Annotated in this window: 56 protein-coding genes (1 of these 56 cut by a window edge); 35 read left to right on the top strand and 21 right to left on the bottom strand. The window is 67.5% G+C overall.

The window, feature by feature from the left end:
* Nucleotides 1-2,031, top strand: partial view of a DEAD/DEAH box helicase gene (locus ACFWUP_RS29070; protein WP_379239169.1) — the 3' portion only. 1,263 nt of this gene lie to the left of the window's left edge; the window shows 2,031 of its 3,294 coding nt (coding positions 1,264-3,294); its start codon lies off the left edge, out of view; the stop codon is at nt 2,029-2,031.
* Here the strand turns inward: ACFWUP_RS29070 and ACFWUP_RS29065 are convergent.
* The 3 genes from ACFWUP_RS29065 to ACFWUP_RS29055 all read right to left on the bottom strand — a co-directional run bounded on the left by ACFWUP_RS29065 (nt 2,013) and on the right by ACFWUP_RS29055 (nt 3,852).
* Nucleotides 2,013-3,071 carry a class I SAM-dependent methyltransferase gene (locus tag ACFWUP_RS29065; protein ID WP_379239168.1) on the bottom strand — a complete coding sequence of 353 codons (1,059 nt, stop codon included), beginning with the start codon at nt 3,069-3,071 and terminating at the stop codon, nt 2,013-2,015. The genes ACFWUP_RS29070 and ACFWUP_RS29065 overlap by 19 nt on opposite strands.
* Nucleotides 3,072-3,169: 98 nt before the next feature.
* Nucleotides 3,170-3,625, bottom strand: a complete 456-nt coding sequence (locus ACFWUP_RS29060; protein WP_379239167.1) for a PTS glucose transporter subunit IIA — start codon at nt 3,623-3,625, stop codon at nt 3,170-3,172.
* Complete coding sequence (locus ACFWUP_RS29055; protein ID WP_379239166.1) at nt 3,622-3,852, bottom strand: glucose PTS transporter subunit EIIB; 231 nt, start codon at nt 3,850-3,852, stop codon at nt 3,622-3,624. Before ACFWUP_RS29055 ends, ACFWUP_RS29060 begins: the two co-directional genes overlap by 4 nt.
* Nucleotides 3,853-4,080: 228 nt before the next feature.
* Here ACFWUP_RS29055 and ACFWUP_RS29050 point away from each other — a divergent pair, with 228 nt between their 5' ends.
* From ACFWUP_RS29050 to ACFWUP_RS29025, 6 genes are all read left to right on the top strand, one after another.
* Nucleotides 4,081-5,439: a PTS transporter subunit EIIC gene (locus tag ACFWUP_RS29050; protein WP_379239165.1), complete on the top strand. Its 1,359-nt coding sequence runs from the start codon at nt 4,081-4,083 to the stop codon at nt 5,437-5,439.
* 4 nt (nt 5,440-5,443) lie between these two features.
* The gene (locus ACFWUP_RS29045; protein ID WP_379239164.1) at nt 5,444-5,707 is read left to right on the top strand and encodes an HPr family phosphocarrier protein; all 264 of its coding nucleotides are present in this window, start codon (nt 5,444-5,446) and stop codon (nt 5,705-5,707) included.
* Nucleotides 5,707-7,371: a phosphoenolpyruvate--protein phosphotransferase gene (gene ptsP, locus ACFWUP_RS29040; protein ID WP_379239163.1), complete on the top strand. Its 1,665-nt coding sequence runs from the start codon at nt 5,707-5,709 to the stop codon at nt 7,369-7,371. The genes ACFWUP_RS29045 and ptsP overlap by 1 nt, the downstream gene beginning before the upstream one ends.
* Before the next feature lie 97 nt (nt 7,372-7,468).
* The gene (locus ACFWUP_RS29035; protein ID WP_379239162.1) at nt 7,469-8,638 is read left to right on the top strand and encodes an N-acetylglucosamine-6-phosphate deacetylase; all 1,170 of its coding nucleotides are present in this window, start codon (nt 7,469-7,471) and stop codon (nt 8,636-8,638) included.
* Nucleotides 8,638-9,417, top strand: coding sequence for a glucosamine-6-phosphate deaminase (gene nagB, locus ACFWUP_RS29030; RefSeq protein ID WP_379239161.1), 780 nt, complete (start codon nt 8,638-8,640; stop codon nt 9,415-9,417). Before ACFWUP_RS29035 ends, nagB begins: the two co-directional genes overlap by 1 nt.
* A 1-nt stretch (nt 9,418) precedes the next feature.
* Nucleotides 9,419-10,150: a copper homeostasis protein CutC gene (locus ACFWUP_RS29025; protein WP_379239160.1), complete on the top strand. Its 732-nt coding sequence runs from the start codon at nt 9,419-9,421 to the stop codon at nt 10,148-10,150.
* Here ACFWUP_RS29025 and ACFWUP_RS29020 read toward each other — a convergent pair.
* Both ACFWUP_RS29020 and ACFWUP_RS29015 read right to left on the bottom strand, forming a co-directional pair.
* Nucleotides 10,127-10,768, bottom strand: a complete 642-nt coding sequence (locus ACFWUP_RS29020) for an HD domain-containing protein (RefSeq protein ID WP_379239159.1) — start codon at nt 10,766-10,768, stop codon at nt 10,127-10,129. The two genes, ACFWUP_RS29025 and ACFWUP_RS29020, sit on opposite strands and share 24 nt — an antisense overlap.
* A 70-nt stretch (nt 10,769-10,838) precedes the next feature.
* Entirely contained in the window at nt 10,839-11,498 is a 660-nt protein-coding gene (locus ACFWUP_RS29015; RefSeq protein ID WP_379239158.1) for a class I SAM-dependent methyltransferase, read from the bottom strand.
* A 53-nt stretch (nt 11,499-11,551) separates the two neighbouring features.
* On the opposite strand from ACFWUP_RS29015, the gene ACFWUP_RS29010 reads away from it, so the two are divergent.
* A complete protein-coding gene (locus ACFWUP_RS29010) occupies nt 11,552-12,175 on the top strand; it encodes a TetR/AcrR family transcriptional regulator (protein WP_379239157.1) in 624 nt (207 codons plus the stop codon).
* On the opposite strand, the gene ACFWUP_RS29005 is transcribed toward ACFWUP_RS29010, so the two are convergent.
* Nucleotides 12,111-12,413 carry a hypothetical protein gene (locus ACFWUP_RS29005; protein ID WP_379239156.1) on the bottom strand — a complete coding sequence of 101 codons (303 nt, stop codon included), beginning with the start codon at nt 12,411-12,413 and terminating at the stop codon, nt 12,111-12,113. The two genes, ACFWUP_RS29010 and ACFWUP_RS29005, sit on opposite strands and share 65 nt — an antisense overlap.
* Before the next feature lie 121 nt (nt 12,414-12,534).
* On the opposite strand from ACFWUP_RS29005, the gene ACFWUP_RS29000 reads away from it, so the two are divergent.
* The 3 genes from ACFWUP_RS29000 to ACFWUP_RS28990 all read left to right on the top strand — a co-directional run bounded on the left by ACFWUP_RS29000 (nt 12,535) and on the right by ACFWUP_RS28990 (nt 15,865).
* Complete coding sequence (locus ACFWUP_RS29000; protein WP_379239155.1) at nt 12,535-13,479, top strand: NAD(P)H-dependent flavin oxidoreductase; 945 nt, start codon at nt 12,535-12,537, stop codon at nt 13,477-13,479.
* Nucleotides 13,480-13,544: 65 nt separating this feature from the next.
* Nucleotides 13,545-14,099: a TetR/AcrR family transcriptional regulator gene (locus ACFWUP_RS28995; RefSeq protein WP_379239154.1), complete on the top strand. Its 555-nt coding sequence runs from the start codon at nt 13,545-13,547 to the stop codon at nt 14,097-14,099.
* 65 nt (nt 14,100-14,164) lie between these two features.
* Entirely contained in the window at nt 14,165-15,865 is a 1,701-nt protein-coding gene (locus ACFWUP_RS28990; protein WP_379239153.1) for an alpha/beta fold hydrolase, read from the top strand.
* A gap of 1 nt (nt 15,866) precedes the next feature.
* On the opposite strand, the gene ACFWUP_RS28985 is transcribed toward ACFWUP_RS28990, so the two are convergent.
* Together ACFWUP_RS28985 and ACFWUP_RS28980 are read right to left on the bottom strand one after the other, a co-directional pair.
* Entirely contained in the window at nt 15,867-17,504 is a 1,638-nt protein-coding gene (locus tag ACFWUP_RS28985) for a CocE/NonD family hydrolase (protein WP_379239152.1), read from the bottom strand.
* A gap of 72 nt (nt 17,505-17,576) precedes the next feature.
* Nucleotides 17,577-18,053: a DoxX family protein gene (locus tag ACFWUP_RS28980; protein WP_379239151.1), complete on the bottom strand. Its 477-nt coding sequence runs from the start codon at nt 18,051-18,053 to the stop codon at nt 17,577-17,579.
* A 119-nt stretch (nt 18,054-18,172) separates the two neighbouring features.
* Here ACFWUP_RS28980 and ACFWUP_RS28975 point away from each other — a divergent pair, with 119 nt between their 5' ends.
* Complete coding sequence (locus ACFWUP_RS28975) at nt 18,173-19,090, top strand: LysR family transcriptional regulator (protein WP_379239150.1); 918 nt, start codon at nt 18,173-18,175, stop codon at nt 19,088-19,090.
* Between the two features lie 99 nt (nt 19,091-19,189).
* Here the strand turns inward: ACFWUP_RS28975 and arfB are convergent, their stop codons facing one another.
* Nucleotides 19,190-19,618, bottom strand: a complete 429-nt coding sequence (gene arfB, locus ACFWUP_RS28970) for an alternative ribosome rescue aminoacyl-tRNA hydrolase ArfB (protein WP_379239149.1) — start codon at nt 19,616-19,618, stop codon at nt 19,190-19,192.
* 263 nt (nt 19,619-19,881) lie between these two features.
* Here arfB and ACFWUP_RS28965 point away from each other — a divergent pair, with 263 nt between their 5' ends.
* Nucleotides 19,882-20,121 carry an EthD family reductase gene (locus tag ACFWUP_RS28965; protein ID WP_379239148.1) on the top strand — a complete coding sequence of 80 codons (240 nt, stop codon included), beginning with the start codon at nt 19,882-19,884 and terminating at the stop codon, nt 20,119-20,121.
* Nucleotides 20,122-20,263: 142 nt separating this feature from the next.
* Complete coding sequence (locus ACFWUP_RS28960) at nt 20,264-20,848, top strand: hypothetical protein (protein WP_379239147.1); 585 nt, start codon at nt 20,264-20,266, stop codon at nt 20,846-20,848.
* A gap of 502 nt (nt 20,849-21,350) precedes the next feature.
* Here ACFWUP_RS28960 and ACFWUP_RS28955 read toward each other — a convergent pair.
* From ACFWUP_RS28955 to ACFWUP_RS28945, 3 genes are all read right to left on the bottom strand, one after another.
* Entirely contained in the window at nt 21,351-21,617 is a 267-nt protein-coding gene (locus ACFWUP_RS28955) for a hypothetical protein (protein WP_379239146.1), read from the bottom strand.
* A 34-nt stretch (nt 21,618-21,651) separates the two neighbouring features.
* Complete coding sequence (locus ACFWUP_RS28950; protein WP_379239145.1) at nt 21,652-22,737, bottom strand: protein kinase family protein; 1,086 nt, start codon at nt 22,735-22,737, stop codon at nt 21,652-21,654.
* 168 nt (nt 22,738-22,905) lie between these two features.
* The gene (locus ACFWUP_RS28945) at nt 22,906-23,358 is read right to left on the bottom strand and encodes an SgcJ/EcaC family oxidoreductase (protein WP_379239144.1); all 453 of its coding nucleotides are present in this window, start codon (nt 23,356-23,358) and stop codon (nt 22,906-22,908) included.
* Nucleotides 23,359-23,448: 90 nt separating this feature from the next.
* Between ACFWUP_RS28945 and ACFWUP_RS28940 the strand changes: the two genes are divergently transcribed.
* Nucleotides 23,449-23,910, top strand: a complete 462-nt coding sequence (locus ACFWUP_RS28940) for a MarR family winged helix-turn-helix transcriptional regulator (RefSeq protein WP_379239143.1) — start codon at nt 23,449-23,451, stop codon at nt 23,908-23,910.
* Between the two features lie 110 nt (nt 23,911-24,020).
* On the opposite strand, the gene glnA (ACFWUP_RS28935) is transcribed toward ACFWUP_RS28940, so the two are convergent.
* Nucleotides 24,021-25,457, bottom strand: a complete 1,437-nt coding sequence (gene glnA, locus ACFWUP_RS28935) for a type I glutamate--ammonia ligase (RefSeq protein WP_379239142.1) — start codon at nt 25,455-25,457, stop codon at nt 24,021-24,023.
* Between the two features lie 287 nt (nt 25,458-25,744).
* Here glnA (ACFWUP_RS28935) and ACFWUP_RS28930 point away from each other — a divergent pair, with 287 nt between their 5' ends.
* Nucleotides 25,745-26,200, top strand: a complete 456-nt coding sequence (locus ACFWUP_RS28930) for an RDD family protein (protein ID WP_379239141.1) — start codon at nt 25,745-25,747, stop codon at nt 26,198-26,200.
* Between the two features lie 72 nt (nt 26,201-26,272).
* On the opposite strand, the gene ACFWUP_RS28925 is transcribed toward ACFWUP_RS28930, so the two are convergent.
* Nucleotides 26,273-27,016: a DUF4191 domain-containing protein gene (locus tag ACFWUP_RS28925; RefSeq protein WP_379239140.1), complete on the bottom strand. Its 744-nt coding sequence runs from the start codon at nt 27,014-27,016 to the stop codon at nt 26,273-26,275.
* Between the two features lie 118 nt (nt 27,017-27,134).
* On the opposite strand from ACFWUP_RS28925, the gene ACFWUP_RS28920 reads away from it, so the two are divergent.
* From ACFWUP_RS28920 to ACFWUP_RS28910, 3 genes are read left to right on the top strand one after another with little or no spacing between them, the layout of a single operon-like run.
* On the top strand, nt 27,135-28,553 hold the full coding sequence (locus ACFWUP_RS28920; protein ID WP_379239139.1) for a M20/M25/M40 family metallo-hydrolase: 1,419 nt from the start codon (nt 27,135-27,137) through the stop codon (nt 28,551-28,553).
* Nucleotides 28,550-29,386: an alpha/beta hydrolase gene (locus ACFWUP_RS28915; protein WP_379239138.1), complete on the top strand. Its 837-nt coding sequence runs from the start codon at nt 28,550-28,552 to the stop codon at nt 29,384-29,386. Before ACFWUP_RS28920 ends, ACFWUP_RS28915 begins: the two co-directional genes overlap by 4 nt.
* 33 nt (nt 29,387-29,419) lie before the next feature.
* Nucleotides 29,420-29,881 (top strand): 6,7-dimethyl-8-ribityllumazine synthase, encoded by a 462-nt coding sequence (locus ACFWUP_RS28910; protein WP_379239137.1) that lies wholly within the window; start codon nt 29,420-29,422, stop codon nt 29,879-29,881.
* On the opposite strand, the gene ACFWUP_RS28905 is transcribed toward ACFWUP_RS28910, so the two are convergent.
* Together ACFWUP_RS28905 and ACFWUP_RS28900 are read right to left on the bottom strand one after the other, a co-directional pair.
* On the bottom strand, nt 29,874-31,319 hold the full coding sequence (locus ACFWUP_RS28905; protein WP_379239136.1) for a metallopeptidase: 1,446 nt from the start codon (nt 31,317-31,319) through the stop codon (nt 29,874-29,876). The genes ACFWUP_RS28910 and ACFWUP_RS28905 overlap by 8 nt on opposite strands.
* Nucleotides 31,320-31,393: 74 nt before the next feature.
* On the bottom strand, nt 31,394-32,344 hold the full coding sequence (locus tag ACFWUP_RS28900) for an endonuclease/exonuclease/phosphatase family protein (RefSeq protein WP_379239135.1): 951 nt from the start codon (nt 32,342-32,344) through the stop codon (nt 31,394-31,396).
* A gap of 76 nt (nt 32,345-32,420) precedes the next feature.
* On the opposite strand from ACFWUP_RS28900, the gene ACFWUP_RS28895 reads away from it, so the two are divergent.
* Nucleotides 32,421-32,690, top strand: a complete 270-nt coding sequence (locus ACFWUP_RS28895; RefSeq protein WP_379239134.1) for a hypothetical protein — start codon at nt 32,421-32,423, stop codon at nt 32,688-32,690.
* On the opposite strand, the gene ACFWUP_RS28890 is transcribed toward ACFWUP_RS28895, so the two are convergent.
* Together ACFWUP_RS28890 and ACFWUP_RS28885 are read right to left on the bottom strand one after the other, a co-directional pair.
* Entirely contained in the window at nt 32,687-35,200 is a 2,514-nt protein-coding gene (locus tag ACFWUP_RS28890; protein ID WP_379239133.1) for a DUF262 domain-containing protein, read from the bottom strand. The two genes, ACFWUP_RS28895 and ACFWUP_RS28890, sit on opposite strands and share 4 nt — an antisense overlap.
* A gap of 104 nt (nt 35,201-35,304) precedes the next feature.
* Nucleotides 35,305-36,318, bottom strand: coding sequence for a hypothetical protein (locus ACFWUP_RS28885; protein WP_379239132.1), 1,014 nt, complete (start codon nt 36,316-36,318; stop codon nt 35,305-35,307).
* A 221-nt stretch (nt 36,319-36,539) separates the two neighbouring features.
* Between ACFWUP_RS28885 and ACFWUP_RS28880 the strand changes: the two genes are divergently transcribed.
* From ACFWUP_RS28880 to ACFWUP_RS28830, 11 genes are all read left to right on the top strand, one after another.
* The gene (locus tag ACFWUP_RS28880; protein WP_056821080.1) at nt 36,540-36,743 is read left to right on the top strand and encodes a cold-shock protein; all 204 of its coding nucleotides are present in this window, start codon (nt 36,540-36,542) and stop codon (nt 36,741-36,743) included.
* A gap of 192 nt (nt 36,744-36,935) precedes the next feature.
* A complete protein-coding gene (locus ACFWUP_RS28875; protein ID WP_379239131.1) occupies nt 36,936-37,742 on the top strand; it encodes an ABC transporter ATP-binding protein in 807 nt (268 codons plus the stop codon).
* The gene (locus ACFWUP_RS28870; RefSeq protein WP_379239130.1) at nt 37,739-38,497 is read left to right on the top strand and encodes an ABC transporter permease; all 759 of its coding nucleotides are present in this window, start codon (nt 37,739-37,741) and stop codon (nt 38,495-38,497) included. Before ACFWUP_RS28875 ends, ACFWUP_RS28870 begins: the two co-directional genes overlap by 4 nt.
* Nucleotides 38,494-39,282 (top strand): ABC transporter permease, encoded by a 789-nt coding sequence (locus ACFWUP_RS28865; RefSeq protein ID WP_379239129.1) that lies wholly within the window; start codon nt 38,494-38,496, stop codon nt 39,280-39,282. Before ACFWUP_RS28870 ends, ACFWUP_RS28865 begins: the two co-directional genes overlap by 4 nt.
* A gap of 41 nt (nt 39,283-39,323) precedes the next feature.
* Nucleotides 39,324-40,379, top strand: coding sequence for an ABC transporter substrate-binding protein (locus tag ACFWUP_RS28860; RefSeq protein ID WP_379239128.1), 1,056 nt, complete (start codon nt 39,324-39,326; stop codon nt 40,377-40,379).
* 31 nt (nt 40,380-40,410) lie between these two features.
* Nucleotides 40,411-41,784 carry an allantoinase AllB gene (gene allB / locus ACFWUP_RS28855; RefSeq protein ID WP_379239127.1) on the top strand — a complete coding sequence of 458 codons (1,374 nt, stop codon included), beginning with the start codon at nt 40,411-40,413 and terminating at the stop codon, nt 41,782-41,784.
* 37 nt (nt 41,785-41,821) lie between these two features.
* Nucleotides 41,822-42,703 carry a hypothetical protein gene (locus tag ACFWUP_RS28850; RefSeq protein WP_379239126.1) on the top strand — a complete coding sequence of 294 codons (882 nt, stop codon included), beginning with the start codon at nt 41,822-41,824 and terminating at the stop codon, nt 42,701-42,703.
* A complete protein-coding gene (locus ACFWUP_RS28845) occupies nt 42,700-43,350 on the top strand; it encodes a GntR family transcriptional regulator (RefSeq protein WP_266299088.1) in 651 nt (216 codons plus the stop codon). Before ACFWUP_RS28850 ends, ACFWUP_RS28845 begins: the two co-directional genes overlap by 4 nt.
* Nucleotides 43,351-43,365: 15 nt before the next feature.
* Nucleotides 43,366-43,764 carry a gamma-glutamylcyclotransferase gene (locus ACFWUP_RS28840; protein ID WP_379239125.1) on the top strand — a complete coding sequence of 133 codons (399 nt, stop codon included), beginning with the start codon at nt 43,366-43,368 and terminating at the stop codon, nt 43,762-43,764.
* Nucleotides 43,764-44,831, top strand: a complete 1,068-nt coding sequence (locus ACFWUP_RS28835) for an acetamidase/formamidase family protein (RefSeq protein ID WP_379239124.1) — start codon at nt 43,764-43,766, stop codon at nt 44,829-44,831. The genes ACFWUP_RS28840 and ACFWUP_RS28835 overlap by 1 nt, the downstream gene beginning before the upstream one ends.
* A 15-nt stretch (nt 44,832-44,846) precedes the next feature.
* Nucleotides 44,847-46,103, top strand: coding sequence for an amidohydrolase family protein (locus ACFWUP_RS28830; protein WP_379239123.1), 1,257 nt, complete (start codon nt 44,847-44,849; stop codon nt 46,101-46,103).
* A 66-nt stretch (nt 46,104-46,169) separates the two neighbouring features.
* Here ACFWUP_RS28830 and ACFWUP_RS28825 read toward each other — a convergent pair whose 3' ends face one another.
* From ACFWUP_RS28825 to ACFWUP_RS28815, 3 genes are all read right to left on the bottom strand, one after another.
* Nucleotides 46,170-49,181, bottom strand: coding sequence for a bifunctional [glutamine synthetase] adenylyltransferase/[glutamine synthetase]-adenylyl-L-tyrosine phosphorylase (locus ACFWUP_RS28825; protein WP_379239122.1), 3,012 nt, complete (start codon nt 49,179-49,181; stop codon nt 46,170-46,172).
* Nucleotides 49,182-49,216: 35 nt separating this feature from the next.
* Complete coding sequence (gene glnA / locus ACFWUP_RS28820) at nt 49,217-50,557, bottom strand: type I glutamate--ammonia ligase (protein ID WP_379239121.1); 1,341 nt, start codon at nt 50,555-50,557, stop codon at nt 49,217-49,219.
* Nucleotides 50,558-50,678: 121 nt separating this feature from the next.
* A complete protein-coding gene (locus tag ACFWUP_RS28815; RefSeq protein WP_379239120.1) occupies nt 50,679-52,211 on the bottom strand; it encodes an alpha/beta hydrolase in 1,533 nt (510 codons plus the stop codon).
* Between the two features lie 201 nt (nt 52,212-52,412).
* Between ACFWUP_RS28815 and panB the strand changes: the two genes are divergently transcribed.
* The 4 genes from panB (at nt 52,413) to ACFWUP_RS28795 (ending at nt 55,835) form a co-directional block, all read left to right on the top strand.
* Complete coding sequence (panB, locus tag ACFWUP_RS28810; protein WP_379239119.1) at nt 52,413-53,279, top strand: 3-methyl-2-oxobutanoate hydroxymethyltransferase; 867 nt, start codon at nt 52,413-52,415, stop codon at nt 53,277-53,279.
* 306 nt (nt 53,280-53,585) lie between these two features.
* Nucleotides 53,586-54,011 (top strand): hypothetical protein, encoded by a 426-nt coding sequence (locus ACFWUP_RS28805; protein WP_379239118.1) that lies wholly within the window; start codon nt 53,586-53,588, stop codon nt 54,009-54,011.
* Nucleotides 54,011-54,973 carry a prolyl aminopeptidase gene (pip, locus tag ACFWUP_RS28800; protein WP_379239117.1) on the top strand — a complete coding sequence of 321 codons (963 nt, stop codon included), beginning with the start codon at nt 54,011-54,013 and terminating at the stop codon, nt 54,971-54,973. The genes ACFWUP_RS28805 and pip overlap by 1 nt, the downstream gene beginning before the upstream one ends.
* A 4-nt stretch (nt 54,974-54,977) precedes the next feature.
* Complete coding sequence (locus ACFWUP_RS28795) at nt 54,978-55,835, top strand: CHAD domain-containing protein (protein WP_379239116.1); 858 nt, start codon at nt 54,978-54,980, stop codon at nt 55,833-55,835.
* The last annotated feature ends 101 nt before the right edge of the window (nt 55,836-55,936 follow it).

The following is a 55,936-nucleotide window of genomic DNA, read 5'->3' as shown; positions in this document are numbered from 1 at the left end:
CGGCTGGCGAACTGCGTGACCGGGTTCGAGGTGGTGCTGGCGACCGGCAGCGATGCGACCGCCGCCGATGTGGTGACCGAGATCCAGCAGCGTGGCGCGATCGACGGCGAGCTCAACCACTTCACCGACCTGGCCGAGCTCGTCGGCGATGAACCGTCGTGGGGGTTGGTGGCCGCGGCGCTGGGCGGGGCGCGGCGGACCTTCGCCGAAAAGTTCTGGTTCGGGGATCGGTTCGCGGCCGAGCGGAAGACCGGGACGCCGAACGGCGGCATGCTCGACATTCTCAAACAGGCTGAGGCCGACCCGGATTCGATTCCGGATTGGTCGACTGCGGTGCGGGACTTCACGACTCGTCGCGCCGAGGTGCGCAGGCTCGCGCAGGAGCGCCAGGACGTGGCCGACGCGGTCGCTGAACTGCCCGCGATGAACGCGGGTTTGCAGACTATGTCGGCCGAGATCGCCAATGCCGATGACGCACACGCGCATTGGCGCGAACGTCACCAGTTGGCGACCGAACATCTGCGGGCCGCGCAGGCCGCCCATCATCGAGCGGGCAAGTTTCTCACCGAGCACGGTGGGCAGAAGCCGGGGTTCGTGGCTTCGCTGTCGACGGGATTCCGGGCGGGGCGGCGGTGGAGTGCGCGCAGCAATGAGCTGCTGCGGGAACGACATATCGCCGAGGCGGAGATGCGGCGGCGACAGACCGAGGTCGAGTACACGCGCGAGCAGTGGGCGACGGCGGCCGAACACGGGCGCACGCTGATTCGCGAGCATGTCGAGTTGACCGAGCGGCGGGTCGCGGCACTCGAGGTGATCGAACGCGGGCGCGAGAACTGGTCGCGCACAATCCCGTTCGGTGATGTCGCGGCTGACGAGGAGCAGTTCCAGCTGTGCAATCCGTGGGCGGACGAGCAGTACGCGGACGCGCGGCGTGAGCTGTTCCTGTCGGCGTTGAAGGTGCATCGTGCGTTCCTGCTCAATGCGGCGCCTCGCGTTCGCGACAATCTGATCGTCGCCATCGCGTTGATCCGCGGTGAGCTCGCCGTGGCGCCGAAGCCGGAAACCATTGCGGCGGCGTGGCAGACGCTGTTCTTCGCGGTGCCGATGATCACCACGACTTTCACCGCGCTGCCGCGCCTGTTCGCCGGGTTGGGGTCCGAGGCGCTCGGGTGGTTGTTCGTCGACGATGCCGGTCAGGCTGCGCCGCAGTCGGTGGCCGGTGGGTTGTGGCGGGCTCGGCGGGCGGTGATCGTCGGCGATCATCGTCAGCTGGGACCCGTTGGGGCGCTGCCTACTTCGACGCAGGAAGCGTTGGTGCGACAGTACGGGCTCGATGCGGAGTGGATGCCGGATCAGGCCTCGGCGCGTCAGGCGGCCGATCGAGGAGTTCGGTACGGGACCTGGTTGACGCCGTCGGATTCGGTGGCGCCGGTGTGGGTCGGCGCGCCGTTGCGTGTGCATCGGCGCAGCGACCGGGCAATTTTCGAGCTCACCCACCACATCGCCTACGACGACGACCTGCTCGTGTTCGGCACGCCGGATCGGCCGGAGTTTCCCGGACAGGATCGCTGGATCGACGTGAGATCCGCACGGGCCGAAGGAAATTGGATTCCCGGTGAGGGTGAAGCGCTTGCCTCGTTGCTCGCGCAGTTGGCCGAAGACGGGGTGCCGCCGAGCGATATCCGTGTGGTCAGCCCGTTCCGGGATGTCGCCGATGGGGCGCGCGAGGTCGCGCGGGACGTGCTCGGTGCGGAGTTCGCGGAGCGACAGGTGGGGACTGTCCATGCGATGCACGGCAATTCGGCCGAGGTGGTCGTGTTGATCCTGGGGACCTCGCCCGCCGCCGGTGGGTCGCGACGGTGGGCGGCGACGAATCCGAACGTGCTCAATGCGGCGGTGTCGCGGGCGCGACGGCGGGTCTACGTGATCGGCAACTACCGATTGTGGAGCAGCCAGCGGTATTTCGCCGACCTGGCCCAACGCTGGACGGTGCAGACAGACGAGCTGGCCGATCAGGCGATGAGTCGGTAGAACCGCCAGAAACCGAAGTCTTCGATCGGGAGGACGTCCACGGCGGTGAAGCCTGCTTTATCGGCGTAAGTCGCCAAGGTCGTGGTGCGCATGACGGTGCCGGTTCCGGCGGAGTCGGTGTGGGCCATGCCGTCGGGAAGGCAGATCAGCAGGCTGAATCCGTACATCAGGCGATCGATGTCGCTGGCGGGTGCGGCGAATTCCGGGTCGACGGCTTCGTCCATGATGATCACCGCGCCGCCTGGACGCAGGGCTTTGCGCATCGCGGTCAGTACCTCGACCGGGTGCGGCATGTCGTGCAGGCATTCGAAGGCGAACAGCGCGTCGTAGGTGGAATCGGGGAGGTCGGCGGCGGCGTCGGCGTGGTGGAAGCGGACGCGGTCGCCGAGGTCAGCGGCATTGCGCGTGGCCATCTCGACCGACGGTTGGTCGATGTCGTACCCGTCCACCGTCAGGTGCGGGTAGGCGCGGGCCAGGGCGATCGCGGACCAGCCGCCGCCGGATCCGATGTCGGCGACCCGGGCATCGGGGCGCGAGAGCAGGGCGTGGACATCGGCGACGCCGGCCAGGTCGGCGGCGAGGCGTTGTTCGAACCAGGGGCGGTTCATATCGGACTGTGATTCGCGCACGTCGGTGCCGTATTCGGACCAGCCGACCCCGCCGCCGTCGCGGTAAGCCCGCACGAGCGCGGGCATCTGCACCGCGGCTCCCGCGAGCATTCGCGCAAGGGGCGCAAGGTAATCGAGGCTGTTCGGATCGGTGAGAACCTCCGCCGCGCCGGCGGGCAGCGCGAATCGGCCGTCCTCGGTCACCGTCAGAATCCCGGTCGCCGCCTGCTGCTCGAGCCACTCGTGCGCATACCGGCGATCCCCACCCGCGCGCGCCGTCAGCTCCCCCGCGTCAGCGGGTCCACCGTCGACCAATGCCCGATACCAGCCGAGCCGATCTCCGAGATGCACCGCGAGAATGTCGATCGTCCCGAGCGCAGCCCCGAACAACCGCTCAGCGAACTCCCCACTGGTCTGCTCCACTGCATTCACCGGTCAACCTCCTCGTTGATGCGACACGGATCGACGCCGACCCGCTGATACGAACTACGGGTCGGCGCGCCGAAAGGTTCAGCGGCAGGTCGGGGCAGCTACGGCGAGTCGAACAGCAGGCCGCCGGTGTCGACGGTGGTGCCGATGGTGTCGGTGTAGACGGCATCCTTTCCGGAGTCCATGACCACGACGGGGCAGATGACCGAGTAGCCGTCGGCGGCGATTTTCGTCGGGTCGAAGGTGACGATGGGGGCACCGGCTTCCACCGTGTCGCCTTCGGCGGCGAGGAGTTCGAAGCCTTCACCCTTCAGCTTCACCGTGTCGATGCCGAGGTGGACAAGGACGCCGACGCCGTGGCCGAGGATGACGAAGGCGTGGGGGTGGAGTTTGACGATCTTGCCGGAGATGGGGGCCGTCACCATGAGGGTGCCGCGGGTGCGGTCGGGGTCGAGGGCCACACCGGAGCCGACGATCTGTTCGGCGAAGACCTGATCGGGGACCTCGGCCAGGGCCACGACCTTGCCGGGCAGGGGTGAGATGACCGGGACACTCACAGAATGTCCTCGATGTCGTCGGCGAGGGTGTCGGCCTCTGGACCGACCACGACCTGCACGACCGAGCCCGACTTGAGGACACCGTGCGCGCCCGCGGCCTTGAGTGCGGCCTCGTCGACCTTGCCGCTGTCCTTCACCTCGGTGCGCAGCCGGGTGATGCAGGCCTCGATCTCGACGATGTTGTCCGCGCCGCCCAAGCCCTGGACGATCGCTTCCGCTTTGGACATATGTTCTCCCTTTCCGCGGTGGTTGCCAGTACCAGTATGGGAGCCTCGAATGTGCGCCACATCATATTCAGCGGTTGACATCCGGGGTCCACCTGGTCAAACTGACAACTGGTTATGACCGGACAGTACCCGTGCGGGACACCGGTTCACAACAGTTAACCCGGATCGGCCGGCCAGCCGGTCCTCCCTCGCCGAGACCGCCGGGAAGCCGGCACGAAGAAGGTCGACATGACTGCCGTTACCGACACCCCCAAACAAGAATCGAAGGTGTTCGCGGGTTTGCAGCGCCTCGGTCGCAGCCTCATGCTGCCGATCGCGGTGCTCCCCGCGGCGGGCATCCTGCTGCGGCTCGGCCAGGACGATCTCCTCGGCCGCTTCTCCGCGATGGAGAGCACCGCCTCGGTCATCTCGGCGGCCGGACAGGCCGTATTCACCTGGCTGCCGCTGATCTTCGCGGTCGGTATCGCGATCGGCTGGGCCAAGAAGGCCGACGGATCGACGGCACTGGCCGCGGTGGTCGGCTACATGGTGATCAACGGCGTGTTCGAGGCGATGTCGCCGATCGTGCTGGAAGGCAAAACCGATCCCAAGGGCGAGCAGGCGCTGATCAACTACGGCGTCCTCGGTGGCATCGTGATGGGTCTGCTGTCGGCGATCCTGTGGCAGCGGTACTACCGCACGAAATTGCCCGACTACCTCGGCTTCTTCAACGGCAGGCGGCTGGTGCCGATCCTGACCGCGTTCACCGGTCTGAGCGTCGGCGTCGCCATGTCGTTCGCGTACCCGGCGTTCAACTCGGCGCTCACCTGGGTGGGTGAGGGCGTCGCGGACAACTCGGTCGTCGGTGGCGGTATCTACGGCGCGGCCAACCGCCTGCTCATCCCGACCGGTCTGCACCACATCCTGAACTCGACGGTCTGGTTCCTCGTCGGCGACTACACCGATGCCTCCGGTGAGCTCGTGCGCGGTGACCTCAACCGCTTCTTCGCCGGCGACCCGACCGCCGGCACGTTCATGACGGGCTTCTTCCCGATCATGATGTTCGCGCTGCCCGCTGCCGCGCTCGCCATCTGGCGCAATGCGCGTCCGTCGCAGAAGAAGCTGGTCGGCGGCATCATGCTGTCCACCGGGCTCACCGCGTTCGTCACCGGCATCACCGAGCCGCTGGAGTTCTCCTTCATGTTCGTGGCGTGGCCGCTGTATGTGGTGCACGCGCTGTTGACGGGCACGTCCTTGGCGCTGGTGAACGCGCTCGGTATCCACGACGGGTTCACGTTCTCCGCCGGTGCGATCGACTACCTGCTGAACTTCGGTAAGGCCACCAATGCCTGGATGTTGATCCCGATCGGGCTCGGCTACGCGGTGATCTACTACGTGCTGTTCAGCTTCGTGATCAAGAAGTGGAACCTGCGCACCCCCGGTCGCGAGGCGGAAACCGATGTGGAGGTCGGCGCGCCCGACACGGCCCTGGTCGAAGCGGAGACTGCCGCGACCGCCACGGGCGATACTCGAACCGACGCACCATCGGTCGCCGAAGTCGAAACCGAACTGCACAAGAAGCTGGACAAGAAGCCGGAAGGTGAGTGAGGCAATGAGCACCCGCACCGTCATCGTCGGATCCGAGGTGGGGCTGCACGCGCGGCCCGCCGCGAAACTCACCCAGGCCGTGCAGGCCGCCGGGGTGCCGGTGCGGATTTCACTGGGAGGTGGCGAACCGGTCGACGCGGCCAGCGTGCTCGCGGTCATGACACTGGGCGCCGCCCACGGGGCGGAGGTCACCTTGCACGCCGAGGATGCCGACGCGGTGCTGGACCAGCTCGCCGCGATGATCGCCTCGGACTTGGACGCCGCCTGATGCCCGAACAGGTGATCCGGGGTCTCGGGGTGAGTCCGGGAGTGGTGTGCGCACCGTGGTTGCGGTTCGGCTCGCAGCTCGAGACCTCGGCGCAGGATCCGGTCGGCGGCTCGGTCGCCGAGGAATTGGCTCGGGTCAAAGTAGCGCTCGCAGGCGTGTCCGACGAGATGCAGGCAAGGGCCGCGCGCGTGAGTGGTGTTGCGGCGGAGATTCTTTCGATGTCGGCGACGATGGCCCGTGATCCGGGCATCGTCGCCGCCACCGAGAAGGAACTCGCCGCCGGGATGCCGACGGCGCACGCGGTGCACCTGGCGTTCGAGGGGTTCTGCGCGAAGCTGGAAGCGCTCGGCGGGTACATGGCCGAGCGGGCGACGGATCTGCGCGATATCGGCGGGCGGACCGTGGCGGTGCTGCTCGGGTCGCCGATGCCGGGTATTCCGGAGCCGGGGTATTCGTTCGTGCTGGTCGCGCGGGATCTCGCGCCTGCCGATACGGCGATGCTCGGTGACAGTGATGTGGTCGGGTTGCTCACCACCGAGGGTGGGCCGACCAGCCACACCGCGATTCTCGCGAAATCCCTTGCGCTGCCCGCGGTGGTGAACTGCCCCGATACCGACCAACTCGTCGACGGTGCGCCGGTGCTGCTCGACGGCACGACCGGTGCGGTGGTGATCGATCCGAGTGCGGAACAGCAGAAGGCCGCTCTCGAGCAGGCAGCCGCCGACAAGGCTCGCATCGCGGCAGCCAGTGGGCCTGGTCGGACCGCCGATGGGTCGCCGGTGCAGTTGTTGGTGAACATCGGCACCGTCGATGACGCGGTGAAGGCGGGGCCGGTCGACAGCGAAGGCGTAGGCCTGTTCCGCACCGAGTTCATGTATCTCGGGAAGGCGGCCGAACCGTCCCTGGATGAGCAGACTGCCTCGTACACAGCAGTTCTCGAACAGTTCGCCGGGCGACGAGTCGTGGTGCGGACCCTCGATGCCGGGTCGGACAAGCCACTGCCGTTCCTCGACCTCGGCACCGAGGAGAATCCGGCGCTCGGTGTGCGCGGGCTGCGGATCGGCACGGTGTTCCCGGAGACGCTGTCGACACAGCTCACGGCGCTGGCCCGTGCAGGCGAAGCGACCGGGGCCGACCTGTGGGTGATGGCGCCGATGGTGGCCACCGCCGATGAGGCAGCCGGATTCGCCGCGCTGGCACGGGAATCCGGGCTGACGAAGGTCGGGGCGATGATCGAGATCCCGGCGGCCGCCTTGCGCGCTGCCGATCTGCTCGCGCATCTCGACTTCGTCAGTATCGGGACCAACGACCTGAGCCAGTACACGTGTGCGGTGGACCGGATGGCGGGTGGGCTGGCACAGCTGCTCGATCCGTGGCAGCCGGCGGTACTGGATTTGATCGCGATGGTCGGTGCGGCCGGTGCGGCGGCGGGCAAGTCGGTCGGGGTGTGCGGTGAAGCGGCCTCGGATCCGACGTTGGCGCCGGTGCTGGTGGGGCTCGGCGTGACGAGTTTGTCGATGTCGTTGCCCGCGTTGCCCGCGGTGCGGGCGGCGTTGGCCGCGGTGGATATGCAGCGGTGCCAGGATGCGGCGGATGCTGCGTGTGCCGCTCGCAATCCGCAGGTGGGACGTGAGGCGGTCGCGGCGATCATCGGGCGGGCGTGAAACGGGTTGTCGGGGAAGCGGTCCGGCCGTCGGTCGGATCGCGGTGTGGTGTTCGGAGGCGGTCCTCGACCGCTGCCGGTAGGTGGAAGGGTTCGTGGTGACGGGGTTCGTGCGCGGTCGGCTGCTCGGGACGTCCGAGGGCGACATCGCCGACGGTGTGGTCGAATTCGACGAGGGGCTGATCACGTGGGTCGGTGCGGCCGCGGATCATCCCGCGCCCGAACACCTTCCGGCACCGAGCGATGATCTGGTGCTTCCCGGTTTGATCGATCTGCACTGCCACGGTGGGGCCGGGTTCGGGTTTCCCAATGCCCATGCCGAAGGCGCTCGGGTCGCGGCCGCGCATCATCGGGCGCACGGCACCACCGGGTTGATGGGCAGTTTGGTGTCGGATCAGCCCGACGTGCTGGTCGCGCAGGCGGCGGTGCTGGCCGATCTCGTCGAGGACGGGGCGTTGCTCGGGGTGCATCTCGAGGGTCCGTTCATCAATGCGAGCCGGTGTGGCGCACAGGATCCGGCGGCGATCATCCCCGGCGACCCCGTGCTGTTCGAACGGATCTACGCGGCGGCGCGTGGCACCGTGCGGTCGATGACATTGGCTCCCGAGACGGCGCATTTCGATGAATTGCTCGCCGCGATGCGACGTCATGACGTGCTGCCGAGTCTCGGGCACACCGATGCCGACGCCGCGACCACCGCGGCGCGCATCGCCGAGGCGAACGGCAGACCGATCACCGCCACGCACCTTTTCAACGGGATGCCCGCGCTGCATCACCGCGCCCCCGGCCCCGTCGCCGCCTGCCTCGCAGCGGCTGGGCGCGGCGAGATGGTCGTCGAATTGATCGCTGACGGAGTGCATTTGGCACCGGAGACCGTGGCGATGGTGTTCGACACCGTCGGACCGGATCAGATCGCGCTGGTATCCGACGCGATGGCGGCGGCGGGCATGGACGACGGCGACTACCGTCTCGGTGCACTCGACGTTCGGGTTCACGACGGTGTCGCCCGGCTCGTGACCGACGACGGTTCCCCCGGAGCGATCGCGGGCGGCACAGCTCGACTCGTCGACGTGCTGCGCTGGACCGTGCTGACCGCCGGCGTGCCCCTGACCGACGCGGTCATCTCCGCGACACGCACCCCCGCTCGGGTACTCGGCCTCGCGGGCGAACGCGGCAGTCTCACCGTCGGCGCACGCGCCGACATTCTTGTCACCGACCAGTCATTGCAGCCGCGACGCGTGTTCGTCGCCGGAACGGAAGGAAGCTGATGGAAATCGTGATCCGGGCGGACGAAAACGAGGTGGCGAGCACGGTCGCCGATATCGTCGGCGGCTATGTGCAGGGCGGCAACGCGATCCTCGGATTGGCCACCGGGTCGTCGCCGCTGGGGAGCTACCAGGAGCTGGCCCGCCGGTACCGCGAGGGCGAGCTGGACTTCTCCACGGCGAGCGCCTTTCTGCTCGACGAGTACGTGGGTTTGCCGAAAGACCATCCGCAGTCGTACTTTTCGGTGATCCGATCGGAGTTCGTCGACCATGTGAACCTGGACCCCGCGCGGGTGCTGAGCCCGAACGGCGAAGCCGGTGACATCGCGGGTGAGGGCAGGCGCTACGACGCGGCCATCGCCGCGGCGGGCGGGGTCGATGTGCAATTGCTGGGGATCGGCACCGACGGGCACATCGGGTTCAACGAGCCCGGGTCGGCGCTCACCTCGCGCACGCGGGTGAAGACGCTCACCGAGCAGACGCGCGAGGACAACGCGCGCTTTTTCGACGGGCCGCAGGATGTGCCGCATCACGTGCTCACCCAGGGTCTCGGCACCATCAACGAGGCCGGGCACCTGGTGATGATCGCGCTCGGCGCGGGCAAGGCCGACGCGATCGCCGCCGCCGCCGAAGGGCCGTTGTCGGCGTTCTGCCCGGCCTCGGTCATGCAGTGGCATCCCCATGTCACGGTGGTGATCGACGAGGCCGCGGCGAGCAAGCTGAAGTTGGCGGATTACTACAAGTACGCGCTGGCGAACAAGCCCGCCTGGCAGTCGTTCTGACGTGACCGCCCTCGAGTTCGCGGTGCAGGATGTGGCGGGCGCGCTCGGCGCTCGTAGCGTCGGGGCGGATCGGGTGGAACTGTGTGCGGCACTGGGCAGTACGGGTGGGCTGACGCCGAGCATCGGGACGATCGAGGCTGTAGTCGCAACGGGGATTCCCGTGCACGTGCTGATCCGGTGCCGGGCGGGCGGTTTCGTGTACGCCGATGCCGATGAGCTCGCGGTGATGAATACTGATGCGCGCGCGGCGGTTTCGGCCGGAGCGTCCGGTCTTGTAGTCGGTGCGCTCACGGCTGACCATCGGGTCGATATCGAAGGACTGCGCCGTGTTCTCGACAGTATTGATGACATAGAGCTGACCTTTCATCGTGGGATAGATCAGATCCGCGACCGCGAGGCCGCGCTCGACACGTTGATCGCCGCGGGCATGACCCGGGTGCTCACCTCCGGCGGGGCAGCAACCTGCGCCGAGGGAGTCGATGAGCTCGCCGCGATGGTCGAGCACGCTGCTGGGCGCATTCAGATCATGGCGGGTGGCGGGATCACCGTCGGTGATATTCCGGCACTACAGAGGGCCGGCGTAGACGCGATCCACCTGTCGGCCCGACGCGTCATCGCTGACGACGGCGGACCGGGTGGCGGCGGCACATCAGGTCACGAGCAGCTCGACGAGGAACTCGCGGCTGCCGCTGCCGCCGCGCTGTTCGGTTCAGGCGCGCTCGGCCAGGATTAACTCTGCTTCACCGGGGTTGCAGTCGAAGGCCGCTTGTACTGCGGCAACAGCCTTTTCGTGTTCGCCTGCCGCGACCAACCGGTCGATCTCGGCCCACTGATCGGTGGGCGGCGCCACCGAGGGGTCGAGGCGACTGTCGAGGCGTTCCCACATGCGGGCAACGGTGGGGTCGTCGGCCAGCAGTCCACCGAGGTGGGCTTTGAAGGTGGGGTGCTCGGTGCGGTACATGCCCATCCAGCTGCTGGCGGGCGGGCTGGCCTCGGCATTGGCGGTGCGGTCGGCGAGTTTGAGGATCACGGCTCGCGGGTGGGCGGCGATCTTGTCGTAGGCGTTCTGGTTTCGCGCCTTGCGGTCGGGACCGATGCCGGTGACCGCCCACACCAGGTCGAGAACCGGACGGCCGAAACGGGATTCGACATCCGCCGCGGTGACCGCCGTGTCCTCGATGACGTCGTGGAGCCATGCGGCCATCGCTAGTTCCCCGTCGTAACCGAAATCGTCGAGGACACGGCGGACGGCCGCGAGATGGGTGACGTACGGATGGTCGCCGTAGCGCTGATCGCCGTGTGCCGCGATGGCGAATTCCCGTGCTTCGATTTCGCGCTGATCGAACTCCATGCCGCACCCCCGTGCTCGAATGATCGTGTCGAGATCGACCCTAGCCGAGGGCACCGACAGGTTCGGAGAATCAGTCGGTGACCATGGTTTTTACCGCGGTGAGGATGCCGGTCTGGTCCCGGCTCTGGATATAGGTGAGCTCGGTGAATCCGACGGCCTCGACCCGATCCGCATAGTGGCGGATGTCGGCGTCGGCGAACGGATCACCACCGCGGCCGAGGAACAGCGACAGCACCGCCCGCATCCTGGGTGACGGCGACGCGTCCGCGAGCAGAAGCCGTCCGCCGGGCCGCAACACCCGCCACATTTCGGCGATCGCGGCATCACGTCGTGACTCGGGAATGTGGTGCATGACGAAAGTGCAGGTGACCACATCGAATTCGGCGTCGGGCAGCGGCAGTTCCTGCGCCGGCCCGACGACGTAGCGGTGGCGAGCGGCGCGATCGCGGGCGCTGTTGGCGGCGACGGCCGTGGCCGAGGGGTCGACGCCGACAGCGGCACCGGTCACCGCACCGAGCGCACGGACGAGTTTGCCGGGACCACAACCGATATCGAGCGCATTATCTCCCTGCCGCGCACCGGAGAGGGTGACGAATTCGGCGAGCAGACGACGATGCCTGCCGAGGAAGAACACCGAGGTGAACAGGTTGTAGCGGCGCAGACCTTCGATGACGAGGCCGGTGTCGGAGTCGTTGACGAACATGGGGGTGAGAAGCTGGTTTCGGGGCATGAGTTCATGGTCGGGCGCCACGGGACACCTCACCAGGAGCAGAATCGCCGGAGGTGTCCGTTATCGAACAGATCCGGGAAACCGTGCGGGAGGAAGCGATGGCCGAGCAGCCCGATCGCCGGGTTCGACGCACCAGAGACGCCCTGCACAAGGCGTTGATCGAGTTGATGATCGAGCGCGGCTACGACAAGGTGACCGTCAGCGACATCATCGGTCGCGCCGACGTGGGCCGGTCCACCTTCTACGCGCACTACCGCGACAAAGACGACCTACTCCTGGTGAGCTGCACCGAATTCCTGCGCCGCGAGATCACCCGCACGACCACCCCAGGTTCCCCGCTCGCCCCGCTGCGCGTGATGTTCCATCTCGCCGCGCAGTATCCCGGGGTCTATCGCCCGCTGATCGGCCCGAAGGCGACCGCGACCGTCGTGCGCGCCTACCAGCAGTGTGTCGCCGAACTGATCGGTGAACTCCTCGGCGAACAGCCGCCGGGCACGATCGAGTTCCTGTCGTGGGGGTTGCTCGGTGTGCTCGGCCCGGTGATCGAGCCTGCCGCGCCGACACCGCCCGCGCAGGCGTGGCAGCGCTTCGAAACGCTCGCGCTGTACGGGCTCAGTGTTCCCGGCGGCGCAGGTCCGGCCACGGTGGGCGGCGCAGAATCGCCAGTGTCGCAATGACTCCGGTGAGCAGACCGATCCATTCGCCGAGCTGAGCGATCCGATTGGAGTCCATCGCGGGTGTCCAGTGCGCGCGCCCGTCATGGACGACGAACAACCCGATCGGACGCGGGTGCCGCAGCAGACCGCCGCCGCGCGAGACGGTGATGATGGTCGTGCCGTCGGCGGTGTCGAACGGCTCGCCGAACACCATCGGCGGCTCGGCCACCAACTGTTCGACGCGATCTCTGATCGTCATCGCAATCCTGTCTCGTCGTCGGAGTTGCTGCCGTCGAAGATACGCGCCACGGGTCGCCACCGGCGCCACACCGTGATGATGGGGTGGGTCATGATGGGAACAGCCGACGAAAGGTGCACTCATGCGGGAACCGGCGTTGTCGACACAGTGGTCACGATCGCTGGGGCTGCGCATGCCGGTGGTGAACGCGCCGATGGGCGGTGCGGCGGGCGGGCGGCTCGCGGCGGCGGTGCGCGAGGCGGGCGGGCTCGGGATGATCGGGATGGGCAGTGCGGGGTCGGTGGCGGCGTTGCGGCGCGAGTTGGCCGTCGCGGGGACGCCGGACGGAATCGGGCTCGTCGACTGGGTCGCCGCCCGCGAGACCGGATTGCTCGCGGCCGCGATCGAGGCAGGTCCGCGGATCATCTCGGTCAGTTTCGGCACGGATTTCTCGTGGGTGTCGCAGGTGCAGGCGGCGGGCATCCTTGCCGTCACCCAGGTGTACGACGCGCCCGGCGCCCACCGCGCGCAGGACGCGGGGGTCGATCTGCTCGTGGCGCGCGGCAGTGAAGGTGGTGGTCACGGGGCCGACCGGCTGGCTCTGCTGCCACTACTCGACGCCGTGCTCGACATCGCGACCGTCCCGGTTCTCGCCGCAGGCGGTATCGGTTCCGGGCGAACGCTCGCGGCCGTGCTCGCAGCGGGCGCGGCGGGTGCTTGGCTGGGGACCTGTCTGGCCGCCGCCGAGGAATCGCTGCTGTCCGAATCCGCCCGCCTCGCGATGCTGGCCGCGGACTCCAACAGCACCACCGTCACCACTGCTTTCGACGAGGCGCTCGATCTGCCATGGCCACCGATCTATCCGGCGCGCGTGCTGCGCAACGAGTTCACGGACCCGTGGACACGATCGGACGAGATGCCGGATTCCGAACGTCTGCGCACGGCGATCGCGGCCGATGATCCTCGGCTCGCGCCCGTCGATGCGGGTCAGGGCGTCGGTTTGGTGACCCATATCGAGCCTGCCGCGACCGTTCTCGAGCGGCTGTGTGCGGACGCGGCGGAGCTTCTGCGAGCGCGCAGCACGTAGTCGACCGACGGGTGTGGGTCGGCCGCCGGTTGCGAAATTATGTAGATCGGTCTAGTTTTGCGGGTGTGGGCAAAAAGGGTGCCGAAACTCGGTGCAAGTTGATCCGTGCGACGCGGTCACTGATCGAGTCGCATGGATATTTCGGGGCCGGGCTCAACCAGATCGTGCAGGAAAGTGGTGCGCCACGCGGGTCGCTGTACTTCCACTTCCCCGGCGGCAAGGACGAATTGGTGGCCGCGGCGCTCGCCGAGAGCGGTTCCGATATCGCGGCGATCATCCGCACGATCGAGGCGGCGGACGCACGGGATTTCGCGCGGAAGATGGTGAACTTGCTCGGCGATCAATTGGAAGCCTCGGATTGGACCATCGGATGTCCGGTAGCGGCCGTTGCCTTGGATACCGCGTCCACCAATGAGGCTGTGCAGCAAGCCTGTTCGGCGACCTATCGACTCTGGGAAGAGGCGATCCGGGAGCGGTTGATCGCATTCGACCATCCCGAACCCGAACGGATCTCCACGGTCGCACTCGCATTGATCGAAGGCGGGCTGGTGCTGGCTCGCACCCATCGGTCCCGCCAACCGCTTCGGCACCTCGCCGACACCATCGATGTTCTGATCTGAACTCACCCCGACTTGCGGCCTCATCGCTTAAAAATATGTAAATCGGTCTACTGAAAGTAGGACACATGGAACATACGGACTCGGTCGTCTTCGGCGCCGCCGGATTCATCGGCCGCTCGCTGGTCGCCGAACTGCTGCGGACCGGGCACACCGTCACCGCCGCGCTGCGGGCGGGCAGTCAGGATCGACTGCGGACCTGGCTCGACGGACAGGGTGTCGACACCGCCGGCTTGACCATCACGACGACCGATATCGGCGAACCGGATCTCGCGCTGGGCGACACCGTCGACGGGGTGCGTGATGTGTACAACGCGGCGGCGTTGATGAAATTCGGCCTCGACGCGGAGGTGGCGCGTCGGGTCAACCTCGATGGCGCGGTGCACGTATTGGAATGGGCTGCGCGGCAACCGGATCTGCGGCGCATCGTGCACATCACCGGCTATCGCGCCGCCGAGGACGGGGGCACACAGGACTACGGCAACGGCGCGTACGAGGCGTCGAAAGTCGAAGCGGATGTCCTGCTGCGGCGTATCGCGGCCGAGCGTGACATCCCGTTGACCATGGCGAATCCGGCCGGGGTGCTCGGGCCCGGCCAGTATTTCGGGCTCGCCGACATCATCGACAATCTCTGGCGGGGTCGCTTGCCAGCGCTGCCAGGCTCGGCCGACACCTTCGTTCCGGTCGTCGATCTCGACTATGTGGTCCGGTTCATCGCCGGGCTGCCTACCCAGCCCGACACCGTCGGCAAGTCGTATCCACTACTGGATGCGACGACTCCCGCACTGCCCGAACTGATTCGGCTCGTCGCCGATCATCTGCATGTTGCCGCGCCGCGCTTCACGCTGCCGACGGCGCTGGTCCGGCGACTGCCTCGGGCAATGACTCATGCCGATCCCGAAGCGTTGTCGTTCCTCAGCACAGATCGGTACGACACCAGCGAAAGTGACGTCGTCGCACTGCGTCTCGGTGTCAGCCATCCGCCTGTAGGTGACCTGCTGCGCACTTACGCGGACGGAGTCGTCGCCAGTCGCAACGGCGCCGATGCGCCCGCACCGCGATCCGGCTTCCGGGACGGGACCTGGCTGGTCGGTGAGCAGGTCGAGCCGGAATATGTGCTGTTGCACGGCATTCCGCTCGACAGCGACTCGTGGATCGACGTCACGCGAGAGTTGGATGCCCCGGTGTTGACGGCAGACCTGCCCGGCCTCGGACGTTCGGCGTCTTCGCCGTCGATGGGTGACTGGATGGAGGAACTGATGGCACCGGTGCGAACTCGACCGGTCATCGTCGGCCATTCGCTGGGTGCCTGGGCCGCAATCGAATTCGCGCTGCGCCATCCTGAAAGAGTGTCGCGACTGGTGCTCATCGCACCCGCTTTCCTGCAGCAGCCTCCCTCCCGGCTCACGGGTTCACCCATCGCCGCCGAGGTGGTCAGGCGGATGCCCGCGTCGAAACTGGCCGCGCGACTGGGCATTCCGGACGGACCTGCCATCGCCTCCGCTGTCGCCGACCTGCGACGACCCGGCGTCGCCCAGCGCACGTGGGCGGCCTTGCGCGCCGCCGGTGCCTCGCGGGATGAACTCGCCGCCGAGCTGGTCCAGGTATCGGTTCCGGTCGACATCATCGTCGGTTCGGACGATCCGCTGGTCGAGCCGACCGACCGGGCCGTCACCACCATCGCCGGCGCCGGGCACTACCCGCAGTTGACCCATCCCGGCCTCGTCGCGCGTGCGCTGCGAGTCGAACAGACCTCCGCTGCAACATAGTTCACCCGATCGGAGCGAGCTCGATGCGTAGCGCGGGGTCGTTCAGCAGCTCCTGCTGAAGTGCGATGGTTTCCTCGGTTCGCCACCGTGCGTGCCAAGTGGGAACGCCGCCAGTCAGATTCAGCTCTCGCGGTGTGGTGAGCAGCGGCAGTTCCAGGCGGGCAGATGTGACCGTGACCGCTGCGTTCGTCGGCGTGTGCGACCACACGTCGTCGACCGCGTTGGTGATGCGGACGCCGAGTCGGTGGCCGGGGGCCAGGCGGGCGTCCTGCCAGAGCAGCCGGACTGCGGCTTCGGAACGGACGGGGGCGATGCCGCGGGTGATGACGGTGGCGCGGCCGTCGGGCGCGATGTCGTAAAGCTCCAGTGCGACAGTCGCTTCCGGCGGGCCGGACAGACTCAGGGCGGCAGTGGCTCGGCCCGCCAGGTGGACGGGCTCGGTGACCGGGTCCGAGATCGACCAGATTTCCCGGTCCGCACCGGGCAGCAGACCGCGATCGCTGTAGGTACCTGTGCGCAGTGCGACTGACGTGCGTCGGGAATCGGTTGGTGGCCAGACATTTTCGCTACGCCAGCCGCCGTCGAACTGGCCGACGGTCACGGGCGGGCCGGGCACCTCGACATCGGCGCCCGCCACGTGTTTGTCCAGGAATGCGTAGAGCTCCGAGGCGAAATGGGGTGTGCCGCACTTTTCACGGCAGTCCGAGTGGCCCCATTGACCGAACCAGGCGCGGTGGTCGCCGGGACCTCTGCCTTCCCAGGCCTCGACGATGCGGTCGGCTCGGGTGTTGGAGTCGAGGAAGCTCTGGCCGAGGAACATCGGGGTGGTGTTGCCGCGGACGGCATCGACCATGTCGCGTTCGCGCCAGTCGGGGTTGGCGGCGTTGTGGTCGGTGGTGAGGGCCAGGTAGCGGGCGGCGCAGTCCTGGGTCATCTGGACCGCGTTGGCCTTGTATTCGTCGCTGTCGGCCGGGTGGCCGGGGGTCGAGGCGATGGCCAGGTGTTCGGCACCGGCGGTGTCGGCCGGGCGAACCCCGTCCTCGGTCAACGGTTTTCCGCCGAACTTCCACGCGGTGCCCTGCATGTAGAGATAGGAATACGGATCGACAACCGGCTCGAACGCCGCCACCGCCGCCAGCCCCTTCGGCTTCGCGGCCAGCGCCATCATCCCGGTCCACCCCTCATACGACGTCCCGACCATCCCGACGCGCCCGGTCGACCACGGCCTGCTCGCCGCCCACTCCACCGCCGCCGCCACATCCGACCGCTCCCCCGGCCCCCCGAAATCCGGACACCCGTTGGACCCGCCGAACCCGCGCAGATCCACGATCACATACGTATATCCGGCCCGCAGCGCCCATTCGACCGGCAGGTTTTCGATCGACGGCCCACCGCCGGGCCGAGGCTGGGACAGATAGGCCAGGTGCGCCCGATACGGACTGGCAGTCAGCAGCACCGGGGTCCGCTGATCGGCCGCCACACCCGGTGGGCGCAAGACATCGGCATGCAGCCGAGTCCCGTCGGGGGCGGTGAGATACTCCTGCGTCCAGGTGTACGTCGGCTCGGCACTCGCAGGCGCCACCATCCCGAGCACCAACGCCACACCGACCACGACCCGAGCCACCACACCCAATTTCACCCCCGGACTATTGCCGTTCCCCGCTTCGGAGTCCAGCCCCGATTATCCGGGGGTCCGCGCCGCGTGCGAACCTCACACGCCGCTTCGACGGCGGGTCGGCGAACTGGTGGAGCTCGGCCTGCTCAGGCGGTCGACGACGAGCTGGTCGACGCTGAATCGTCCCGGCCCCGTCAACAGCAGCGCCAGGGAGGCCGCGCCGAGAATCAGGACGAATTCGTATCCGCCGTTCTCGGCGAAGAATCCATTCGACGCGTGCGCGAAGATCCACGCGCCGCCCATGATGAACACATATCCCGCCGCGACGATGCGGGTGAGGGCGCCCACGAGGAACAGTAGCGAGCCGAAGGTCAGCCAGATCGGAACGAACCGGCCACTCACTTCGTTGAGGGGAATGCCTGCTTCGCCTTGCAGCGCAACGATATTCGAGAGTCCGGTCTGAAAATCGTCGAGCCCGTGCACCAGGAACACGGTCGCTGTCGCCAGCCGCAGAACAAGCTTTCCCGTGTCGGTGACGAGCGGTGAACTGTCGGTGAGCACTGTGGTCTTCATTGTCGACCTTCCGCAAGGAATCGGATGTTTCGGGCATGTCCATGGCAACAGGGAATCATTCGCCGAGGAAGGACAGATCGGGTTGGCCCCGATACCCTCGAGGTATGGGGGATCTCGAGGTGAGAGAACTTCGATACTTCGTCGCCGTCGCCGAGCACTCGACGTTCTCGGGCGCCGCGACAGCACTAGGGATGGCGCAGCCACCGCTCTCGCGCGCGATCCGACTGCTCGAACGGCGACTCGGCGTCGAACTCTTCGTTCGGAGCGCGCAAGGCGTCACACTGACGGACGCGGGACGGACCCTGCTCGACGAATCGTTGCGCGCGCTGGCCGCGATCGAGGCGGCGGCGGCCCGGACGCAGCGCGCCGGAATGAACCGATCGACGCTGGTCGCGGCCGCGAAACCTGGCATAGCGTCCGGATTGTTGCGGCGCGTGGTCGACGCGTTCGCTGGATCTCACGAGAGCCCGGTGGTGGAGATCCTCGTCGCGGGCCACCGCCGCCAGGCCGACATGGTGCGCGACGGTCGAGCCGACGTCGCGATCGTCGGTTCGCCGTTCGACAGCCGTGGCCTCGAATCCGAAGTGCTCACCGAGGAGCCCCGCATCGCGGTGGTTGCCACCGACCACCGCCTGTCCACCCGGCGCGAACTGCGCTGTCGCGATCTGCTCGGCGAGACCATCCCGGTTTTCCACAACGCCACGGCGGACGAACGCCTCTACTGGTCCGGTCGGGACCTGCGCAATCCCGTCGAGTTCGCCGAGCCTGTCGAAGCCGCTACCACCGAGGTGGGTGACATCACCCAGGTCATCGAACTCGTCGCGCTAGGACACGCGGTCGCCCTGCTGCCACTCTCCGTCGCGAACGCTTATCCACGGACCGACATCGTCCACCTGCCCGTCATCGACGCGAGCCCGCATGTGAACTCGGTCGTGTGGCCTGCGGGATCGAGGTCGCGATCGGTGGCCGAATTCGTCCGTTTCACAGTCGAATTCGCGAGGGATGAGCAAGCTGGCCTGCGCCGCGGCGCTTCCTGACACCGGCGCGGATTCCCGGACTCAGACGCAACTGGGCGGGGGTTGCGCCGCAGCCGGACATGATCTGCCGCGCGGTCCCCTCCCGCCGACTCCGCAGACCTAGTCGTCAGGCGAGGCGCGGCGGTTGCGCTTGGTGACGCCGCGCCGCTTCTTCGCTGAGATCCGGCGTTCCTTCGCGCCGCGCGAAGGTTTGGTGGGGCGGCGAACAGGCGGCGGGGCGGCTGCGGCGTCGCGGAGTAGCGAGGCCAGGCGATCGCGGGCGGTCGCGCGGTTCTGCAGCTGTGCGCGCTGCTCCGAGGCGGCGATCGTGAGCACCCCGTTGACCAGACGAGTAGCCAGGCGGTCGAGCATCCGGGTGCGCAGCCACTCCGGTACCGAGGGCGAATTGGCGAGGTCGAACGACAGCTCGACCCGGCTGTCGGTGGTGTTGACGTGCTGACCGCCCGGACCCGACGACCGCGAGAACCGCTCGCGCAACTCGGCCCCGGGTATCACCAGCGTCCGAGTCACGGTCAGGTCCTCTGCCATGATCCGATGCCGTTCTCTCCGATTCGCGAGTCGACTCGACCACACGGGTCCAGTAGCGAGCTTGTGGTTCACGATAGCGGGACCTTGTGTGCGTGGACTACTGAGCCCAGGGCGTCTCCGGCGCCACGCTCGCCGCCGATGCTCACCTGTGCCCGCTCGGAAAGCGCGATGAAGGTCGAACCTTTGCGTCACACCCGTCCCAGTTCGAACGTGCCGGACCCGGCGACTTTTCCTACGGCAGCCCGGCAGCAAACGCAGCTCGTGTGCCAGTGGTCCTCTATCCCGAACCCGCTGACCCTGACCACTTCCGCGACTACTACGTAACCAACCACCTTCCGCTGGTCATGAAGATGCCCGGCTTCGAGGCCGACTCTGCCGACGCCGCCGCCATGGCCGCGTCGCGGGAGTCGCCGCAGGGTCGGCTGTCGTCCGCCGATGTCGCCAACTACGCCACCGGCGGGGTCGTCGTCATCGACTATCCGGTGCAGGATGGCATCGGCTGAGGCACGGCGGTTCGCGTTCGGTCGGCCGTTGTGAGCTGGCTCAGCTCAGGCACAACACTCTGCAGCAGTTTCGGAGAATCTTCCGTACATCGCCACCCTCAAATGCCGTTGAATGTCGTTGTGGCTGGCTAGGATTCGCGTCGTGTCACATATCTTGCACGTATACCTTGTCGACTTGGCAGAGGTCGAGGCAGTCATCGGGTCCAAGGACGAGAAGTTTCTGAATCGGCTGATCGCTGAGCTGTCCGACGATCATGATCCGGCAGACGGCTGCTGCGAACCGTGCGATCTTCCTGACTGTGCGGGACCTGATTGTGAGGAGTGCGACCCCTGCGAGGATGCGCGGCATCCGCGAGCGCTGCGGACAATCTTCGATGGCGGACCGTTCGACGAGGACCACGCCGATGCTTACATCTCGGCGTTGGAATTGATCTGCGCGGACATCGGCCGAGACATCGGCGACGCGAGTTTCTGGTTCGGCTACGACGGTCTTCCTGACGAGATCCTGAGCCTGGCCACCGATATGGACGGCGAGGACCCGTTTCCCTTCACCGACTCGAACGGTTGGGGTCACATCGACAAGGAGAGCTGCGCGGAACAACTGGCAGAGTGGGAGACCATTGCCGCAGGGCCCGACGACCACGGCGGCTACGCCGACTGCATCGTCGAGTGGTTCCGCGAATCCAAGGCTGCCGACAAGGATCTCGTCGGCTTCTGGGCAGGATAGCGTTCACGAATCTGGCGGGCCGAATCCGGAACCGCTCCTGAAGGTCTAGTTAGCGCTGTCTGCACCTTGTTCGGACGGCAGCCGAGCGTTGTAATGCCGCAGGGCGCGTGATCGCGGTCAGCCGGTGAGCAACTCGTCTACGGAGTCGGCGGGGTGTCATCGGTGGGTCACCTGGGTACGGCACCGGTGCGGAGTCCAGTCCCGTTCGAGCACGGTCCGGATCACTCGTGCGACCAGACCCGGAGCGATCACTGTGCCGTGATCGACCCAGGTGACCATGCGCTGCCCTGGTCCGTCCGCGATTTCGACGACGATGGCAAGTCCAGGCTCGTCGTCAGGAGCGACAACCCACCGATACCGCACGCCATCGACGTTGATGATCCGTGACCCTTTGTGCGCCAATCCCATTCACGAATCCAATGCCTCGACGTCCACTGTTGTCGAGCGGTTTTCACCACGGCGTCATCAGTACCGACGCAGGCGCTGGAACTTCGACTTCTCGTCAACCGGTCCGGGTTGGATCGGTGACGTAGCGGAGTTCTGCGGGCTTGCCGTCGACGCCGAGCGTCACGACTTCGTAGACGAGTGCGGGTTGGGGCGGTCTGGGGATATCGCCAGCGGGTGGACGAGGAAGGTAGTAGATGGCGCGGCTTCCGAGTTCGTTGACCGCGTTGCGGCGCGCCCCAGCGAGTGGTCCGTCGAGGAGGAGCAGGCGGCGGCCTTCGTTATCTGAGGGAAGGGCGCTCACTACCCCGATACGATCAGCCACGCTGCATTCTCCACGAGCCTTGTTCTTATGACCGTCACGTCGGCCGAACGGGTACAGGAACCTGGTCGTCCAGCAGCCGGCGGATTTCCTCGTCCGGATATGGGATGCTCCGGCTCGCCTGCTGGAAAGCAAGCATGAATGCCGACATCTCTGCGGCAACCGGCGCCTGCCGTGTGAGGACCGCGGCGGCTCCCTCTGAGATGTCCTTCGGCGGCTCACCCTCGGCGATGGCGCGAACCATCGCGGCGCGTCTCACTCGGTCGTCCTTCCGGAGTCCGTACAGGGCGGTGAGCAGCCAATTCGACAGGTAGGTGGCCGTGAAGCCGCGGTCATAGGTCTGGTTGTGGTCGAAGAACGCGGCTTCCTGCGGTGCGAGGTCGAAACCGGAGGAGAGCACGAGGCCGTAGTCGGCGAAGTAGAGGCGGCGACCGTCGGTCAGGATGTTGTGGAAGTGCGCGTCGAGGTGCAGTAGCCCACGGCTGTTCATGAACGCGGTGCCCTCGGCCAACTCCCGCTCCACCATGGCGCAGGCCCGGTCGGTGGCCCCATCGCCTGCCTCGACCTGGGTGTTCAGCCACTCGTGCAGGGTTTGTGGGATGTACTCCAGGAACAGTGCGATGCTCGCCGAAGAGTCCCGAACTGCCTCGATCCGGTGGCGGATCTGGGGTCGGTCGTCCCAGTAGGCGACGGCGCGATCGATGTCGGCGAGTTCGGTCGGCAGCGGCGTCGTGTCCGGCAGCACCCGCCAGTGGTGCATCAGCGGGAAGGTCTCGCGTTCGTCAGCGAGCACCCAATTCGTTGTCATGATGTGCACGGCGAGCTCGCGCCAGGCCCCGAAGCCCGCGCCGCCGACGAGGCCGACGCCGTAGTGGTAGAACATTGGCAGGTCGAACAGGTTCGCCGTTGACCGGACATGCTCTGGCTGCCGTTCCAGGTCGGAGAGTGGCACCCGCTTCACGAAGACCGGAGTGCCGGCGATCTCCAGCAGCGCTGACTTCCCGCCGATACCGGAACCCAGCGGCACTGCCGCATCGACGAGCTCGCGCAATGCGTGATCGCTGTGCAGGGCAAGGGCCGTGGAGACGGCGCTGTGGGCGCGCACGCGCTCCGGGCGCGACATACCGCGCATCACCACGATCACCCTCCCCGTTTCACTCGCGATTTCGCCCGCGATCAACAGTCAACCTATCGCGATCTTCGACCTGTCAGACGTCCAGACATACCCTTGCCACGTGATCGCGAACATCCTCGCGCCCTGCGAAAACTGTTGCAGCATGCGGGTTTTCGCTCATCGCTGGGCTGACGGGATCAGGCCGGGGGCGGTTTTGAAGGAGATGGCTTCCATCAGCGGTTTGCGTTTCGTGTTCTGGAATGCCGCGACGCGCCACTGGCCGGAGGGCTCGCGGATCAGGGTGTAGGTCTGCACCTTGGTCAGCTTCTTGGGGCGTGCGCCCTTGTACGAGTCGCCGCGGCCGGTGACGACGGCGGTGTCGGGGCCGAGGAATCGGATGCCGAGGATTTCGTCGGCGAGCTGAGTTCCCTTGAGGTACTTGGCGAACAGGATGCGGTGGCTTTCGGTGATGTCGTGCCGACCTCGGTAGTACGTGCCGACGAAAGTGACGTAGGTGGCGTCCTGGGTGAAGGCTGCCCCGTAGGCGTCGGCGTCGTGGCGACGCCAGGCATCTACGAGACCGGCGATCACCTCGGTAACCGCGCGCTGATCGTCCTGGGTAGTGGCCATGATTTCCTCCGAGTGGGTAGGCTGCATTTTATCTGCACGTAGTAAATATCTGCACACGTGCAACTATCAGAGTAGGAGGGTTCGAGCTTCATGGCAACCAGTGGTCAGCAGAACTCCGAAGAGGAGGTCTTCCGCGCCTACCTCGATGCCGTGGGATTGCACGGGATGGCGGGTGCGGCGGCGGCGGGACTGCATGCCTCCGAGTGGTACGCGCTCAGCCAGCTCGGATTGGCCGGCGCACTGACCTCGGGGCAGTTGGCGGAACGAACCGGGCTGACGACCGGGGCGACAACCCGCCTCATCGACCGGCTGGAACGGGCGGGTTACGTTCGCCGAACAGTCGACCCGGCCGACCGTCGCAAGGTTGTCGTCGAACCGGTCGCCGAGGCTCTCGCTGGGATCGGCGAGCTGGTGGCACCGGCTCGCCACCGGATCGCCGAGGTCCTCGACCGCTACACACCGGAGCAGCGCGCGGTGCTCTTCGACTACTTCGCGCACGCCGCACCCGCCTTCCGCGAAGCGACCGAGGAGATCAGGTCGGCCCGACCGTGACAGTCGCGGGCACCGAAAGCAAGAATCCCCCTGGCCGATAGCCAGGGGGATTCTTTGCGTACCTACTGCGTACGGAACGAGTCAATCAGCCCCGTTTCCGCAGGTCAGGATCACACGTCGTAGTAGAGCTCGAACTCGTACGGGTGCGGGCGCAGGTTGACCGGCGCGATTTCGTTGTCGCGCTTGAGCTGGATCCAGGTCTCGATGAGGTCGGGAGTGAACACGTTGCCCTCGGTGAGGTAGTCGTGGTCGTTCTCCAGACGGTCGATGACCGCCGACAGGCTGGTGGGGGCCTGCGGGATGTTCTTGGCCTCCTCCGGCGGGAGCTCGTAGAGGTCCTTGTCGACCGGAGCCATCGGCTCGATCTTGTTCTTGATGCCGTCCAGGCCGGCCATCATCATGGCGGCGAAGGCCAGGTACGGGTTGCCCGAGGAGTCCGGCGCGCGGAACTCGATGCGCTTGGCCTTCGGGTTGTTGCCGGTCACCGGGATACGCACGGCAGCCGAGCGGTTGCGCTGCGAGTACACCAGGTTGATGGGGGCCTCGTAGCCCGGCACCAGACGGTGGTAGGAGTTGACGGTCGGGTTGGTGAACGCCAGCAGCGACGGGGCGTGGTGCAGGATGCCGCCGATGTAGTGACGCGCCAGATCCGACAGGCCGCCGTAGCCGGCCTCGTCGTGGAACAGCGGCTTGCCGTCCTTCCACAGCGACTGGTGCACGTGCATGCCCGAGCCGTTGTCGCCGAACAGGGGCTTCGGCATGAAGGTGACCGACTTGCCGGCCTTCCACGCGGTGTTCTTCACGATGTACTTGAACAGCTGCAGGTCGTCAGCCGCGGACAGCAGCGTGCCGAACTTGTAGTTGATCTCGGCCTGACCGGCGGTGCCGACCTCGTGGTGGCCGCGCTCGAGCTCGAAGCCCGCGTTCTGCAGGTTGGTCGAGATCTCGTCGCGCAGGTCGACGTAGTGGTCGTACGGAGCGACGGGGAAGTAGCCACCCTTGTTGCGGACCTTGTAGCCGAGGTTGCGGCTGCCGTCCGGGTTGAACTCCTTGCCGGTGTTCCACGAACCCGAGACGGACTCGATCTCGTAGAACGAGCCGTTCATCTCCGAGCCGTAGCGGATGCCGTCGAAGATGTAGAACTCGGCCTCGGCACCGAAGAACGCGGTGTCGGCGATACCGGTCGAACGCAGGAACTCCTCCGCCTTACGCGCGATGTTGCGCGGGTCGCGGGAGTAGGCCTCACGGGTGAACGGGTCGTGCACGAAGAAGTTCATGTTGAGCGTCTTCGCGTTACGGAACGGGTCGATCCGCGCGGTGCTGAAGTCGGGGAGCAGGAGCATGTCCGACTCGTCGATCGACTGGAAGCCACGCACCGAGGAACCGTCGAACGCCAGGCCCTCTTCCGCCAGGTCGGCGGTGAACGCCTTCGCGGGGATCGAGAAGTGCTGCTGGACGCCGGGCAGGTCGGAGAAGCGGATATCGACGTATTCGATGTCCTCTTCCTTGATGTACTGGATGACCTCTTCGGCCGTGCTGAACGTCACTTGTTCTCCTTACGGATCGGTTCCCAGCCAGTCACAGTGCTGGCCCTTGCGAGCGACCTGCAAGCAGTCGCTACGGCAGGGTTCGTCGCGCCCTGACGCTAAGGATGCGGTGTTTCCCATCGGTCAAGGCTGTGTTTCGCCAGTGTTACGCAGGCCGTATACCTTGATGATCTCGGCCACCAGGGCGCAACCTGCACGCTAATCCTGCCATCCGCGCGATCGCGCGCTGACGTGACCTCCACTAACGCGGTCGTGGGCGGCCGACCGCGCGCCACTATCCTGGGGTCATGGCGCGTATTACCGGCACATGGCTCTCCGGCTCCCCGGGCGAACCCGGCGACTCGGACATCATCGGCTATCCCGGTGAGTTGTACGGGCTGCCGCGCGAGGGTGCGGGCTCGCTGGCACCGACCTGGCGCCGGGTGGTCGCGATGTTCCTCGACTGGTTCATGGCGGTCGGGATCGCGGCGGTGATCACGGGCAGCTTGGCATCGTCGTCGGTGCCGTTGATGGTGTGGTTCGTGGTCGGTGTGGCCGCGGTGACGCTGTTCGGCTTCACTCCGGGCCAGTACTTCATGAAAATGCGTGTGCTGCGGATCGACGCGCCGGTGCCGGTCGGGTTCGTGCGCGCGCTCGCCCGGCAGGTACTGGTCTTCTTCGTCATCCCCGCGCTGTTCACCGACGCCGACGGGCGCGGCATGCACGACCAGGCCACCGGCACCGCACTGGTCAACGCCCGCTGAAACGCAACGCCCCTGAAACGCCGCGAGCCCGCCACCTGCGGTCAGGCGACGGGCTCGGGACGATAGTGCGGATCAGCGGCGACGGATCGCGCGCTGCATGCCCTTCATTTTCGCGCCGGGGGGCATCGGGCCCTTCGGCATCGCGGGACCGCTGCGCGAGCTCAGGGCGGTGAGCCTGCCCTCGATCTGGTCGATCCGCTTGACGTCGATGTTGCGCGGCAGCTTGGTGAGGTGTTTCTGCAGCTCCTTGAGGGGAATCTGCCCTTCCTCGTTGCCCACGATCACTTCGTAGATGGGGGTGTCACCGACCAGGCGGGCGGTGCGCTTCTTCTCCTGCTGGATGAGCGACTTCACGCGCTGCGGGGAACCCTCGGCGACGAAGATCACCCCGGGCAGGCCGATGACGCGGTGCACGGCGTCGAGCTGGGTGGTCGCGGCGACGCCGTTGGCGACCCGCCACTTGCCCTGCAGGTTCTCCAGCACCCACGCCGCGGCGCCCGCCTGACCTTCGGCCTTGCGGTACACGTTCTTCTGCACGCGGCGCCCGAACAGGATGAATGCCAGCAGCACACCCAGCAGCAGACCCAGCGGCAGCAGGAACCACTGCATGTCGAAGATCAGCCCGATGAGGAAGAAAACCACCGTGGTGCCGACCAGTGCGCCGATCATCAGCGGCAGCAGCGCCTTGTCTTCCTTGCGCTGCATGTTGAACGCCTGCCACAACTGCTGACGACGTTCGCGTGATGCCTGCTTACGGGCCGCTTTAGCCGCGGCCCTGGCTTCCTTCGACGGCTTGCCGCCCTTGCCTCCTGCCATGGTGTCAGCTTAGATGGCGCGTCGCCGGGACGTCTGACCGCATCACACCGCACGACGATCCCGGCGTTTCGGGCGTCTTTCCGGGCGAAGGGCGGCGTGGCGGGCCACAATGGCACGGATGCGTCCGATCACCGAGAACCCCGCCCCCTCCCCCGTCACCGAGGGCGTCGACGACGAGGTCGCCCGGCGGCTGGCCGTCGCACTGCAGTGCGTGACGGTGTCGACCGAAGATCCCGCGCACACCGCCGACGCGGAGTTCGTCCGCCTGGCCGCCCACCTGGAAACGTCGTTTCCCCGCGTGCACACCGAGCTGTCGTTGACGACCTTCGGGCACAGCAGGCTCTACCGCTGGGACGGCGTCGAGCCGGGCGCGGTGTCGGCGATCCTGCTCGGGCATCAGGACGTGGTGCCGGTCGACGACGCGCAACGCTGGACCCATCCCCCGTTCGACGGTGTCGTCGACGACGAATTCATCTGGGGCCGTGGGGCGATCGACGACAAGAGTCGCGTGCTCGCCGTCCTGGAAGCAGTGGAATCGTCCCTGGAAGCTGGAATTCGCCCGCGCCACACCATGTTCCTGGCCTTCGGGCACGACGAAGAGGTCTTCGGTGACGGCGGGGCGGTGCGGATGGCCCAGCACCTGCGCGAACAGAACGTGCGCGCGGAACTACTGCTCGACGAGGGCGGGGTGATCACCGAGGGTGTCGCCGACGGCGTCGACCGGCCGGTGGCCAGCATCATGCTCGGCGAGAAAGGCTATGCGACGGTGCGGCTTTCGGTCACCGAGACCGGCGGCCACTCCTCGATGCCGGGCAAGCAGACCGCGGTGGGACGGCTGGCTCGGGCGGTCGCCCGGGTGCAGGATCATCCGATGCCACTGCGGCTCACCCCGGTGATCAGCGACATGCTCGCCCGCATGCGCGAAGCGCTACCCGAACCGCGGCGCCGACTGCTCGAACTCACCGACGCGCGCGGCTTGTCCAAGCTGACCGGACCGCTCATCGCCCGGATCATGGCGACCGGACCGACCACCGAGGCCCTCGTCCGCACCACCACCGCGCCGACGGTGATCAGCGGTGGGGTGAAGGCCAATGTGCTCCCACAGAGCGCCGAGGCACTGGTGAATTTCCGTATCCTGCCCGGTGATTCGGTGGCGGCGGTGCTGGCGCACTGCGCTCGGGTGATCCGCGATATCGGCGTGGCGATCGACCTCGTCGGACCCGCCTCGGAACCCTCGCAGTTCAGCGAGCCCGGACCGGCGTTCGACATGGTCGCCGAGCTGGCCTCGAGCCTGGTGCCCGGAATCGTGACGACCACCGGAATCGTGCCCGGCGCCACCGATTCGCGCCACTACGACGGCCTGGCCGTCACCCGCTGCAATTTCGCGCCGATCATGTTGACCGCGGCCGATCTGGAACGGATCCACGGAACCGACGAGCGGATCTCGCGACTCAACTACGCTCGCCTGATCGAGTTCAACCGGCGTCTCATCGAGCGGCTCGCCGCGGCGCCCGAAACAACAGGAGCGCCACGATGACAACCGACACCGGCGAGTTCGCGGGCCACGGCGGCAAGATCGCTTGGCGCGCATGGCAACCCGAGACCGCTCCCCGTGCGGTGGTGGTGCTCGTCCACGGCGTCGCCGAACATTCGGGACGCTACGAGCATGTCGGCGACGCGCTGGCCGCGGAAGGTTTCGCGGTCTACGCGCTCGACCATGTCGGGCACGGTCTGTCCGAGGGCGCGGCCGCCAATATCGGTTCGATGCAGAGCGCCGCCGACAATGTCGCGACGCTGCTAGACCTCGCGAGCGCCGCCCATCCCGATGTTCCCCGGTTCCTGCTCGGGCATTCGATGGGCAGCCTCGTCGTCCTGCATCAGGCGACCCGCGGACCGGTCGACGTGGCGGGCATCATCGTGTCCGCGCCGCCCCTGGACATCGCGGTCGGCAACCCGCTCCAGCGCCTCGCTGCTCCCCTGCTCACCCGGTTCGCGCCGAATCTCGGTGTGCTGACCCTGGATTCGTCCACGATCAGCCGCGATCCCGAGGTGGTGCGCGCCTACGACGAGGACCCGCTGACCTTCCGCGGCAAGCTGCCCGCGCGCACCGCGGTGGAGATCCTGCAGCACACCGCGCTGGTGAAACAGCGGCTCGGCGCGCTCACCGCGCCCCTGCTGGTGCTGCACGGCACCGCCGATGTGATCGCGTCACCGTCGAGCGCCGATCTCCTAGAACGCGACGCGGGCTCGACCGATGTGACGGTGCTGCGCTACTCGGGGCTGTTCCACGAGGTGTTCAACGAACCCGAGCGCGCGAAGGTGCTCGGCGACGTCACCGACTGGCTGTCAGCGCATGTTACCGACCGGTAGCTTTTCGTCGCGGTGACCTAGTAGACTCCGAGCATGACCACGTCTACCGGCGCCGTTGCCTTCATCCGGGCGAGCTGGCACAGCTCCATCGTCACCAAGGCGCACGAGGGGTTCCTCGCCGAATACACCGGCTTCGGGTTCGACCCCGAGGTCGTCGAGGTGTTCGACGTCCCCGGCGCCTTCGAGATCCCGCTGCACGCCCAGCGACTGGCCCGCACCGGCCGCTACGACGCGATCGTCGCCGCGGCACTGGTCGTCGACGGCGGTATCTACCGCCACGACTTCGTCGCCTCCGCCGTGATCGACGGCCTGATGCGCGTGCAGCTCGACACCGACGTACCGGTGTTCTCGGTGGTGCTCACCCCGCACCACTTCCACGAGCACAGCGAGCACGTGGACTACTACACCAACCACTTCGTGACAAAGGGAGCCGAGGCTGCCCGCGCGGTGGCGAACACCCTCAGCTCCCTGCGGTCACTGCCAGCCGCTATTTGAACTGGTTCAGGCAGGCCTGTTCGCCGCTGAGAACGCCGGTGCGGAACGCCTCGAGGCGCTGATATCCGCTCGGCACCACCTTGCCGTTCACATCGGAGGCGGCGAGACCGTCGGCGAGCAGGCCAGAGACCGCTTCGTCGAGGTCACCGGCCGACAGGCGCGGATCACTGTTCGGCTCACTGAGTTTCGTGGTGAGCACGCCGGTCAGGCAGGCGGTGCGCAGGCCCGCCGAATCGGCACCCGTCAGTGACAGCTTGCGATCCTGCTGCACCGCGAGGGCATAGCGGGACACGAACACGGCGGCGGCGTTGTAGTCGCCGGTGACGACCGCCGACAGCGGTTCCTCCTTGGTGCTCGCACCCTCACCGGCCCGCTTGGCCATCGCCGGAATATCGGTGCCGATGGTGTTCGAGCCGGGGCAGTAGGACACCGGCTCAGTGGTGGTCGTCGAGGAGCAGCTGCGGGTGACGCCGGCGTAGTCGAACTTCGGCGCGTTCTTCACCGGCATCGACTTGCCAAGCTGGTTGGCCAGGGTGGTCAGGTTTTCCTTGTTCACCGGGAGCTGCTGGTCGCGTTCACCTTCGTCGAAGGTGACCGGCAGGCCTGCCCGACGCTTCTCGATCTCGGCCTCGTTGATGTCCTTGCAGGACTTGGCGCCGTCGGTGTAGCCCATCTGCACCGCGCTGACCCGCTCGAACGCCGAACCGTGCACGGCGTCGGGATCATTGGGGTCGCGGTCGCGCACGGCGACGGTCGCGCCGAGCACACCGTTTAGGCCGTCGGTGGTGTTGAGCGTGAAGTGCTTCGAATTGCCTTCGGCCACATGGCGAAGGAACACACCGGCCAGGCAGTCGGCCTGCTGCTCCTTGACCAGCGCGTCGGTGAAGAAGCCGCGCAGCAGGTCGGCCTGGGACTGGATGGCGTGGCCGTACTCGTGGGCCAGCACCATCACCACCGACATCTCCTTGTACTTCTCGACCAGCAGCGGCAGCAGGACCGCACGGTCCCAGCCGATGGTGTGATCGAGCGGGCAGTAGGCGGCGTTGACCAGCTTGTAGGTGCTGGACTTACAGAACTGCACCGACTCCGCCTCGGAGGCGCGGGCCGACCACGAGATGACCTTCGAGGCGGGCTTGAAGTCGCCACGGAAAGTCTTGGGGTACTCGGTCTTCCAGTACTCCTCGATGTCGGCGAGGGCGTTGAGAGCGAGCTTGTCGATCTTGCCGTTGTCCCCGTTCTCGGCCTTCTTGTCGGTGTCGGGCACACCGGGACGCGAACCGCTGGGACCGCTGGACGACGCCGCGCCCGCCACCTCCCACGGGTTGTCCATCACCGGCTGCGCCTGATCGCTCGCGACTGTGGTTGCACTGCAACCGGATACGAGCATGCCGATGCTCACCAAAGCTGCCATGGCCGCGCCGAACCGATGTCTTCTCACGCGCTGTCCTCCCCATAAATGACGCGAACGCTGTGCGGTCCGCTACCGAGCGATCACATGGTAAACGACTGGTGTCACAGGTCCATTCGGATCGTGGCCAGCACCGCGCGATGGTCGGAGCCGGGGATGGTGAGGGTGCGGATCTGTTCTGCCACGCCACCGGCGACGAGAATGTGGTCGATGCCGATCACCGGGCCCCACCGGCGATCGTCCGGCCAGGTGAGCAGGACGCCGTCGCCGGTCTGGTCGGCGGCCGAGGCGAACGCGCCGTCGAGCAGAGCCCGGTAGGCCGAATGGTCGTGTGTGGCATTGAAATCCGCGCCCACGATCGCAGGCGCGCTGGTGGCCGCGAGGATCTCGTCGATCTTGCGCATCTCCGCCGACCAGGCGGCGAAGTCGAGGTTCGGCGGGATCGGGTGGAAGGCGAACACCGGCATCGGGCCGCGCTGCGGGTGCTCCATGATCGCGGAGATATTGCTCATGGTGAAGCCGTCGTATTTCTTGGTGTCGCGCAACGGGTATCGGCTGTAGATGCCGGTGCCGCCACCACCGGATTCGGTGGCTTCGGTGTAGAAGTAGGGCAGTCGTTCTTCCAGGCCCGCCTCGCGCAAGCGCACGATGGAGTCGTGGGTCAGTTCCTCGACCGTGAGCACGTCGACGTTGTTGTCGCGCACCGTCGAGACGACCGCGTTCGGATCGGCCAGCCCGAAAAGAATATTCGACTGCAACACAACGATTTCCGGACCGGCGGCTGCCCTGGCCTCGGGAATGTAGGACGGCACCACCAACCACGCGGCACCGGCCAGCACCAGCGCCGCCGCCCCCGAGCTACGCCAACCCCGTGCGAGCAGCATCAGCACCAGCCCGACGACCGCACCGAGCATCAACCACATCGCACCCGAAGCCAGCAACACCATCGACTTCTGCGACCAGTCCACGACATGCAACACGATCCCGATCACCGCCGCGACGACCGCGCCCCACCCCAGTACGAGCAACGATCGCTGCACCCATTTACGCATCATGCGGCCACCCTAAGCGGGCTCACTTTCGACTCCCTTGTGACCGCCTTGAAGGTTCTCTGAGGCCTAGACTGCGGCCGTGTACATCGAAGAGTTCACCGCCGGGGGTCCGCTCACCGAGCACGCCGTCGAGGAGCTGATGACCGTCGCGAACAAATACCGCACGTCGATCACGCTCACCGTCGGCGAACGCACCGTACAACTGCCGGTTCTGCCCGTCTGCTGGGACGAGCTGTCCGTCCGCGCGGGCACCTCGATCACCGTCGAAGCCGACCGCGGCACCGACCTCGAGAACCGCACCGCGCTGACCGACTTCGTCACGACCTTCCAGCGCGCAACCACGCCCTAGAGCGGCAAGCCCGCTTCGATCCAGTTGTAGGCCTGGATCTTTCGTGACGCCGGATCGTTGACGACCTGGTTGATGAGGTCGTTGATCTGGTCGGTGGACAACGGGTAGCCGTAGTGTTCGGCGGCGCCCGCCGACGCCCAGAGGGACGCGAAGAGGCCGGGACCGCCGAGGATGTGGGACAGGGCGGCGGCGACCTCGTCGACGGTTTCCAGGACGCCGTGGACGAGCGCGATCGCGATGTCCTCGTCGCCGGGCGGCATGCCGGGGGCCAGCGCACCGGATTCGACGGCGCGCTGGGCCAGCCAGGCGCGCGGGACCAGCGGGCTGGGGCCGATGGCGTCGCCGAGGTAGTAGCGCCATTCGCCGGGATTGCCCTGGTCGAAGGCGTGGATGTAGAAGGTGCGGGTGAGCGCCCACAGGGCGATGTAGCGCAGGGCGAGGTGCTCGGGGCCCAGGTGGGCGTCGGGGCCATCGGCGCGGTCCTGTTCGAGCTGATTCCAGGCGAAGCGGAACCAGACCTGCTCGGAGTTGCCGACCCAGGTGGCGGGCAGGCGGTCGGCCAGTGCGGCCAGGTCGCCGACCGGGCCCTCGAGAGCGGTGTCGCCGGAGGCTTCCACGCGCAGGTTGTCGACGTAACCGCGCAGGGCGTCGACGGAGGTGAAGACCGCGTAGCCCAGTTGCGCGAAGCGGGTGAGGTCGGCGTTGGACGGTTCGAGAACCAGCACCACCGGCATACCGACACCGGGCTGCAATCCCTCGGGCCAAAACGCTTCGGCGACAGCGAGTTCGCGGCCTGTGACCGGGTCGGACACCTCGCTGTCGAGCAGCGGGAAACCGAAACCGTCGGCGATGAGGTCGTCGACGAGCGCGTTCACCTGGTCGACCGCCGGATCGCCGATCGTCACCCCAGCGACGCCCACCGTCAGCAGGGTCGGTCGGTGCAGCTTGCCGGTGCGCAGCTTCTCGAGGAAGGCATCGGCCGAGGCGGACAGCAGTTTGCGGCGCGCGCGCAGGAACTCGCGATAGTTCTCCACCCGCCACAGCGACGGATCGGTCGGAATCCACTGCGAGGCAAGCACACCCGGGTTGCGGCGCTCCACCTCGGCGAAGTAGTCGGCGGGCTCGCGCTCGCCGAGTTCGGCTTCCGAACCGGGGCTGAGGAAGCAGAAGTTCGCGATCGCGTTGATCTCGTTGCGTTCGTAGCCGGCGTCGCGCAGCAGGGTTTTCGGGAACAGGTAGTGCACCTGCACCGGGCTGCGCTCACCGAACTGCTCGATGCCCAACTCGGAGCCGGTACCGAGATCGCGCGAACCGTCGACGCGGGTGAGCATGTACAGCAACGGATAGAACCGGGAACCGCGGGTGGCACCGGCGAAATCGTCGGCGCACAGGTCGAGCGAGCCGCCGCGCAGCCGCTCCAGCGAACCGATCAGCGCGTTGATGCCGCCGCGTTCGAGGGTGTCGTAATCCTGCTGCAGGAACGTCTCGGTGGAGCCACTGAACCGACCCCACAGCGCCGAGTGCACGTACCAGTACAGCACCCGGTCGCGGTGCAGATCGTCGTCGAAGCCGCCGCCGTTGAGGAACAGCAGCCGGGTGATCACCGGAATCGCGTAGCGGCCCATCAGGACTCGGTCGTGATCGAGGCCGAGCCTGCCCGCCACCGTGTCGAGGAAGGTGTCGACCTGCTTCGTCGTAGCCACCAGCGCCTGCTCGAATTCCGCGGGTGCCAGATCGCCGAGCGCGTCGAAGTGCGCGCGCCCGTTGCCGACCGCGATGACGTTGCGCAGCAACCAGTCCAGGGTGAAGGTGTAGCCCTCTTTGTCCCAGCGGATCAGGTGGTCGCGCAGATTGCCGCGCGCCTGCGGCCACTGCGCGCACAGCGTGGCCAGCGCGAGGTCGCCCTTGGACAGTTTGGTGCCGCCGGAGTTGACCCGGTTGAAGATGTCGACCACCTCGTCGACCGTGCGATCGGACCCGGTGATGGTCTCGACATTGAACTCGCGGTGGGTGATCTCGCGAACCTTGTTCAACCGATCCAGGTACAGGGCAAGGGTTTCCGGCGATTCGTCGGGGAACCTGGCCAGGTAGTGCATCGGGCCCTGGGAGAACAGTTCGGTGATGTCGATCCAGGCGGGCGCGGTGTCGCGACCGGGCACCTGGAATTCGAACAGCTCCCGCTCGACATCGAAATGCAGGCCGGTGAACGCGATCTCGTCGCCTTCGAAGAACGACGGCGCCGTCCCGCGCACGATCCCGTACAGGGTGGTGATGCGCTGCTGGCCGTCGAGCAGCAGCTGACGCAGCCCCGAACCGGTCGTCGACCCGCGCACCGCGATCTCCTCGGACCCGGTCTCCCACACCAGCAACCCACCGACCGGGTACCCGAGATACAGCGACCGCATGAGTCCACGCACCTGGTCGCGGTTCCACACGTAGCCACGCTGGAATTCGGGCAGCAGCACAGCACCGGAGTCGATCTGGTCGAGCAGGGTGGACAGACGTGTCACGGCAGCCTTTCGATCGAGATCCGGTGGCGGACAAGCGCCCCATCGTTGCACGGATCGTACCGACACATCCCGACATGCCAGCGGCCGAACGGAACTGGCTGTTGTTACTCCGTCCCTGACACCGCGGCCCGGAAGGCGTCGGAGGCGTAGAACGGAGCGAGCCTGCGGCGCAGCACGGTGTCGAGATAGCCGCGCTCGTCGAGAGTTTCCAGGACCGGCGGGCCGAACCGCAGCGCTTCCTCGATCATGTCGGCGCGGCCGACGCCCAGTTCAGCCAGCAATTCGGCAAGGGGGGTGTCGCCGTATTTGTCGAAGACGTGGTCGACACCTTCGTCGAGCAGGGCATGGAAGTAGTCGGTGTCTCGGAAGGAGCGCCAGAATTCGAAGGCGAGCACGACGATGTCCTCGACATCGTCGGCCGAGACCAGTTCGCGGAACGAGCCGACCGCGTCGCCGGTGTGTTTGCGCCAGGTCTCGCGGGCACTGTCGAACAGCACCTCGTCGGCGTCACTGCTGTTGCCGCGCAACACGAATCGCGCGCCCGTGCGGGTGAGCTTGCCGACGCCGCTCTCGATCACCGGCATCGCGGGTTCGGCCAAGCGCGACAGCGCGCCGCGCAGCGATCGGGTCAGACCCGAGCCCTCGGCGTGCTTGCCGTCGTCGACCGCGGTGACCACCGCGCGCTGGACCGCCTCGACACACGCGTCGACGGTGACCGGGCTGTCGAGCACCAGCCGCACCAGCCGGTGGGTGAGGTCGAGATCGGCGACGGCATCGATCAGCTCGTCGAAGCGGCGGTTGTCGACGAGCTCGCCGACCTCGATCTCGTCGTTGGCGCGATGGTTGTACAGGCGGGTGGCGATCTCGCCGACGAGTTCGGGAATCGCGCCCTCCACCGGAACCTGCACGGCGAACTTGTGCGCGACCGCCTTGATCTGCTCGCGGGTGACCGCCTCGGCGAGCGTAAGGACCGCGGCCTCCTCGAGCGCGCCGTCGACTTCCTCGGTGGCGAACTCCAGGAAGCCGGCGGGATCGCGCAACTGCTGCTTGGTGAACGCCACGTGCGCGTCGAGCACTCGCATGGCCAGGTCGACATGCCCGCCGTTCGTCTCACCCATACCGCCCAGATTGGCACAGTCAGCGCCGCGATGTGAAAAGGCCTCGAACATTGGTTGCCCGCAGGCGCGACACGCCGTGTGTGCACCACAAACTCCGCCCACACCGCTGTGTGACAATCTGCAAGGCGCGGTTTGCTGGCGAGTATGGCATACTGGGTTGCTGAGACTGGGCTGATCGCAAGTGATCGCCATGGCTCACCTACGGAAAAGACTTTTAAAACATGACTCAAGGCACCGTCAAGTGGTTCAACGGCGAAAAGGGCTTCGGCTTCATCGCCCAAGACGGAGGCGGCCCCGACGTCTTCGTTCACTACTCGGCTATCGGCGGCTCGGGCTTCAAGTCCCTCGAAGAGGGACAGCGGGTGGAGTTCGAGGTCGGCCAGGGCCAGAAGGGCCCCCAGGCCCAGGACGTCCGCGCCATCTGATTTCGGCGTGAACTGAAAAAGCCCCGCACCACTGGTGCGGGGCTTTTTCATGTCCAGACCCCTGTGAGCGGACGGTAACCCAGTCGTGTCCGCACTTCACTCCACCGAAACAAGTGAGCCCTAGATTCTTGGATACGAGTTTGGATCCAAACTTGGATGCAGACTCGAACGTCCTTCCCCCTAGGAGCTCGCATGGTCCCGCCCACCGCGCCAGGAATCCATATCGGCAGCCTCACCAAGAAGTTCACGGTCGGCCGCGCCGAGGTCACCGCCCTCGACGGCGTGGACATCCACTCCGACGAGGGCGAGTTCGTCACCCTCCTCGGCCCGTCCGGGTGCGGCAAGAGCACCATCCTGCGGATTCTGGCCGGGCTGGAGACCCAGACCGAGGGGACTGCGCTCGTCCACGGTGAAACCCCCTTCGACATGCGCAAGCACCACCATCTCGGCATCGCGTTCCAGGACGCCGCGCTGCTGCCGTGGCGGTCGGTGCGCACGAACATCCGGCTGCCGCTGGAGGTGGCGGGGCAGCGATCCGACGATCGCGCCATTCAGGATCTGATCGACCTGGTCGGCCTCACCGGATTCGAGAACGCCCGTCCCGCACAGCTTTCCGGCGGTATGCGCCAGCGCGTCGCGATCGCTCGGGCGTTGGTCGTCAAACCCCAGGTGCTCCTGCTGGACGAACCGTTCGGCGCACTCGACGACATGACTCGGCAGAACCTCAATATCGAACTGCTGCGCATCTGGACCGAGCGACCGGCCACCACGCTGATGGTCACCCACGGGATCTCCGAGGCGGTCTTCCTCTCGGACAAGGTCGTCGTGATGAGCGCCAGGCCCGGCCGCGTCCAGAAGGTCGTCGACATCGACCTACCGCGCCCGCGCACACCTGCCATGATGCGCACCAGCGCGTTCCACGACTACGTCGACCTGCTTTCGGCGATCCTGTTCGGCACCGAGACCGCCGAGGTCGACGATCTGGAGCCGGCGCGATGAGCGGCAAGCGATACCTCGGACTCCTCGGCACCACGATCGTTCTCGCGCTCTGGCAGCTGGTCGGGATGACCGGCGTGCTCGGACCCGCCATCGCGGCCCCAGTGGCGATCATCGAGGGCCTCGCCCACGACGGCACGGCCTTCTACGGCACCCACCTGCCCGTCACGCTCACCTCGGCGGGCGTCGGCTACTTCTGGGGCAACGCCGCCGCGATCGCCTGCGCGGCGCTGGTGCTGACCGTGCCCGCGTTGGAGAAGCTGGTGCTGCAGATCGGGATCGCCTCGGCGTGCATCCCACTCATCGCGATCGCGCCGATTCTCGCCGCCTGTTTCAACGGGCCCGCGACCTCGGCGATCATGGCCGCGGTGTCGGTGTTCTTCGCGACGCTGGTCGGCACGGTCAACGGGTTGCGTCGCGCCGATCCGGCGGGCGAGGACCTGGTCCGGGCCTATGGCGGTGGCCGCGTGCTGGTCCTGCGCAAGGTCCAGTTCCTGTCCGCGCTCCCCTACATCCTGACCTCGCTGAAAATCGCGGTGCCCGCCGCGCTGCTCGGCACCGTCATCGGCGAATTCATGGGCCAGGAACGCGGCCTCGGCGCGGCCCTGGTCGTCGCGCAGCAGTCCAGCGAGGTGGTGCGGGCCTGGGGCATCACGCTCGTCTGCAGTCTGCTCGCCGGTCTGGCCTTCGCGCTGGTCGCCGGTGTCGAACGCCTGGTGACCCCCTGGGCGCCCAGCACGTCGGGAGGCATCGCGTGACCACGATCGCGCGCGGCCTGACGCGCACTCTGCTCACCTTCGTCGGGGCCGGTGTCGCCATCGTGGCGGTGTGGACGCTGTTCCTGCGCCTGGTGAACGTGAGCCCGTTCGTCGCCAAGTCGCCGACCGATGTCTGGCGCTACCTGTTAACCGAACCCGAAGCGGCGGCGAACCGTTCGGCGATCACCGCCGATCTCGTGCGGACTCTGATCGATGCCTCCTACGGCTTCGTCCTCGGGCTGTTCCTGGCCGCGGTGATCTCACTGGTCTTCTACTTCTCCCGCACCGTCGAGTCGATGTTCGTGCCGAGCGTGACCGCGATGCACGCCATCCCGATGGTCACCGTCGGCCCGATCCTGGTGTTGATCTTCGGGCGCGGCGCGCTCGGTACCGCGGTGGTCGGCGCCGCGATCGTGGTGGTCCCCGCGTTGCTGACGATGCTGCACGGCATCCGCTCGACCCCGCGCACCGACCTCGACATGGTGACCGCCTTCGGTGGTTCGCGGGCCGCCGCCTTCTTCAAAGTGTCACTGCCGCACGCGATTCCCACGTGGTTCACGGCGGGGCGGGTCGCGGTCACCACCTCCGTCGTCGGCGCGCTGCTCGCCGAGTGGCTGGCGACCGGCAAGGGTTTGGGCGGCCAGATGCTCAGGGACGCCAACGAATTCCAGTTCGCCCGCCTGTGGTCCTCGGTCGTCGTCCTGACCGTGGTGTGCGTCGTCCTCTACCAACTCGTCTCCGTCGTCGAAGACGCCGTCGGATCCCGGATGCGCGCGGCCCGCTGACCGCGCACTCCCCTCTCACCTGTCTCGACCATCGGAGCGTCATGTCCTCTCAGTTCGACCGTCGTAAGTTCCTCACCCGCGGCCTCGCCGTCGGCGGGTTCGCCCTCGCCGCACCGACCGTGTTGTCCGCCTGCGTATCCGGCGGCGCCGAGTCCAGCTCCGGCACGGGCTTCGGAGTCGCTTCTCAACGCCTGGCCTGGATCAAGAACACCCAGTTCGCTGGCAGCTACTTCGCCGACAAGAACGGCTACTACACCCAGGCCGGTTTCAGCGGCGCCGAACTCGTCTCCGGTGGCCCGACGGCCCCGCCCATCGAATCCGATGTGCTGTCACGGACTTTCGCCGGTGTCTCGCAGGTGCCGATCGTCGGCTCCGCGGTCGCCAAGGGCGCGCCGCTCAAGATCGTCGGCGCGGTCTATCAGCGCTACGCGGGCTGTGTGATGTCGATGGGCGCCAAGCCGATCAACACCCCGGAAGACCTGTACGGCAAGACCATCGGCTGCGCGTCCTCGAGTGAACCGGTGTGGCGTAACTTCATCGCCGCGCTCGGTCTGGACAGCTCGCGGATCAAGACCGTCCCGGTCCAGGGCGACCCCATCGGGATGACCGCCGGTGAGATCGACGGCTACCTCGGGTTCATCAACAGCCAGGTGGTCGACCTGCGCGCCAAGGGATTCGACATCAGGACCATGCTGCTGGCCGATGTCGGCTTCCCTCTGGTCGGTCAGGTCTACATCACCACCCAGGACAACATCGACCACAACCGCGACAAGCTGAAGGCCTTCCTCAAGGCCGAGGTCCGAGGCTGGAAGGACGTGCTCGCCGATCCGCAGCGGGCCACCGACCTGACGGTCTCCGAGTACGGCAAGACGCTGAACCTCAACCCGCAGAGCACCCTCCAGTGCTGCCTGGCGGGCAACGAACTCATTCGCGACGGCAAGCCGGGCCAGCAGATCCTCACCGTCTCCGACGAGGCGGCCGCCGCGAACATCGCCTCCATCGCGGCGGGCGGACTGAAACTGTCCGTCGGCGACCTGTTCGAACTGGGCCCGATTCGCGAGGTGTACCAGGAGAACCCCGACCTGGCCCTCGCCTGAGCCTGCATCCACCGAACCGAAAGGACAACCAGTGTCCACTCCCGCCCCGTTCGACTACGTCGTCACCGGTGCGACCGTCGTCTCCCACGACGGCCGACGCCGCCACGATGTGGCCATCCGCGACGGCCGGATCGCCGCGGTCGGCGAGCAACTCGCCACCGACGGCGTCCGCACCGTCGACGCGTCGGGTCTGCTCCTGCTGCCCGGCCTGGTCGACATGCACGTCCACCTGCGCGAACCAGGGATGACCGAGAAGGAGGACTTCGCCAGCGGCACCCGCGCGGCCGCGGCGGGTGGCGTGACGACCGTGGTCGACATGCCGAACACCAAACCGCCGGTCGCGACCGCCGAGCGGTACCGGCAGAAGCTGGAACTGGTGCGCGACAAGGCCTACGTCGACTTCGGGCTCTACGGCATGCTCGACCACGACAACGCCGACGAGATCGCCGGGATGGCCGAGCTGGGGGCCATGGGGTTCAAACTGTTCATGGGCCAGACCACCGGTGACAACCGCTGCCCGAACGATGCCGCCATCTTCCGCGGCCTCGAAGCGGCGGCCGCCGCCGACCTGGTCGTCGGTGTGCACGCCGAGAACGACCACCTGCTGCGGATGTTCGGTGATCGCCTGCAGGCCTCGGGGCGCAAGGACCCGCGCGCCCACCTCGAGGGCAGGCCCGCGTTCGTCGAGGTCGAGGCGGTCACCCGGATCATCACGATGGCCACCGAGGCGGGCACGAAGCTGCACATCCACCACCTGTCGACGGCGGTCGGCCTGCAGCGGGTGCTGGATCTGCGGGCCCAGGGCCACCGGGTCAGTGTCGAAGCGCTGGTGGCGCACCTGTTCCTCGACGACGACGCGTACGAGACCCACGGCAACCTGATCAAGCTCAACCCACCGATCCGGCCCGCGCGCGATGTGGACGCGCTGTGGGCCGGCATCGCGCGCGGTGACGTCGACATCATCGCCACCGATCACGCGCCGCACACCGCCGTCGAACAGGCCGAGGAAGATGTCTGGAAGGCCTACGGCGGCTTCATCGGGATCGAGACGATGCTGCCGTTGCTGCTCACGGCGGCCGCGCGGGGCAAGCTGCGGGTCGAGGACATCGTCCGGCTGTGCTCCTACCGGCCCGCCCAGCGGTGGTCGATGGCGAACAAGGGACAGATCGCGCCCGGCTTCGACGCCGACTTCGTGCTGGTCGATCCGACCACGGAAACCGTGCTCGACGCGGCGACCCTGCACTCCAAGCACAACGTCACCCCGTATCACGGGTGGCCGCTGGTCGGATCGGTGATCGCCACGTACCTGCGCGGCCGGTTGGTCTTCGAGAAGGGTGACATCATCGGTGCGCCGACCGGGCGCCAGATCATCCCCGCCCGGACACCGCACGCTGTCGCGCCGTGACCGCACGACATTCCGCACACCTGACCGAGGGAGACGCGTGAGCGATCATCAGACAAGCCTGCTCAGCGAGGGCTGCGACGGCGCGGGCACCCTGCGCAACGCCGTGGCGTACTGCCTCGCCGAACTGCCGACCGCACCGCAGGTGGCGACGGCGCCCGCGGTCGTCGCGGGCATCGGCACCACCGCACCGCACGCGCTGCACGGCGCCCTGCTGCTCGAGGCACTGGCCCAGTACGCGGTCCCCCTCGATCGCACGCTGCCGTTCACGGATCCGGCCGCACTCATCGCGGACGGTTCCTGGGATCTGGCACTCGTGCTGAGCCCGTGGAAACAACAGGTGGGGCCGCACCTGAGCGAACTGACCGCGTCGGCCGCCAGGACCGGCGTCGTCGACACCGTCGTTCGTGGCGGCGGCGCGCTGACCGGGGTGAACACCAACAGCTGGGCCGCGCAGGCGGCGATGGAAACCCTGCTGGGCGGACAGGTTCCGACCTCGATCGTGGTACTCGGTTCGGGTGGCTCGTCGAACTCGGTGGCGCTGGCGGCCCGACGCGCTTGGCCGACAACACGATTGGTCGGCAGCGCCCGAAACGCCGCCGCGCTGACCGGGTGGGCCGATCGCTTCGCCGCCGAGGCCGTCGCCCCCGACGAGCTGGCCGCGCTCTTCGCGAAGGACGCACCGACCCTGCTCGTCAACACCACCACCTGGGGCGAGACCGATGCCTCCGAGGATCAGCCGTTCGCCTTCGACTTCGCCGCGCTCACGGCGCCGGGCAACAGCTACTTCGATCTGAACAACCGCGTCTCCGCGCTGCAGACCGACGCGTTGCGAGCGGGCATGAACGTGATGTCGGGAACGTTCATGCAGCGGGCCACCAACGCCTGCCGGGCGGCGCTGCTGAAGGCGAGGCCGCTGTGACGACCTTCGGCACCGCGCGCGACAACGAGCCCACCAGTCTGCGCGAACGCGTGTACCGCTATCTGCGCCAGCAGATCACGACCGGTGAGTACGCGGGCGGCATCCGGCTCACCGAGGAACAGATCGCCGACGAACTCCAGGTGAGCCGCACGCCGATCCGGGAAGCGTTGCAGCGCTTGACCAGTGAGGGTCTCGTGCAGCGGGTGCGTCGTGGGCAACTGGTGGTCGTCGAGGTCGACGCCGCCGCGCGGGCCGAACTGCACGAACTGCGGGTCGCGTTCGACCAGGTGGCCGCGCGGATGATCAGCGCGAAAACCGAGACGGTCGACTGGGATTCGCTCTACGGGCTGCTCGACCCGCTCGCCGATGCGCTGCGCGAACACGGCGTCGGCAGCGCCAAGTACTCGATGGCCCATCTGGCCTTCCACATGGCCATCAACCGGGCCGCGTTCACCCCGATCACCTCGTCGTTCCTGGAACGCCAGGCGTTCCTGTATCCGACCGACGACTACGTCCAGCAGCCAGGGCACGAACCGATTTCGCAGCACCGCACGCTGCTGGACGACCTGTCCAGCGGTGATGTCGAGCGCGCCATCACCGCCGCGCGCATCCACGCGCTGCGCGGCCCGGGCAACACCACCCTGTAGATGAGGAGCTCCACCATGTCCGACGACACCGTCCGCATGTTCGTCAACGGCCAGGCCATGCGCGGCGGGGAGCTGCACGACGCACTCGCCTCCGCCCGCTTCGTCGGCCGGGTCCGCACCGCACCGGTGTACCGGTTCTTCGACTTCGACGACGTATTCCCCGGTCTGGCACCGGTTTCCGAGGGTGGCTGGTGTGTGCCCGGCGAGATCTACGAGGTGTCCTACCGCGAACTGCGCGAACAACTGCTGCCGCGCGAGCCCGCCGAACTGGAACTGTCGGTGATCGAGCTGGAGGACGGGCGCGGATCGCTGAGCATGGTGTGCCGTCGCCTGCCGGTCGGCGACGGGTCGGTGCGCGAGATCACCGCGGCGGGCGGCTGGCACGAACATCGCGCCGCCGCAGTCGACCGCTGATGATCGAAATACTCACGGCGGGGACAGATCCGGGCACGGCGGACCACTATCTGTGGTGCAGCCCGGACACCGTCAGTTGGGGAACGCTGCCTACCCCGGACACCCCCACGGTGCTCACCGTCGACAGCGGCGACACGGTCACCTTCGACACCCTCTCCCAGGAAGGGTTGATGGAGGATCAGGGCCGCGACCCGCTCGCCTATTTCGGGCAGTACGGTGTCGCCGCGCATCGAGTGCTGCCCGACGCCGTCGAGTTGGCGGCGTCGGATCTGCACCGGATGGCCGTTCCGCTGGGCCCGCATATCGTGCTCGGCCCGGTACAGGTTCGCGGCGCGCGCCCCGGTGACTGGCTGCGGGTGGACTTCCTCGATCTCACGCCGCGCGTGCCCTACGGCATCATCTCGACCCGGCACCAGCGTGGCGCGCTGCCGGAACTGTTGCCGCGCAGTGCCGATGGAGGTGCGGTGTCGGTGTTGAGCAAGTTCTGCGCGCTCGACGAGCCCGCCACCTCCGCGACGTTCGGCTACGCCACCGGACACGCCTCGATCGGTCTGGCACCGTTCATGGGCCTGTGCGGGGTAACCCCTTCGGGCAGTACGGCATTGAGCACGATCCCGCCCGGGGCGTTCGGCGGGAACATCGATATCCGCGAGATCGTCGCCGGAACATCGCTGTTCCTGCCGGTGCAGGTCGACGGGGCGGGTTTCTATCTCGGCGACCCGCACTTCGCGCAGGGCAACGGCGAGATCGCCCTGACCGCGTTGGAAGGCTCGCTGCGCGCGACCGCACGGCTCACCATCGTGAATTCCGGTCTCCCCCAGCACGCGTCGTTCCCCTTCGTCGAAACCGATGACCACTGGGTCGTGCTCGGCATGGATGCCGACCTCGATGTCGCGATGCGCCACTGCGCCCGGCTCGCGGTCGAGTTCCTCGCCTCCTACACCGGCATGACCCCGACAGATGCGTACCTGTATCTCAGTGCCGCAGGCGACTTCTCGGTGACGCAGGTCGTCGACCTCGTCAAGGGCGTGCACTGCTCGATCAGAAAACGCGACTTCACCCACTGACCTGCGGGAGCAGCCTTGCTCGACATCTCACCTCAGCCCCGGTCCGCGACCATGCGCCGCGCCGACGGACTCCCCGTCGCGATACTGCGCAACGCGCGACTGCCCGACGGCCGCACCGTCGACGTCCAGCTCGCCGACGGCGTGGTCACCGCCGTGACGCCCGCGACCGAGTCCGCGCCCGGTGACCGCGACCTCGATCTCACCGGCCACCTGCTGCTCACCGCACCGGCCGAGCCGCACGCCCACCTCGACAAGGCACTGTCGTTCGACGAGATCCGCCCGCCCATGGGCGATCTCGGCGCGGCGATCCGCGCCTGGGAGGATCACACGCCGAGGCTGACGGTCGAGAGCATCGCCGAGCGTGCGCGCCGCGCGGCGCTGCGCCTGCTCGCCAACGGGACCACGGCGGTACGCACCCACGTCAACCTGCTGCGCGGGGACGACCCGCTGCGCGGTGTCCGCGCGCTCGTCTCGGTGCGCGACGAACTCGCCGACCTGATGGATATCCAACTCGTCGCGCTGACGCCCTACGTGGTCGGCGACGACGCCTTGCACGAGGCGATCGATCTCGGTGTCGACTTCGTCGGCGGACACCCACACCAGACACCGGACCCCAGCGGCAATCTGCAGCGCCTGCTCGCGGTCGCGGTCGCTCGCGGGGTCGGTGTCGACATGCACACCGACGAGCGGCTCGACCCCACCATGCTGACGCTCGAGGAACTGGCTCACACGGTTCGTGACTGGACGCTGCCCGTGACAGCCAGCCACTGCGTGAGTCTCGGTATGCTCGACCCCGAAACCCTTGCACGCGTGGTCAGTTCGGTCGAAGCGGCGGGCGTCGGGATCGTCACACTGCCGATCACCAACCTCTATCTACAAGGCCGCGACAATCCGAGCGCGACCCCGCGCGGCATCACCGCGGCCCGCGCGCTGCTCGACGCGGGCGTCCGGCTGGCCGCGGGCGCTGACAACGTGCGCGACCCGTACAACCCGATGGGACGCAGCGATGCGATGGAGACGGCGATGCTGCTGGTGACCGCCGCCCACCTCACCCCGCAGGAGGCATATCACGCGGTGAGCGCCGGCGCCCGCGACGTCATGGGGCTGCCGGTCGCCGGCGTGGAGGTCGGCGCGCGGGCGGATCTGCTGGCGATCCGCGGGCTGAACCTCGAGGACGCGATGGCCTGTGCGCCGGTCGACCGTGTGGTGCTGCATCGCGGCAGGCTCGTCTCGGTCAGCCGCTCCGAGCAGTCGATCGCCGCGCCGGGGTAGAGCCTGAGCCGCACGGGGTTCGGACTCGACGGCGCGGGCGATCGGAAACGCCGACTACCGCTGTTCCTACCCGCCGAACACGCGCTCGACGACCGCTTTGGCGCGCCGGGTGATGCGCATGTAGGTGTCGAGGAATTCGCTGCCGTCGTCGTTGGGCCAGCCCGCTACCCGGGCGACCGCGGACAGCAGTTTGCCGGGCCCGGGCAGTTGGTCGGACGGTTTGCCCTTGACCAGCACGAGGGCATTGCGGGCGGCGGTCGCGGTGATCCACGATTCGCGCAGCAGCGCGACGTCCTCGGGGTCGAGGATCCCCTCGGCCTCGATCACGTCGAGTGACTGCAGGGTCGAGGTGTTGTGCAGGGCGGGGACCTCGTGCGCGTGGCGCAACTGCAGCAGCTGGACGGTCCATTCGATATCGGCGAGGCCACCGCGACCCAGCTTGGTGTGGGTGGACGGGTTGGCGCCGCGCGGGAGGCGTTCGGCATCGACGCGGGCCTTGATGCGGCGGATCTCGCGCACCGACTCCTCCGACACCCCACCGGTCGGGTACCGGATCGGGTCGATGACGTGCAAGAAGCGCACGCCAAGATCCTGATCGCCCGCCACCTGGTGTGCGCGCAGCAGCGCCTGCACCTCCCACGGTTGGGCCCATTGCGCGTAGTAGGCCTGATAAGCCGCCAGCGTGCGAACCAGGGGCCCGTTGCGGCCTTCGGGGCGCAGGCCCGCGTCCACCTGCAGTGGCGGGTCGACGCTCGGTGCGCCGAGTAGCCGCTGCACCTGTTCGGCGATCCCGTTGGCCCACTTCACGGCGGTGGCCTCGTCCTCGCCGGGGCGCGGATCACAGACGAACAGCACGTCGGCGTCGGAGCCGTAGCCCAGTTCCATGCCACCGAGCCTGCCCATGCCGATCACCGCGAAGTCGGCGGGCGCCGGTGCGCCGCGTTCGGCCTCCGATGCCCGGATGACCGCACTCAGCGCCGCTTCCAGGACCGCGACCCACACCGACGACAGCGCCGCGCACACCTGCGCGACGTCGAGCAGGCCGAGCACGTCGGCCGAGGCCACACGGGCCAGTTCGTGGCGGCGCAGCGAACGTGCCGCTGCCACGGCACGTTTCGGGTCGTCGTAGCGGGCGGCCGCGGTCTGCATGCCGCGGGCGACGTCTTCGGTCTTGGTCTCGAGCAGCTGCGGGCCGCTGGGTCCGTCGGCGTACATGCGGATGGTGTCGGGAGCGTTGATCAGCAGATCGGGCAGGTACTCCGAGGAGCCGAGCACGATCATCAGCCGTTGCGCGACGGCGCCCTCGTCACGGAGTTCGCGCAGGAACCAGATCTGGTCGTCGAGGCCTTCCGACACCCGGCGGTACGCGAGCAGGCCCGCGTCGGGATTCGGTGTGTCACCGAGCCATTCGAGCAGAGTCGGCAGCAGCAGCGCCTGGATGCGACCCTTGCGCGAGACTCCGCCGGTGAGCGCTTTGAGGTGGCCGAGCGCGTTGGCCGGTGCGGCGTAGCCGAGGGCGGCGAGCTGGCGGACGGCGGCGTCGGGGCTCAGGCGCAGGGCGTCGGAATCCATCCGGGCGACGGCGTCGAGCAGCGGACGGTAGAACAGTTTCGCGTGCAGGCGCCGCACCCGCACAGCGTTGCGGCGGATCTCGGTGTCGAGCACACCGACGGCGTCCTGGCGCCCGTCGGGGCGGATGTGGGCGGCGCGGGCCAGCCAGCGCAGGCCGTCAGCGTCGTCGGCGGCGGGCAGGGTGTGGGTGCGCTTGAGCCGCTGCAGTTGCAGGCGGTGTTCGAGCAGGCGCAGGAATTCGTAGGAGGCCGCGAGGTTGGCGGCGTCGTCACGGCCGACGTAACCGCCCGCGGCCAGGGCCGTGAGCGCCTCGATCGTGTTGGTCACGTGCAGTGCGTCGTCGACCCGGCCGTGCACCAATTGCAGGAGCTGGACGGCGAATTCGACATCGCGCAGGCTGCCCGCGCCGAGTTTGAGTTCGCGCTCGCGCATGTCGGCGGGAACGAGGTCCTCGACCCGGCGGCGCATGGCTTGGACGTCGGCGACGAAGTCGGGGCGTTCGGACGCGGTCCACACCATCGGCATCAGCGCGTCGCGGTACTGCTTGCCGAGCTCCAGATCGCCGGTCATCGGCCGGTTCTTCAGCAGCGCCTGGAACTCCCAGGTACGCGCCCACCGCTTGTAGTAGGCGAGGTGGGAGTCGAGGGTGCGGACAAGGGCGCCCGCTTTGCCTTCCGGGCGCAGGGCGGCGTCGACCTCGAAGAAGGCCGAGCTCGCGACGCTCATCATCTCCGCGGCCAGCCGGGTCGCGGTCGCGTCGGCCGGTTCGGCGACGAACACCACGTCGACATCGCTGACGTAATTCAGTTCGCGCGCACCGCATTTGCCCATCGCGATCACGGCCAGACGCACCGGCAGCTCACCGTTCTTGCACACCCGGGCGATCGCGACGGACAGGGCTGCGGTCAGCGCGGCGTCGGCCAGATCCGACAGGTGTTTGCCGACCAGCAGATACGGCGGTACCGGTTCGTTCTCGACCGTGGAGGCGAGGTCGACCGCGGCCAGCAGCATCAGCTGATCGCGATATCTGCTGCGCAACAACGCCACTGCCTCGGGACCGGCGATCCCGGCACGGAAAAGCAACGGCCCCGCGTTGGGTCCGGTTTCCGGGGTGGCGTCGACGGCGTCGAGCAGATCGGCGATCAGCGCGGCCCGGGTGGGAAGCTGCTCTGTGCGTAGCACTTTCCACGCGGCGGGCGCCGCGACCAGATGATCACCGAAGGCCGTCGACGAGCCGAGCAACCCGAACAGCCTGCCCCGCAACGTCGTATCGGAGCGGATGGCCGAATCCAGTTCGGGCCAGGCGTCGTCGAGCGATTCGCGCAGCCGCACGAGCGTGGACAGGGCGAGATCGGCATCGGGCGAACGCGACAGTGCCCAGAGCACGGGCACACCGTCGACGTTGTCCCAGCCGAGTTGGTGCAGTGAAGCCGCTGCCGTCGGTTCGAGTAAACCGAGCCGGCCGACGCCGGGAACAGCGGAGCGGGCAGTCGGTGGCCGGACCATAAGGTTAAAACTACTACGCCACCGACTGCGTCACATCACAAGCTCAGGTACTCCTTGAGCTCCCAGGGGGTCACCTGCGAGCGATAGTCGGCCCATTCGCGACGCTTGTTGCGCAGGAAGAAGTCGAAGACGTGCTCGCCGAGAGTCTCGGCCACCAGCTCCGAACGCTCCATCGCCTGCAGCGCCTCGTCGAGGGTGCCGGGCAGCGTGCGGAAACCCATGGCGCGACGCTCGGCGTCGGTCAGCGACCACACGTCGTCTTCGGCCTCGGGCGGCAGGGTGTAGCCCTTTTCGATGCCGCGCAAACCGGCGGCCAGCAGCACCGCGAAGGTCAGGTACGGGTTGCAGGCCGAGTCTGGGCTGCGGATCTCGACGCGACGCGAGGACGACTTGTTCGGGGTGTACATCGGCACGCGCACCAGCGCCGACCGGTTCGACCGACCCCAGGAGGCCGCGGTGGGGGCTTCGCCGCCGTGGATCAGGCGCTTGTAGGAGTTGACCCACTGGTTGCTGATCGCGCTGATCTCGGGGGCGTGCTCGAGGATGCCCGCGATGAACGACCGCGCGGTGCCCGAGAGGTTGTTCGGATCGTCGGGGTCGGCGAAGGCGTTGTTCTCGCCCTCGAACAGGCTCATGTGGGTGTGCATGGCCGAGCCCGGGTACTGGGAGAACGGCTTGGGCATGAACGTCGCGCGCACGCCCTCGTCGATCGCGACCTCTTTGATCAGGTAGCGGAAGGTCATCACGTTGTCGGCCATCGATAACGCGTCGGCGTAGCGCAGGTCGATCTCCTGCTGGCCGGGGGCGCCCTCGTGGTGGCTGAACTCGACCGAGATGCCCATCGATTCGAGCGAGTCGATGGCGTGGCGGCGGAAGTTCGGCGCCGAGTCGTGCACGGCCTGGTCGAAGAAGCCGCCGTTGTCGGCCGGGGTCGGCTCGTAGCCGTCCTTGAGCTCGTTCTTCAGCAGGAAGAACTCGATCTCGGGGTGCACGTAGCAGCTGAAGCCCGCGTCGGCGGCCTTGTTCAGCTGACGGCGCAGCACGTGGCGCGGGTCGGCCCAGGACGGCGAACCGTCGGGCATGGTGATGTCGCAGAACATCCGCGCCGAGTGCTGGTGGCCCTTGGAGCTGGCCCACGGCAGCACCTGGAAGGTCGACGGATCGGGCCGCGCGACCATGTCGGCCTCGGAGACGCGGGCGAAGCCTTCGATGGCCGACCCGTCGAAACCGATGCCTTCCTCGAAGGCGCCTTCGAGCTCGGCGGGGGCGATGGCGACGGACTTGAGGTAGCCCAGCACATCGGTGAACCAGAGACGGACGAAGCGGATATCCCGCTCTTCGAGCGTCCGCAGCACGAATTCCTTCTGGCGATCCATACCGGCGAGCGTAAGCACCCGGCGTTAAATCCGTGTTACATACGCGGACGGGTTTGCGATCTCGTCACATCGTTCGCACATCTCACCGGCTACGACGGGGCGTGGTGAGAAAAAGTCGGTCTCAGCATGTGAGACCGGGAGCGGGCGTGGCGAGATCGACGAGGTAGTTGATCACCGCGTCGTCGAGGCACTTGTCCCCCGCCACGAGCGCGGCGGTGTGCCGATTGCCGCGGAAGGTGATCAGGTCCGCGCCGAGCTGGGCGGCCAGGTCGACGCCCGCCTGATAGGGCGTGGCCGGGTCCTCGGTCGTCGAGACCACCACGGTCTTGGGCAGGCCGGGCGCCGAGATGCGGTGCGGGGAGCTGGTGTTGGCGACCGGCCAGGCGGCGCACAGTTCCAGCGGGGCGGCGCCGGTCCCCTTGCCGTCGTCGAGGAACGGCGCAGCCTTGCGGTACTCGGCATCCTGACGGCCTGCCACGGCGGGGTCGGTGATGCGGGGGTCGTCGATGCAGCGGATCGCGTTGAAGGCGTCCTGGGTATTGGAGTACGTGCCGTCGGCGCGGCGGCCGTCGTACATATCGGCCAGTTGCAGCAGGGTGTCGCCGTGTCCGTCGCGCAGTTCGGTGAGGCCCTGGGTGAGGATTTCCCACAGTTCGTCGCTGTAGAGGGCCTGCTGGACGCCGGTGATGGCGTCGTTGTAGCTGAGGCCGCGCGGATCGTCGGTCCGCGCCGGGGTCCGCTCGAGCGGGCCCACCAGTTCGCGGAAGCGTGGGACGGCCTGGGCAGGATCGGTGCCGAGGGGGCAGTCGGCGTTCCCGGCGCAGTCGGCGGCGTAGGCGTTGAACACGCCTTGGAAGCCGGCTGCCTGGCGCAGTGATTCCTGGACCGGATCCTGGGAGGAATCGACCGCGCCGTCGAGTACCAGCGCGCGCACGTTCTGCGGGTACTTCTCGGCGTAGGCCGAGCCGAGCCGGGTGCCGTAGGAGTAGCCCAGGTAGCTCAGTTTCGCGTCGCCGAGCACGGCCCGCATGATGTCCATGTCCTGGATCGCCTCGCGGGTGCCGACATGTCCGAGCAGCTCGACGCCCGTGCGCTGGGCGCAGCGGTCGGCGTATTCGCGGTTGTCGGCTTCGGCGTCGGCGATGCCCGCCGGGGTGTTGTCGGTGGGCGGCTCGGCGCGTTCGGCGTCGGCCTGTTGCGGGGTCAGGCAGACGATCGCGGGCTGCGACGAGCCGACACCGCGCGGATCGAACCCGACCCGATCGAACTTCTCGGCCAGCTCGGTGCGCGTGCCGACACCGACCATCGACAGCCCGGAAACACCGGGACCGCCCGGGTTCATCAGCAGCGAGCCGACCTTCCGACCGGTGGCCGGGATCCGGGAAAGCGCGATCTGGGCGGTCGGGCCGTCCGGGCGCGCGTAATCGATCGGCACGGTGATCCGCGCGCACTCGGTCTTGGGCGGCAGCCGATCCTCCTGGCTGCCGAATCCCTCGCACGAGCCCCAGCTGATCTGCTGGTCGTAGAAGGTGTTCAGGCCCGGCGGCGGTGGCGGCAGTTCAGCGCGCGGGGTGCTGTCCTGGCCGGTACTGCATCCGGTGAGGATCAACGCAGAGACAGCGCCGAGGAGCACGACGAGCCGGCCTCGCTGCACAGTGGGCCCACCTTTCCGCGCCCTACGGCGCACACGATGCGCCCGAAAGCGGGCTCGCAACACGGTAGCCGAATCGACGGTGTGACCGATCACACCGCCATCGGGGCTTAAACCAGTGCGTGCGCAGGTGGCACACTGGGAGGGTCAGAAAAGCCCGGGGACCCGGTATGGGCCTCGAGGAACCAGACGAAAGGGACGATGATGTCCGTATCCGATGAGCAGAGTCCTGCCTACGGTGCCACTCCCGTCGACGCTGTCCCCACCAAGCAGCCGCGCCGCAAGACCCGCGTCCAGCATCTGCAGCAGATGAAGGTCGAGGGCGAGCGCTGGTCGATGTTGACGGCCTACGACTATTCGTCCGCCCGGCTGTTCGAGGAAGCCGGTATCCCCGTTCTGCTGGTCGGCGATTCCGCCGCCAATGTCGTCTACGGCTACGACACCACCGTGCCGATCACCGTCGACGAGCTCATCCCGCTCGTGCGCGGAGTCGTTCGTGGCGCCCCGCACGCGCTGGTCGTGGCCGACCTGCCGTTCGGGACCTACGAGTCCTCGCCGCAGCAGGCACTGGCCACCGCCATCCGCTTCATGAAGGAAGGCGGCGCACACGCGGTGAAGCTCGAGGGCGGCGAACGTGTCGCCGAGCAGATCGCGTTGATCACCTCCGCCGGCATCCCCGTGATGGCCCACATCGGGTTCACCCCGCAGAGCGTGAACACCCTGGGCGGTTTCCGGGTCCAGGGCCGTGGCGACGGCGCCGAGCAGCTGGTCGCCGACGCGATCGCCGTGCAGGAAGCCGGCGCGTTCTCGGTGGTCATGGAAATGGTCCCCGCCGACATCGCGGGCCAGGTCACCCGCAAACTGACCATCCCCACCGTCGGCATCGGCGCAGGCGCGGACTGCGACGCCCAGGTCCTGGTCTGGCAGGACATGGCCGGCTACACCAGCGGCAAAACCGCCAAGTTCGTCAAGCGCTTCGGCAACGTAGGCGACGAACTCCGCACCGCCGCAGCCACCTACGCCGCCGAAGTCCGCCAGGGCACCTTCCCCGGACCAGAACACAGCTTCTGACCAACGCCACACCGCACACCCCAACCCGCCATAACCGCACCCCAACCAGCCACACCGTAAACCCCAGTTCCGCCATGACCGCACTCCCAACCCCGCACCTGCGACCCATAGGGAGCAGCGGCCACGAAGTGGCCGGTCGCGGCCCCGAGGGGCCGCGACTCGAGCGCGCCAGCGCTCCAACAAACACAGCCCCAAACCTCTGGAACAACCAGACCCCGATTCCCTGCCGACCTTTCCCACACCGTCGCACCCCCCGCACCAATGGCAGACTCGATAGCGACAACTGTTCGACTATCAGAGGTACCGATGCCGCGACGCCGTTGGATTTCTCGTTCTGTGCTGATGATGGCGGGTTCGCTCGCTGTCGCCTCCCTGACCGCCTGTGGAGGTGTGCAACCGGCCCCGTCCGGCAGCGCGGCCACCACCACGTCGGCCGCGGCGACGACCGCCCCTGCGGAGACCCTGACGATCAGTCCCTCGTCGGCGACCCAGCTGTGCGACATGATCAAGCCCGAGCTGTCCAACTTCCGCGTGCAGGGCCCCACCCTCGGCCGGATCTCGCTCAACGCCATGGTCCACGACTGGGGCCTGCGCAACGGCGGCATCAACGGTCACGTGCTCGCCGACAAGGCGATGATCGACCGGGTGACCACCGAGAGCTGCCCCGAGGTGCGGACCGAGGCGCTCACCGCCCTCGAATTGCCCTCCCTCGCCGCCGGATTGGCGTTCTGATGCGCACCCTCTACCCCGAGATCGAACCGTTCGAGCAGGGCCTGCTCGATGTCGGTGACGGCCAATCGGTGTACTGGGAGGTCAGCGGCAATCCCGACGGCAAGCCCGTGGTGTTCGTGCACGGCGGGCCCGGCGGCGGCACCGGTCCGCTGCAACGGCGCTTCTTCGATCCGGCCGTGTACCGGATCGTGCTGTTCGATCAGCGCGGCTGCGGAAAGTCCATGCCGCACATCGCCGATGGGGCGAGCCTGGACGACAACACCACGCCGAATCTGATCGCCGACATGGAACTGCTGCGCGAGCGGCTCGGGATCGACCGCTGGCAGGTATTCGGCGGTTCGTGGGGCTCCACCCTCGGACTGGCGTACGCCCAAGCGCATCCGGAGCGGGTGACCGAGTTGGTGCTGCGCGGCATCTTCTTGTTGCGGCGCAAGGAGATCGACTGGTACTACAACGGCGCCGCGGGCAATGTGTACCCCGCCGAGTGGGCGAAATTCCTGGCCCAGATACCCGCCGACGAACGCGACGAGGACTTCGTCGAGGTGTATCACCGACTGCTGCATTCCCCCGATCCGCAGGTCGCCCTCGATGCCGCCGTCGCCTGGTCGACGTGGGAGGGCGCGACGAGTTCGCTGCTCCCGCAACCGGATCGGGTCGCCGAAACCGCCGAGGCCCGCTTCGCGCTCGCCTTCGCCCGGATCGAAAACCACTATTTTCGCCACGGCGGGTTCCTCGAGGAGGGACAGTTGCTGCGAGACATAGATCGGATCGCCGACATCCCCGGTGTGATCGTGCAGGGCCGCCACGACATCGTGTGCCCCGCGGTGAGCGCATGGGATCTGCACAACGCGTGGCCGTCCTCGACCCTGCACATCGTCGAGGACGCCGGACACACCGCGCACGAGCCCGGCATCACCCATCACCTGGTGGAGGCGACCGACACGTTCGGAAAGCGAGGCTGACATCATGGCGCCGAAAGCCGGAAAAGCCGTCGTCGCGGCACTGTGCGAGGACATCGACCGGCTGTTCGCCGCCGAACCCGATGTGCGCGCCGATGCCTACGATTCGGTGCATCAGATGCGGGTGGCCACGCGCAGGCTGCGCAGTGTGCTGCGTTCCTATCGCAAGCTGTTCGACGCCGACGAGGCCGCCACCACCGAAGCCGAACTGAAGTGGCTGGCGGACCTGCTCGGCGTGGCCCGCGACGCCGAGGTGCGCGGTGAGCGGTTCACCGATCTGCTCGCCGAGTACGACGAGGTCCCGGCCGAGGTCACCGAGGCGCTGGTCGTCGCTGCCCGTCAGGCCTACACCGATGCGCACGCCGAGATCCTGACCGCGTTGGACGGCAAGCGTTACCGCCGCCTGCGCAAGGTCCTCGACACCTGGCGCACTGATCCCCCCCTGTCCCCCGAACTCGCCCGCGACGACGCGTCGGCAGTCTTCGACAATGTCCTACGCCGCGACCGCAAACGCCTGCGCAAACTGGTCTTCGCCGAACCCACCGCCACCCCCGCCGACCGCGTGGAACTCCTGCACGACATCCGCAAGGGCGCCAAGCGTTTACGCTATTCCTGCGAAGCCGCGAGCACAGTCCTCGGCCCCGACGCCACCGACCTGGGCGCCCGCGCCAAACGCCTGCAATCGGTCCTCGGCGACCACCGCGACGCCGTCGAATCCCGCGAAGCGATCCTGGCCGTGGCCGAGGGCACCCAAGCCCCCGCTTCTACGGTCTACGAACTCCTCGCCGACACCGAAGAGGCAGCCGCGGGCCGAGCCATCGCCCACTACCCCGCAGCCGCAGCATTCATCAGCGCCGCCAACTAACAGACCCATCCCACACCACACACCCCAGATCCGGCCATCCCGACATTCCCAGCCCCGCACGACCCGACCTCGAGGAGGGTCCCGCCGCGCAGCGGCGGTAG

This window comes from Nocardia sp. NPDC058658, from assembly GCF_042716665.1.
Taxonomy (GTDB): Bacteria; Actinomycetota; Actinomycetes; order Mycobacteriales; family Mycobacteriaceae; genus Nocardia.
Note: the sequence above shows the minus strand (reverse complement) of the source record. Positions and strands in the feature narration are given on the sequence as shown.

What these genes read in the sequence shown, in the direction of transcription:
- ACFWUP_RS29055 (WP_379239166.1), bottom strand. Translation starts at nt 3,852, where the DNA reads ATGTCCAAAGCGGAAGCGATCGTCCAGGGCTTGGGCGGCGCGGACAAC.
- ACFWUP_RS29045 (WP_379239164.1), top strand. Translation starts at nt 5,444, where the DNA reads ATGAGCACCCGCACCGTCATCGTCGGATCCGAGGTGGGGCTGCACGCG.
- ACFWUP_RS29020 (WP_379239159.1), bottom strand. Translation starts at nt 10,768, where the DNA reads ATGGAGTTCGATCAGCGCGAAATCGAAGCACGGGAATTCGCCATCGCG.
- ACFWUP_RS28915 (WP_379239138.1), top strand. Translation starts at nt 28,550, where the DNA reads ATGACAACCGACACCGGCGAGTTCGCGGGCCACGGCGGCAAGATCGCT.
- ACFWUP_RS28925 (WP_379239140.1), bottom strand. Translation starts at nt 27,016, where the DNA reads ATGGCAGGAGGCAAGGGCGGCAAGCCGTCGAAGGAAGCCAGGGCCGCG.
- ACFWUP_RS29005 (WP_379239156.1), bottom strand. Translation starts at nt 12,413, where the DNA reads ATGACGATCAGAGATCGCGTCGAACAGTTGGTGGCCGAGCCGCCGATG.
- ACFWUP_RS28940 (WP_379239143.1), top strand. Translation starts at nt 23,449, where the DNA reads ATGGCAACCAGTGGTCAGCAGAACTCCGAAGAGGAGGTCTTCCGCGCC.
- ACFWUP_RS28910 (WP_379239137.1), top strand. Translation starts at nt 29,420, where the DNA reads ATGACCACGTCTACCGGCGCCGTTGCCTTCATCCGGGCGAGCTGGCAC.
- ACFWUP_RS28920 (WP_379239139.1), top strand. Translation starts at nt 27,135, where the DNA reads ATGCGTCCGATCACCGAGAACCCCGCCCCCTCCCCCGTCACCGAGGGC.
- arfB (WP_379239149.1), bottom strand. Translation starts at nt 19,618, where the DNA reads ATGGCAGAGGACCTGACCGTGACTCGGACGCTGGTGATACCCGGGGCC.
- ACFWUP_RS28835 (WP_379239124.1), top strand. Translation starts at nt 43,764, where the DNA reads ATGATCGAAATACTCACGGCGGGGACAGATCCGGGCACGGCGGACCAC.
- ACFWUP_RS28885 (WP_379239132.1), bottom strand. Translation starts at nt 36,318, where the DNA reads ATGGGTGAGACGAACGGCGGGCATGTCGACCTGGCCATGCGAGTGCTC.
- ACFWUP_RS28945 (WP_379239144.1), bottom strand. Translation starts at nt 23,358, where the DNA reads ATGGCCACTACCCAGGACGATCAGCGCGCGGTTACCGAGGTGATCGCC.
- ACFWUP_RS28875 (WP_379239131.1), top strand. Translation starts at nt 36,936, where the DNA reads ATGGTCCCGCCCACCGCGCCAGGAATCCATATCGGCAGCCTCACCAAG.
- ptsP (WP_379239163.1), top strand. Translation starts at nt 5,707, where the DNA reads ATGCCCGAACAGGTGATCCGGGGTCTCGGGGTGAGTCCGGGAGTGGTG.
- ACFWUP_RS28840 (WP_379239125.1), top strand. Translation starts at nt 43,366, where the DNA reads ATGTCCGACGACACCGTCCGCATGTTCGTCAACGGCCAGGCCATGCGC.
- glnA (WP_379239121.1), bottom strand. Translation starts at nt 50,557, where the DNA reads ATGGATCGCCAGAAGGAATTCGTGCTGCGGACGCTCGAAGAGCGGGAT.
- panB (WP_379239119.1), top strand. Translation starts at nt 52,413, where the DNA reads ATGTCCGTATCCGATGAGCAGAGTCCTGCCTACGGTGCCACTCCCGTC.
- ACFWUP_RS28990 (WP_379239153.1), top strand. Translation starts at nt 14,165, where the DNA reads ATGGAACATACGGACTCGGTCGTCTTCGGCGCCGCCGGATTCATCGGC.
- ACFWUP_RS29000 (WP_379239155.1), top strand. Translation starts at nt 12,535, where the DNA reads ATGCGGGAACCGGCGTTGTCGACACAGTGGTCACGATCGCTGGGGCTG.
- ACFWUP_RS28880 (WP_056821080.1), top strand. Translation starts at nt 36,540, where the DNA reads ATGACTCAAGGCACCGTCAAGTGGTTCAACGGCGAAAAGGGCTTCGGC.
- ACFWUP_RS29015 (WP_379239158.1), bottom strand. Translation starts at nt 11,498, where the DNA reads ATGCCCCGAAACCAGCTTCTCACCCCCATGTTCGTCAACGACTCCGAC.
- nagB (WP_379239161.1), top strand. Translation starts at nt 8,638, where the DNA reads ATGGAAATCGTGATCCGGGCGGACGAAAACGAGGTGGCGAGCACGGTC.
- ACFWUP_RS28950 (WP_379239145.1), bottom strand. Translation starts at nt 22,737, where the DNA reads ATGTCGCGCCCGGAGCGCGTGCGCGCCCACAGCGCCGTCTCCACGGCC.
- ACFWUP_RS29050 (WP_379239165.1), top strand. Translation starts at nt 4,081, where the DNA reads ATGACTGCCGTTACCGACACCCCCAAACAAGAATCGAAGGTGTTCGCG.
- pip (WP_379239117.1), top strand. Translation starts at nt 54,011, where the DNA reads ATGCGCACCCTCTACCCCGAGATCGAACCGTTCGAGCAGGGCCTGCTC.
- ACFWUP_RS28805 (WP_379239118.1), top strand. Translation starts at nt 53,586, where the DNA reads ATGCCGCGACGCCGTTGGATTTCTCGTTCTGTGCTGATGATGGCGGGT.
- ACFWUP_RS28795 (WP_379239116.1), top strand. Translation starts at nt 54,978, where the DNA reads ATGGCGCCGAAAGCCGGAAAAGCCGTCGTCGCGGCACTGTGCGAGGAC.
- ACFWUP_RS28930 (WP_379239141.1), top strand. Translation starts at nt 25,745, where the DNA reads ATGGCGCGTATTACCGGCACATGGCTCTCCGGCTCCCCGGGCGAACCC.
- ACFWUP_RS28870 (WP_379239130.1), top strand. Translation starts at nt 37,739, where the DNA reads ATGAGCGGCAAGCGATACCTCGGACTCCTCGGCACCACGATCGTTCTC.
- ACFWUP_RS28980 (WP_379239151.1), bottom strand. Translation starts at nt 18,053, where the DNA reads ATGAAGACCACAGTGCTCACCGACAGTTCACCGCTCGTCACCGACACG.
- ACFWUP_RS28900 (WP_379239135.1), bottom strand. Translation starts at nt 32,344, where the DNA reads ATGATGCGTAAATGGGTGCAGCGATCGTTGCTCGTACTGGGGTGGGGC.
- ACFWUP_RS28860 (WP_379239128.1), top strand. Translation starts at nt 39,324, where the DNA reads ATGTCCTCTCAGTTCGACCGTCGTAAGTTCCTCACCCGCGGCCTCGCC.
- ACFWUP_RS28825 (WP_379239122.1), bottom strand. Translation starts at nt 49,181, where the DNA reads ATGGTCCGGCCACCGACTGCCCGCTCCGCTGTTCCCGGCGTCGGCCGG.